The organism is Streptomyces sp. NPDC032822, assembly GCF_055578825.1.
In genome coordinates this window covers 1-57,671 of the sequence record NZ_JBVIOL010000030.1, presented here as the reverse complement: position 1 = coordinate 57,671, position 57,671 = coordinate 1, and the positions used below count along the sequence as shown (strand labels likewise).

The window sequence follows — 57,671 nt, the reverse complement described above, 5'->3', positions numbered from 1 at the left end:
GCTGGAAGGGTTCGAGGAGGCGGTCGACCTGCTCGGGCGGGATCTCGGTGCCGGAGTTGGAAACGGAGACGAAGGAGCGGCCGGAGCGGTCGGTGCCGGTGGTGATCTCCACGCGGCCGTCGGGCACGTTGTAGTCGATGGCGTTGTCGAGGAGGTTGGCGAGCAGGCGCTGGATGAGGGCGGGGTCCCCCGAGATGCCCGTGGGCCTGATGTCGGCCTCCAGAAGCAGTCCGCGCCGGTCGATCTCCGCGTCGAAGGAGAGCAGGACGTCCTCGGCGAGCGCGGCCAGGTCCAGCGGTTCGGGCTGTTCCACGCCCCGTTCGCTGCTGGAGAGGGTGAGCAGTGACTCCAGGAGGCGTGCCTGCTGTCTGCTGATGACGAGGAGTCGGTCGAACGTGACCCGGAAGGTGTCGGCGGTGGCCTCGTCGTCCATGAGGGCCTCTTCGAGCAGCGCGTGCTCCAGGGTGAGCGGGGTGCGCAGTTCATGGGCGGCGTTGGCGACGAACCGTTTGTGGGACTCCAGGGCGGTCTGCAGTCGGCCCAGGAGTCCGTCGACGGTGTCGGCGAGGTCCTTGAGTTCGTCGGAGGGGCCTTTGGCGTCGAGTCGCTCATGGACGTTGCGTGCGGAGATCTGCCGGATGGTGGAGGTCATCGTGCGCAGGGGGCGCACGAGGCGGCCCGCGACCAGCCAGCTGAGCACGATGGAGATGCCGACCATGATCGCCAGGGCGATCCCGGACTGCACGAGGAGGTGGTGCATCTCCAACTCGTGCTGCCGTACGGCCTGTTCGCGCAGTTCCCGGGCAACGCCCTCGGCCCAGGGCGGGGGCCGGCCGGTGATGCCGTCCTCGCCGACGCCCCGGGGGTCGGGCATGGGCAGCCCGTCGGCGCCCTGGTTGAAGATGGTGATGTTGCCCTTGCGGCGGGAGACCAGGAAATAGGTGATGGCGAGCAGGACGGCGCCGGAGGCGACGAAGAGCAGGCCGAACAGCACCGTGAGACGCATGCGGACGCGTCGGGGCAGCAGGCGTGCCGGGACGCCGACCGGGACCGGACGGAACAGACGTGGCGGGCGGGGCAGGCGCATCGGCATCTCAGATCCGGTAGCCGCCGCGGGGGACGGTCTCGATCAGGGGCGGTGACCCGAGCTTCGGCCGCAGCCGGTTCACGGTGGTCTTGACGGTGTTGGTGAAGGGGTCGGCCGCTTCGTCCCAGACGCGTTCGAGGAGTTCCTCCGCCGATACGGGTCGCCCTTGGGCGGCCAGCAGGCATTCGAGGACGGCGAACTCCTTGGGGGTGAGCCGCAGTGGGGTGCCCGCCCGGGTGGCGACCCGGCGCGAGGGGTCCAGGGTCAGGTCACCGTGGATCAGGACGGGGGGCAGCGCCTGCTGGGGACGGCGGGCGACGGCGCGGATGCGCGCGACCAGTTCGGCGTAGGCGAAGGGCTTGGGCAGGTAGTCGTCCGCGCCGCGGGTGAGCCCCTCCACCCGGTCGGCGATCGTGGCGGATGCCGTCAGCATCAGGACGCGCGCCCTGTGTTCCTGATCCACGAGCACGCCGCACACCGCGTCACCGTGGACCTTCGGAAGGTCCCGGTCCAGCACGACGACGTCGTAGTCGACGACCGTCGCGCGTTCGAGTGCGTCGGCTCCGTCGTAGGAGACGTCGACCGCCATTCCCTCCCGGCGCAGCACGCGTGCCACCGATTCCGCGAGTTCGGCATGGTCTTCGACGACGAGAACCCTCAACTCTTCACCCCCGGCGCGGCATCTCATGGCCGGGGGGCCGGGCGGTACAGGCTGTTCATGCTGGTCAGCCTGCCCGGACCGTGGTCACATCCCGGTCACAGCGTCCGCGCGTCATGTCTGCGTGGTCGTACCCGAATGGTCATCTTGGTGCGCTCACACGGTCGTTGCTGCATGCCATGTGTGCGTGGCCAGGTCCGTGTGGCCGGCCCGTACGTCGTTCAGAGTACTGCCGGGCCCTGTGCCACGGCCGGGTTTTCCCTTCTGTACCGGCCTCGACCGCCCCTCGTCCCGCAGTCACTTGTCCGAGTGTCTCCTGCGGTCGGCCGACCGGCCGGCCCCCGTGCACAGCACGGTCCGGAACGCGGCGTGCGCGTTCCGGACACGGTGCCGGCGCGCGAGCGCGACACGGTTTCCTTCGGTTCACCGCTGCGCCGGGGGCGGCCCGCCGAGGATCATCGGGGCGGGACCCGATCCCGGAGGCGGGAGGGGCGGGAGGGGGTCGCCGCCTCCGCCGCCGAAGGCCTGCGGCCCCACCGCCGGCTGCGGGACCGGCTTGGCGTGCCCGTTGTTGCGGCCGTTGCCCGCGAACTGGGTGCGGTAGAGCTCCGCGTAGAGCCCGCCTCGCTCCAGCAGTTCCTCGTGGTTTCCCTGCTCCTGAACCCGGCCCTTGTCGATGACGAGGATCTGGTCGGCGTCGCGGATCGTGGAGAGCCGGTGCGCGATGACCAGGGAGGTCCGGCCGGTGAGCGCGGTTTTCAGAGCCCGTTGCAGAGCGGCCTCCGACTCCGAGTCGAGGTGTGCGGTGGCCTCGTCCAGCACGACGACCGGTGGCGCCTTGAGCAGCAGCCGGGCCATCGCCATGCGCTGCTTCTCACCTCCGGAGAGTCGGTAGCCGCGGTCGCCGACGACGGTGTCGAACCGGTCGGGCAGCGACTCGATCAGGTTCCAGATCTGTGCCGCCCGGCACGCCTCGATGAGCATGGGCTCGGTGGCGTCGGGGCGTGCGTAGAGCAGGTTCTGGCGAATGGTCATGTGGAAGAGGTGCGCGTCCTGGGTGACCATGCCGACGGTGTCGTGCAGGGAGGCGAGGGTGAGGTCGCGCAGGTCCTGGCCGCCGATGCGGACGGTTCCCTCGACCGGGTCGTACAGGCGCGGCACCAGGTGCGTGATGGTGGTCTTGCCCGCGCCGGAGGGTCCGACCAGCGCGGTGAGCTTGCCGGCCGGCACGGTGAAGCTGAGGTTCCGCAGGGTCCAGGAGTCGTCGACGCGTTCCGCGGAGGGCAGGGCGATCGATTCGAGCGAGGCGAGGGAGACCTCCCGGGCGCGCGGGTAGCGGAAGGACACGTTGTCGAACTCGATGTCCGGTGCAGCGCCGTTGCCGTTGCCACTGGCGGTGCCGAAGGCGGGCAGGGCTTTGGCTCCCGGCTTCTCCGAGATGAGCGGCTTCAGGTCGAGAACCTCGAAGAGTCGGTCGAAGCTGACCAGGGCGGTCATCACGTCGGCCTGGGCGTTGGAGAGTTGGGTGATCGGGGTCATCAGGCGGGTGAGCAGCGTCGCGAGCGCCACGAGGGTGCCGATGTAGAACGACCCCTCGATGACGAGCTTGCCGCCTACGCCGTAGACCGCGGCCGTGGCCAGTGAGCCCAGGAGCATCATCGACAGGAAGAGCATCTTGCCGTGGACGGCGGTCTGGATGCCGAGGTCACGGCCTCTGCCCGCCTGTTCCGCGTATAGGCCGGCCTCGGTGTCGGGGCGGCCGTAGAGCTTGGCCAGCAGGGCCCCGGTCACGTTGAACCGCTCGTTCATCAGCGAGCCCATCTCGGCGTTGACCTGCATATGGGCCCGCATGAGGCGTTGCAGTCTGCGCCCGATGATCTTTCCGGGAAGGATGAACAGCGGGACGATCACCAAGCCGATCAGGGTGATCTTCCAGGACAGCAGGAACATCGTCACCAGGACGAACACCAGGGTCAGTCCGGCGGAGACGACGGTCGACAGCAGCGTGGTCAGGGCTCGCTGGGCGCCTACGACGTCGGTGTTGAGCCTGCTGACCAGGGCGCCGGTCTGGGCCCTGGTGAAGAACGCCAGGGGCTGGCGCTGCACATGGTCGAAGACCTCGGTGCGCAGTTCGTAGATGAGGCCCTCGCTGACGCGAGCCGAATACCAGGTCTCCGCCCATCCCACGACCAGTCCGACCACCGCGAGCGCGCCGATCGACACCGCGAGCCACATCACGAGAGAGGTGTCGCGTTGGGCGATGCCGTCGTCGATGAGGTACTTGAACATCACGGGGGGAGCCACGGTGATGGCGGCGTTCAGGGTCGTGATGACCAGGAGCAGACCGATGCTGAAGCCGTACGGCCGGGTGTAGGGCAGGATGCGTTTGGCCGTGCCGGGTTTGACGCGTTGTTTGGCTCCGGACGAATCCGGCCCCACTCCGCCGAATGTCACCGGCCCGGAGCCGCCGATCATGGCCACAGGAATCTCCTCTTGTTCCTCGCCATTAACGGGCGGCTTGAGCGGACTCGACGTCCTGCTTGTACGCGTCGTTCTCGTTCACGGTGGGCTGGTGCGTGGCGTCCTTGTTCGCGGCGTCCCTGTTCATGTCGTCCACGAGGCTCTGGGGGCGCAGGTCCGTCCAGTTCTCCTCGACGTAATCGATGCAGTCTTTCCGTGAACTCTCGCCGAACACCACTCGCCAGCCGTCCGGGACTTCGGCGAAGGCGGGCCAGAGGGAATGCTGGTTCTCGTCGTTCACCAGCACAAAGAATGAGCCGTCTTCATTGTCGAACGGGTTTGCCATGACCACTCCCAATCAATTGGGGCTTGCCTGGACTCGCTCAAGATAGTCGCGGGTTTCAGGGCACACAAGGTTGGACAAACGGACGTGGCGTGCCGGGAATTCATGGGTCGCCGACGGGCCTGCGGATAGCGTCCACCGCATCGTCGAAGTGATTCTCCGGGGCATTGTCCAAGTGACGGATTCGGACACTTGGACACTCGGGCACGGCCACCCGCCGCCGAACGTAGCAGCGTGGCGTGAACGCGCGCATCCGGTCTCGGACGACTCCACCGGGACCCCGGTTCCCGCAGTCGGCGAAGGGGACCGCGTCGTGCGGTCCCCTTCGCGCTGGTCGGCGGCGGTGGTGTCGGCCGGCGGGTGCGGCGGCCGGCGTGGTGGCCGAGCAGGTGCCCGGCGGTGCCGTGCTCCTTCATCCGCGACGGGCTGTCGCGGGCCGGGGCTCCGCGGCCGGTGGGCAGGCGGATCGGCATCGCGGTGACACCTTCGCCGCGGAAGGGGAGGTGCTCACGGACGCGCGCGAGCGGGTTGCGTGGCCTGAGGCCGCGTCACCCCGGTTCGGCGCTGTCGGCGCCGGACGTCACCCCGCCTAGCGGGTGTCGGGGCCGGGCGTCGCCGACTCCCTGCTGTCGCCCACCGACGGGCCCACGGTCCCCGGGGTCTCCGTCGGAGCCGACGTCGCATCCGATGAGGGGCGTGAGGCGCCCGTGGAAGCGGGACTGGAAGGGCTGGGAGTCGGGGGCGCCGCCGTGGTGGGTTCGGCGGCGCTGGGGGTGGGAGACGGCGAAGGGGCGGGCGGGGGTGTGGAGTCGGTCGTGCGGGGTGGCGCCATGGGGACCGTCGGGCTCGTGGGTGTCTCAGGACCCGTCAGACGGAGCGGCAGTGCGACGAGGACGGCGACGGCGCACACCGCGCCCGCCCCGACCGTGGCACGCAGCAGACGGCGCCGGGACGCGCGGCGGCGGATCGTCTCGTAGCGGCCGACGGGCGGCCCGAGGTAGTCGGAGCCGGGCCGCAGGATGACGGCGAGGGGGTCGTCGGGGTCGAACTCCGGCCCCTCGTCAGAGTGTGTGATCAAGGCTTCTCCCCAGATGCGCGCGGAGCAGTTCGCGGGCCGCGTGGAGGTCGGCCTTGATGGTTCCTTCCTTGCGTCCGGTCAGCACGGACACCTCCCGGATCGGCATGTCAGCGTAGTAGTGCAACAGGATCGGGACGCGCAGCCGTTCCGGCAACGACTGTACGAGCAGGCGTACGGAAGGGTCGGCCTGTTCCGTCCGTGGGAGCAGGGTGGCCTCGACGGTGGCCCGGCGCACCGCCCGGCGTTCGCGCTCCAGCTTGCGCCAGTGGTCCCGGACGAGGTTGGCGGCGGTGACGTAGAGGAAGCCGCGGGGCTCGGTCACGGAGGTCCAGCGCCCCCAGAGCCGGGTGAACGCCTCCGAGGCGATCTCGTGGGCCGTCTCGTCGTCGTCGACCAACCGGCGGCACCAGCCGGCGAGGCGGGGATAGAGGGCGGCGAACAGCTCGGACGCCGCCTTCTCACTGGACCGTTTCAACGCTGTGTGTGCTCTCCGGGTCGGTGGCTCGACGCGTTCGTCGTGGTCATCGTGGCTGGGACGATGCCATCGTGGCGAAGACGATCACATTGTCGGGGTATCCGTCGTCGGTGAGGGGGCCACCGCAGGTGATGAGACGCAACTCCGGGCGGTCCACGTCCCCGTAGACCTCGTCCGTCGGGAAGTCGGCCTTGGCGACCGTCCGTACGGAGTCCACCGTGAACACCGCCGTCCTGCCGTTCTCCAGACGCGCCTCGATCCGCTCGCCCCGGTGCAGCTCCGCGAGGCGGCGGAAGACGCCGTCGCCGTAGCTGCCGACCGTGACGTGCCCGAGGATCACCGACGGGCCGACCTGGCCGGGCGTCGGCGAGTGCCGGTACCAGCCGGCCCGGTCGTGAGCCGTGAGCGGGGGTACCTGCACGCTACCGTCGGCGGCCAGCCCCAGCTTCATCACCGGGGTGTCGACCCCGATGGCCGGGATCCGCAGCGTGACCGGGACCGAGCGCCCGAGCGCACGCGCCGCCGTCGCGGAGGACGCCGCGGGCGGGGGCGCGTCCGTGGGGCCCGCGGGCGCGGCCCCCCCGGTCGTGGTCCGGTCGGTGCCGGAGCCGCCGCAGCTCACGAGCAGCGAGGCCGTCGCCGCGGTGACGAAGGCGCGCCTGGAGAGGGAGGTCATGCCCCGGTCGCCCGCCGACGCCGTACGACGAAGAAGGCCGCGCCGCCCACGGCGGCCGTCGCGGCGGCTCCCCCGCCGATCAGTGTGCTCGCGGAGGCGGACTGGCCCGACTTCTCGGCCACACCGGTGTCGGGCGCCCCGCTCGGCCTGACGGACACCTGGCTGCCGGGGCTGGGTGCCTCGGTGGGCTCCGTGCTCGGTGCGGCGCTCCCTCCCTCGCTCGGCTCCTCGGTGACGGAGGGCACCGGAGTCGCTGCGCTGCTCTCGGACGAGTCCCTGGTCGGGGCCGAGGTCGGGCTCGCCCCGTCGGCGAACGCCGGGACCGCTCCCGCCAGTACGGCGGTGCACGCAAGTGTCATGGCGCTCAGGGCAGTTCGGCGCATGGATCGCTCTCTCTCGTCGGTTCACCGGCCTGTCGGCGCGGCGGGGTGGGTCACAGATCGACGGGAGAGACGAGGCAGCACGACGTCAGGTTGCAAAGGGATGGCAAAGTCACTCAGGGCTCCGACGGACGGTCCGTGCGTGAGGGCGGGTGATCGTGCGCGATCTCTTGACCTGGTCCGAGTCGCAGGCCTAGCGTTCCGGCGTCGCTCACGTTTGAAACGATTCAACTTCCGTTGCCCCTCTCGGAGTCGAGGCCCACCATGAAGGAACCCATGTCGCGACGCGGCGCACTGGCGGCAGGCATCGGCGTCACGGCCCTGGGCGCGCTGCCGGCTGTGGCAGCCGCCGCGCCGACGGCCGAGGGAGCCATGGCCGTGGCCACACCCGCGACCACGACCACGACCACGGGACACGGCCTGTCGGCCGGCTGGTTCGCGAACCCGCCCCGGTCCGTGCGCCCCAGGTTCCGCTGGTGGTGGCCGGACGGCCTGGTGGACCCGGACGAGATCGCCCGCGAGATCGACCAGATCGCCGACGCGGGCTTCGGCGGGATGGAGATCGCCGCCGTCCACCACAGCGTCAAGGACAAGTCCGTTCTGGACACCGCGCATCACGGCTGGGGCAGCAGACCCTGGCGGGACGGCGTGGAGGCGGCCCTGGGCAGAGCCGCCCGGCGCGGAGTGACCATCGACCTGACGCTCGGCCCCAGTTGGCCCGTCGCGGTGCCCGGTGTCACCCCCGACGACGAGCGGGCCGCGCAGGAACTCGCCTACGGCCGGGTGTCGTTGGCCGCCGGCACCACCTACGAGGGCCCGGTGCCCGCCCCCGTCCACGCACCCGCGTCCGGCGTCACCCGCCGGCGTCTCGTCGCCGTCCAGGCCGTCCGCGTGAACACCGCGAACTCCACCCGCAAGGAGATCGGACTGGACCTGGACAGTGTCCGGGACCTCACCGCGCGGGCTGCCGAGGGCACCCTCTCCTGGACGGCGCCGGACGACGCCGACTGGGTGCTGATCTCGTACTGGCAGCGCGGTTCGGGCCAGCAGCCCGAGTCGGGGCCGCACACCTCGCCGGCGGCCTACGTCGTCGACCACTTCAGCGCCGCGGGCACCCGGGCCGTCACGGACCACTGGGACGACGCGATCCTGACGTCCTCGCTCAAGCGACTGCTGCGGGCCGCGGGCGGCGCCTTCTTCGAGGACTCCGTGGAGCTGGAGACCGACGGCCTGACCTGGACGTCCCGGCTCCCGGAAGCCTTCGAGAAGCACACCGGGCGCCCACTGTCGCCCTGTCTGCCCGCGCTCGTGCTGGACGACGGCAACCAGGTCTTCGCCTTCGAGGCGCAGGTGACGCGGCAGATCCGGCACGACTTCTGGGAGACCGTCTCCGACCTGTTCAACCGTCACCACATCGGCGCCCTGCGGGACTGGGCGCACTCCCTCGGCATGCTGCTGCGCTCACAGCCTTACGGCCTGCAGACGGACGCCATCGCCTCGGCGGCCCTGCTCGACATCGCCGAAGGAGAGTCCCTCGGCTTCAAGAACCTCGACGACTACCGCTGCCTGGCCGGCGGCCGGGACATGGCAGGTCACACGGTCCTGTCCTGCGAGGCGGGCGCGTACAACGGCTCGGCGTACAGCACCACTTGGGACCGTTTCCTGCGGACGATGGGCGGCGCATACGCGGCCGGTGTCAACCAGACTGTCCTGCACGGCTTCTCCTACGCCACCGCGCCCGGGGTGGCCTGGCCCGGCTTCGCGGCCTTCAGCCCGTACAACGGAGCCGCCGGCTACGGCGAGTCGTGGGGCCCGCGCCAGCCCACCTGGAAGCACGTCCCGGACCTCGCCGACCATCTCGGCCGCGTGCACCGCGTGCTGCAGACCGGGAGGGCCCGCGCCGACGTGGCCGTCTTCCGGCAGACCGGCTACACCGCCACCGGCATCGGCGCCTCCTGGTTCACCGCGACAGGCGTCCCCCTCGGCTGGACCCACCAGTTCCTCAGCGGCCCCCTCCTCGACCTGCCCGGCGCCACCGTCGAACAGGGCCGCCTGGCACCGAACGGCCCCGCCTACAAAGCCCTGTTCGTCGAGGGCGACTTCTTCCACGGCTCCACGCCCACCCTCTCCGTCGACGACGCCGGCAAGATCCTCGCGCTGGCCCGGGCGGGACTGCCCGTCGTCCTGCTCGGCGCCTTCGACCAGGGCGTGACCCCGGGCGTCCCGGCCGCCGGCGAGAGCGAGCGGCTGCACGGCATCCTCACGCGCCTCCTCGCCCTGCCGAACGTCTCCCTGGTCACCGACAAGACAGCCGTCGGGGACGCGCTGGCCGGACTCGGCGTCAGCCCCGACGTCCGCTACGCCATCTCCTCCACGCTCCTCAACGCCCACCGCGCGACGGCGGAAGCGGACTACTACTACTTCTGCAACGGCAAGCACGCGGAGACCGTCAAGCCGGCCGTCGCCGCCATCGACCACGAGGTCACCCTGCGCCGCGGCGACCCGGACGGCACCCGCTCGGGCGACACCGTGCCCTATCTGCTCGATCCCTGGTCGGGCGAGGTCTCCCGGGTGGCCCGGTACACGCGGGACGGCGACGACTTCACCCTGCGGATCACGCTGCAACCGGGCGAGTCGACGATCGTCGCCCTGGGCCGCCGCGGGCTCTTCGGCAACCGTGACGGGTCCCGCCCGCACGTGGTGGCCACCGACGCCGACAGCGTCCTGTTCGTCGACGGACACCTGGCCGTACGGGCGAGCGCACCCGGCACGTACACGACCCGGCTGGACCGGGGCCGGGCCGTCACCACGACGGCCGACTCCGTGCCGCCCGCCCTCACCCCGGTCCGGTGGCGGCTGGATGTCGAGGACTGGCGTCCCGGCTCCACCGCGACCCGCACCGAACGTGTCGACATCTCCCTGACCCTCGACACGCTCCTTCCGTGGTCGCGCATCCCCGAACTCGCGGACAGCGCGGGGATCGGCCGCTACCGCGCCACGGTCGACCTGCCCTCCGACTGGACCTCCGCCCACGGCGCCCGCCTGGAGCTGGGCCAGGTCAGCGACACCTGCCGGGTGACCGTCAACGGCCGACGCCTCCCACCGGTGAACCGGCTGAACCCGGTCGTCGACCTCGGGACCGGCCTGCTGCGCCGCGGTGCCAACGCCATCGAGGTCGAGGTCGCCACACCGCTGATCAACCGTCTCCGGGTAGCCCGGCCCGCGGTGTTCGGCGGCGTCACCCGCCAGGACCACGGCCTGGCCGGACCCGTCCGACTCGTCCCGTACGTACAGACGCGCGTGTCCTGACCGGCAGCGGGCCGGGGCGTGACCTGCCTGGGGGCGGTAGGGGCAGGTCGGTGCACCAGTAGGCCGACCACGCCCGTCAGATCCTCCTCGCCGCCGCCCTCGGTCAGGCGGCGGCGCATCAACTCGACGTAGGGGCTGAGCAGTTCGGGGCTCACCCCCTGCTGCTCGGCGGTGCCGAGAAAGGTCGGCGTGCCGGGCCGCCTGCGTGGCGAGGTGGGAGGCGACGCCCTTGGTGTGGTCGCCGCTCCGCAGCCGGTCGGCGGTCTGGTGGACGGCCGGGGCCCTCGCGAGGAGCCGGTCGGCGCGCAGCGGGGTGAGCGAGGTGGGGTCGATGTCCTCCGTCGCGCCTGCTCCGCGTGCCGGTGCCGGGTATGCCGGTGGCCGGACCCTGTAGCGTCGGCGGTCTCGACGATCGGAGTGGCACAGGTGGCGCGGATCTTTTCCGTTTCGGACAGCGTGGTGATCGACGTACCGCCGTCCGTGGTCTACGCACAGGTCAGCGATCCCACGCGGATGGGCCGTTGGAGTCCGGAGAACCTCGGTGCGGTGGTGCGTGACGGTGGCACGGGCCCGGCGAGGGTCGGCATGGTCTTCGACGGCCGGAACCGGCGCGGGCGGCTGAAGTGGACCACCCGGTGCACGGTGACGGCGGCCGATCCCGGGCAGCGGTTCGCCTTCCGCGTCCGCGCGATCGGCGGGCGGAAACCCGTACTCCCCGGAAAGATCGCCACCTGGGAGTACCGCTTCGCCCCCGCCGACGGCGGCGGCACTGTGGTGACGGAGACCTGGACCGACGACCGACGTGGCTGGCCGGAGTTCCTGGCCGACGCGTTCGACAGGGCGGCGACGGGCGGGCACACGTTCGCCGCGTTCCAGCGGGGCAACATCCGCCGCACGCTCGACGGCCTCAAGGCCGACCTGGAGGCCGAGGCCTCGCAGCGGTTGACGCCCGGGAGTCCGGGCAGCTGACGCCGTCCCGGCCGCCTGCCGTACGACCCGACCCCGGAGGCGCAGCTCCACGGCATCGCACGGCGCGGCGCGTCACGGTCGGCCGCCGGGCCGATCGACGGGGAGCGGAGTCACCGCCCAGGTGTGCGAGTCGACGGGACCGCCGCGCTGCGGGGCCTACGGCACCGGCAGGTGAAGGTCACTCGCCGGCTCGGGACGCGAGCCAGTCGCGGTAGTGCGTGGGGGCGAGGCGGACGCCGTCGGGCGCGATCAGGACGTCGCCCTTGACGGCGGCGAACATCCCCGCGGTGTCGTCGACGACGACCTGGCGCGTGTCGTTCACGGCCGCGAGGGTGACGCGCCCCAGTTCGTCGAGGGGGAAGACCTCGGGGCCCGCGCTGTTCAGGGTGTCGTTCAGGGGTGTGCCCGCGGCGGTCTCGGCGACGACGGCCGCGACATCGGCGGCGGCGATGGGCTGCAGGGGTGTGCGGGGCAGTCGTACGGTGTCGCCGTCCGTGGTCCAGGACAGGACCGCGTCGACGAACTCCATGAACTGGGTGACCCGCACGATGGAGTACGGCAGGCCGCCGGCCTTGAGCAGGTCCTCCTGGAGGGTCTTGGCCCGGTAGTAGTCCAGGTCGGGCACCTCGTCCACGCCGACGATGGACAGGATGACCACGTGTCCGACGCCGGCGGCGCGGCTCGCCTCCAGCAGGTTCTCCATCGACGTGCGGAAGAACGCGGGCGAGGCCTCGTCGAACGTGGGCGAGTTCGTCAGGTTGACGACCACGTCCGCACCACGAAGCGCCTCGCCGAGCCCCTCGCCGGTGAGGACGTCCACACCGGTCGACAGGGCGAGTGGTGTCGCCTCGTGTCCCTGCTCGTTCAGTCGGCCGACCACCTGCGAGCCGATCAGGCCCGTACCGCCGACAACCGCGATCTTCATGACCGTTCCCTTCCCTCCACCAATCCCGGACACTTTCTATCCGGGATAATACTCGGACAGAACATGTCCGAGTCAAGCCGCTGGGTAAGGTGATCCGCATGAAGATGTCCGGCGGGGTCGAGTGGGCGCTGCACTGCTGCGTCGTCCTCACGTCCATACGTGAGCCGGTACCGGCCGCCCGGCTGGCCGAACTCCACGACGTCTCCCCCACCTATCTGGCCAAGCAGCTCCAGGCGCTCTCCCGCGCCGGGCTGATCCACTCGGTGCAGGGAAAGTCGGGGGGCTACGCGCTCACCAGGTCCCCGGGACTGATCACCGTCCTGGACGTGGTCGACGCCGTGGACGGCCCGGCTCCCGCCTTCGTGTGCACGGAGATCCGCCGGCGTGGTCCCATGGCCACCCCGGCCGAGGCCTGCACGACGCCGTGCGCGATCTCCCGCGCGATGGCCACCGCCGAGACCGCACGCCGCGAAGCCCTCGGCGCGATCTCCGTGGCCGACCTGGCGAAGGACGTGGAATCCGACTACGGGGCGGGCGCGCTGGACGGCATCGGCGCCTGGCTGCGCGCCCCCGGCGGCTGACGAACCCGCCGGCGAACCCCGCCGACCGGCCCGGCGGAGCTGGCAGACTTGGCCGGTGACTCCCTACCTCCCGGTCGACCGCGACCCAGCCCCCGACGCGTACGGACGCCTCCAGGTGCAGGCCGCCGACCTCGGCCCCGCCGACTGGCTGACCCGACGCACCCCCGGCAGCGGGGACTTCGGCACGGTGGCAGGCGTCGCCGCACCGGGGTTCGCCGCCTACGCCCGGATCCTGCATCCCGCGTCGCTGGAGGACCGGCCGGTGCGGTGGGAGACGGTGGCCACCGCCCACGGGCGCCGGACGACGCCTGGTTCGCGCTGGCACGACGTGATCGGGATGGACCACGACTACCACAACGCGTCCTCGTACGGTCTGCCCGGCGTCTGGGACGAGCACGCGGCGGAGGGCCCGACGCCGCCCGATGTCGCCCGGCACCTGATCCCCGTCCTCACCCGGCACACCCGGACCGCCGAGCGGTGCTGGTTCGGTCTGTGGCACGGCTACGGACGATGGGACTTCGACCGCTTTCCCACCTTCCCGACGCCCGGGAGGGACGAAGTGCTGCTCGCCGGCGGCCTCACCGACGTCCTGTCGCCCGTCGAGTCGGACGAGTTCACCGAGCTTCCGGACCTGTGGTGGCCACAGGACCGGGCCTGGTGCGTGGGCGGCGACGTGGACCTGGTCAGCACCTACGTCGGCGGCACGACCGCACTCATCGCCGACCTCCTGTCCGCGACCGGCCTCGAAGCCCACCCCGTCGCACCAGGCGACACGGTGGACTGACGCAACGGCCGCGCGCACGCACACCGCCTCATCACCTCGGCCGCATCCACTCCGGCACACGCCCCCACCGCCGGGCCGACGCCCACCCCTCACCCCTTTCGGCGCTACGGCAGGCGCATCAGACCGGGGCCCCCGCACCGTGCCCAGCCCAGGCGTACGACGGCGCCGGCGCGTTGACGGCGCCGTGGTCCGGCAGGACGTTGCCCTTCCCAGGGCAGAACAACGACGTTCAGCGACAAGGGGGCACCACATGGCACCTCGAACAGCGGACCGAGTGCTTGACGACCTGGTGAACAACAAGGGCAGGGGCGCGCCGCTGCGCAAGAAGTTCGCGGCCAACCCGGACCGGAACTGGCTGCTGGCCATCGTGCTCCACAGCTGCGCGAAGTTCTCGGAGGGCGCCCAGCTCACCGATCTCGAACAGTCCATCGTGACGGCCTTCCGCAAGAGCGGCCTGACCGACGAGCAGATCAAGCAGCACGGCAGCGCGGACAAGCGGATGCCGCAGCAGATGCGGAACGAGTTCTTCCCGAAGCGCTTCGCCCAGCTCGACGTGAAGCAGTCCTACACGATGCGCGACCTCGCCAAGGACGCTCCCGGCATCGTCAAGTCGGTGCTGGCGATGCCGACCGTCACCCAGCTCGACGTGGCTGCCATCCACGCCGGCGACGCGTCGATGTCCGACTTCCGGCTGCCCTCGCGCGCACTCCTGCGGGAGCACGCCACGGCGATGACGGTGGCGTTGGACCCGGAGGCCCCGTCCGACCGGGCGGCGGCGTCGCCGTCCTCACGGATCAGCATCAAGGCGGCCTCGTTCCTGTGCATCGACCGGCAGACGGACAGCGTCTTCGGGCCGTCCAACGAGCCGTACTGGATCTTCGGCTCGCTGGGCAGCGGGACCACGGTCACCACCCGGTCGCAGATCTTCGGCGACGTCGACAGCGGCGAGTCGCGGACCTTCGGCTCCACCGACGGCTGCGTCTGGGGCCAGAACTGCGCGGCCCAGCCGCTCCCCGACACCGAGATCGGCGCGCTGGTCTCCCTGTGGGAGCACGACGAGGGCAACGTGGAGAACATCCGCAAGGGTGTCGCCGCCGCCTTCGCCGCCGCCGCCGGCGTACTGGCCGCGACGGGCGTGGCGGCCTGGGTAGGCGCCGTCACGGCCGGTGTCGGGGCCGTGGTGGTGTGGCTGCTGGGCTTCCTGGACGACGACCACATCGCGGACCAGACGTTCGTGTTCAACCGCGCGGTCGTCGCGAAGCAACTGCCCAACGTGGGCTCGTCGTTCAACGTCACGCGTCGCTTCACCGACGGTGACGGGGACTATCAGCTCACCCTCCGGGTGGCCCGCGCCACCTGAACGACCGTCAACGCGTGAAGCCTCTGTCCGGACGGAACCCGCCCTTCGCGGGCCCGCTCCCGGCAGGGGCTTCACCCATGTCGGCCGTCCCCCGGGCGAGGCGTTCTCGAAGCGCTTCGGCGAAGCCGGACGCACCGCCGCCCTGCCCCATCCTCGGTGCGCGCTTCACCGCGAACCCTGTCCGAAGTGTTGACCGGTCTCTGGAAACGTTTTAACTTCGCTTCCATTCGGTCCCCGCAGCCGAGGAGGCTACGTGGCAGCGTTGCTGCGTGAACGCCCCGGAAAACCAGGAGTAAAGCACTTATCTCGTCGCTCAACCGGCAGCCCGGGCGAGCGAAAAGGTTTCCAGGAAAGACGTAACAGGACACTGTTCCTGCTGCTGGTGCCCGGGATCCTGTACTTCCTGGTGTTCCACTACGGCGCGATGATCGGCAACGTCATCGCGTTCAAGGAGTACGTGCCCTTCGACGGTGTCCGGCAGAGTCCCTGGGTCGGACTCGACAACTTCCGGCGCATGTTCGAGGACAGCGCGTTCTGGGACGCGACACTCAACACCCTCTGGATCGCGCTGCTCCAGCTCGTGTTCTTCTTCCCCGTGCCGCTCGCCCTGGCCCTGCTGCTGCACACCCTCACCTGGTCCACCGTGCGCCGCTTCGTGCAGTCGGTGGCCTACCTGCCGCACTTCATCTCGTGGGTGATCGTCGTCGCCCTCTTCCAGCAACTGCTCGGCGACACCGGCATGGTGAACAGCTACCTCGGCGACGCGGGACTGAACACCGTCGACATCATCGGCAACCCCGACGCCTTCAAGCCGCTCGTCGTCGCCCAGGTCCTCTGGAAGGACGCCGGCTGGGGCACGATCATCTTCCTTGCCGCGCTGGCGCAGGTCGACGAGCAGCAGTACGAGGCCGCCGCGATCGACGGGGCGGGCCCCTGGCGGCGCTTCTGGCACGTCACCCTGCCCGCGATCCGCCCGGTGGTCGTACTACTGCTCATCATGCGGCTCGGCGAGATCCTCTCCGTCGGCTTCGAACAGATGCTGCTCCAGCGCGACACGGTCGGCCCGGAGGCCGCCGAGATCATCGACACCTTCGTCTACTACCAGGGCATCGTCGGCGGCGACTACGGATTCGCCGCCGCGGCAGGCCTGTTCAAGGGCCTGGTCGGCGCGCTCCTCGTGTACGCCGCCAACAAGGTCGCCCACCGTCTCGGCGAACAGGGGGTCTACCGGTGAGCGGCCATGTCCGGCCCGGCTGGATGGAGAAGCCGAAGCCCGTGACCCAGGCCGCCAAGGCGCTCGCCCTGGTCGCCGTGGTCCTGCTGGTCTGCGTGCCCTTCCTCGTGATCGTGTCGACGTCCCTGGCCTCCCAGCGCGAGGTCGTCGCGGGCGGCGGCTGGGTGCTGTGGCCGACGGAACCGACGCTGGACGCCTACCGCGACATCCTCGACGGCGGCATCGTCACGCACGCCCTCGGCGTGAGCGCCGGGGTCACGATCGTAGGCACGCTGTTGAGCCTGGCCTGCACCGTCACGCTGGCCTACGCGCTGTCCCGCCCCGGCGTCTTCGGCGCCCGTCCGGCGCTGCTGCTCATCCTGTTCACGTTCCTCTTCCCGCCCGGCATGATCCCGAGCTTCCTGCTGGTCAAAGAGCTGGGTCTGCTGGACAGTTACTCCTCGCTCGTCCTGCCGGTCCTGGTGAACGTCTTCAACCTCGTCGTCCTGCGCGGCTTCTTCCAGGGCATCCCCGAGGAGCTGTACGAGGCCGCCCGCCTCGACGGGGCCGGTGACTGGCGGGTGTTGTGGACGATCGTGCTGCCGCTGTCGAAGGCCGCGCTGGCCGTCGTCGGCCTGTTCTACGCGGTGGCCTACTGGAACTCCTGGTTCTACGCCTCGCTCTATCTGGAGAGCGACCACTGGCCGCTCCAACAGGTGCTGCGCACCTATGTGATCGCCGGCACCGAGCTCACCGACACGACCACCGGCGAGGGCACCGTCAACGCCCCCCAGACGATCCAGATGGCGGTGCTGGTCATCGCGACCGTGCCGATCCTGGTCGTCTACCCCTTCCTCCAGAAGTACTTCACCAAAGGCGTCCTCACGGGCGCCATCAAGAGCTGACGTTCCGTCACTCCCCTGTGTGCGCACGGCAGTACGACACTCGCGAGCCGCCCGTCGGAAAGGTCACCGTCATGCCCAGCCCGTCCCGCCGCACCCTGCTGCGCTCCCTGACCGCAGCGGGCACCGCGGTCGCCGTACCCTCTCTGCTGACCGCCTGTTCCTCCGGTTCGGGCGGTGGGGGCGACACCTCCAACGCCGGCAAGAAGCTCGCCGCCTGGCCCGCCTACAAGGCACCGGCCGGTGCGAAGCCGGATCTCGCGGCCACCGCGGAGGGCGTACAGCCCGGCTTCACCTCCTACCCCGCCGACCTGGCCCGGTCGGTCACCCGCACGCCCGGCGACGGCTCGACGATCCGGGTCATGTCCGTCACCTTCGGCACCCCGCCCAAGGAGGCCGCGCAGAACCGGTACTGGCGGGCCGTGGAGAAGGCCCTCGGCGTCAAGATCGAGTACACCGTGGTCCCCACGGACGACTACCAGAAGAAGATGGCCACCGTGATGGCCGGCGACCCCGAGTCGCTGCCCGACATCATCAACATGTTCTCCGGATTCGTCCTGCCCCGCGAGGCACAGTTCGTCCAGCGGCGCGCCGAGGACCTGACGCCGTATCTGTCGGGCGAGGCCGTCCACGACTACCCGAACCTCGCCGGGATCCCCCTCCACGCCTGGCGCGACATGGGCCGCGTCGGCGGGAGGATCTACGGCATCCCGCTCGAACGCCCGTTGCCGGGTTCCACGCTCTGGACCAACCAGGGTCTGTTCACGGACGCCGGCATGAAGGAGGGCTGGACCGCCGAGGACTTCGCCGCGGTCGCCCGCAGGGCGACGAAGGGCAAGACGTACGCGCTGGGCGCGGCGACCGGCTCGCTGTTCGGGGGCGCCGTGCACGCCGCCGCCCACCGCGCCCCCACCGGGTGGGCCGCGGACCGGGCCGGCACCTTCCACGCCAACTACACCGACGAGCGCTACCAGGCGGCCATCGCCTACCAGGCCCGGCTGCGCAAGAACGGCTCCTACCATCCCGACGCCGCGTCCATGGGCACGCCGGAAATGCAGACGCTGTTCCTCAACGGCACCGTGGCCTCCGTACAGAACGGCTTCGGCGCCTACCAGACCCTCTACCCGGACTCCGAGAACCTCCTCACCCCGGCGCCCGCCCTCCCGTACAGCGTCGACGGCACCCCCGGCGGGATCGTCGCCGCCCGCCGCTCCTTCGGTTACACGATCCTCAAGCAGGCCAAGAAGGAACGCATCGAACTGCTGCTGCGCCTCCTCGACTACCTCGCCGCCCCGTTCGGCACCGAGGAGTGGGAGCTGGTCCACTACGGCCTGGAGGGCACCCACTTCACCCGCGGCGAGGACGGCTCACCCCAGTACACCAAGCTCGGCGAGGTGGAGAACGTCTCCAGCGTCCCCTTCCGCTATCTGGCCGAGGGCCCCCAGGTGCTCTTCGTGCCGGGCCGCCCCGAGGCGGTGCGTGCCGTGCACGCCTGGCAGCGAAAGGTGGTCCCGGTGGCCGTCAGGGACGCCTCCTACGGGCTGCAGTCCGCGACCAACACCAGACAGGGCACCACGCTCAAGGCCCTCATGGACGACACCATCACCTCCGTCATCGCCGGACGAGCTCCGATGTCCGCCTACGACGACGCGGTGAAGAAGTGGCGCTCCCGCGGTGGCGACAGAATGGCCGAGGAGTACGCCGAGGAACTCGCCGCCACCGTATGAGGGCGGTGCCGGGCACTCCCACACGTACACGGGGCGAAGGGGACGGGAAGCGACATGGCGGCGAGGGAACGGGTCACGATCCGCGAGGTGGCCGAACGGGCGGGCGTGTCCGTCGCCACGGTCTCCCGTGTGCTCAGCGGCAACTACCCGGTGCCGCCCGCCACCCGGACCCGCGTCCTGCGCGCGGCCAGCGCCCTGGACTATGTCGCGAACGCGCACGCCCGTGCCCTGGTGGGCGGCGGACGCAAGATGGTCGCCGTCGTCCTGCGCCAGGTCACCAGCCCCTTCTACGCCCAGGTCGCCGAGGGCATCGAGGCGGAGGCCGCCGCACACGGCTGGCTCTGCCTGGTCGGCGCCACCGGCGGGGACCCGCAGCGCGAGCTGGAGTTCGTGCAGCTCATGCGGGAGGAGGGCGCCCGCCTCGTCGTCCTGGTCGGCGGTGTCGTCGAGGACGACGCCTACCGGGCGCGCATCGCCCGCTACGCCCATGCCCTGGACGCCGCCGGGGCCCGCCTCGTCCTGTGCGGCCGTCCGACGCCCGACCCCGACATCCCCGCGCTGGTCGTCGAGTTCGACAACGAGGCCGGGGCCCACGCCATCACCGCCCATCTCCTGTCCGCCGGTCACCGGCGGATCGTCTTCCTCGGCGGGCTGCCCGGCAACACCACGCTCGACGCCCGCGTCGACGGCTACCGCAAGGCGCTCGCCGGGCACGGGCTGCCGCCGGAGGCCGCCCAAGTCGTCGACTGCGGACTCGGCCGTGGCGCCGGCCGTCAGGCCATGGCCGAACTGCTCGCCGGGGGAACGGACTTCACCGCGGTCTTCGCCGGTGACGACATGGTCGCCGCCGGAGCCATCCGGGCCATCGGCGAAGCCGGCCTGCGCGTCCCGGACGACTTCTCCGTCGTCGGCTACAACGACATCCCGCTCGCCGAGGACTTCAATCCGCCGCTGACCACCGTGCGCACCCCGTCCGAGGAACTGGGGCGGGCCGCCGTACGCCTCTCCCTGCGCGAGCCCGACCGGGCCGCGCACACCCGCCATCTGCTCGGCACCCACATCGTCGTACGCGACAGCGTCGCCCCGCCACCACCGGGACGCGACCTCTAGCGACGTCCGGCGACCTCTCACCGACAAGGACCTCACCGCCGTATGACCGCGCCGCACCTGTCTGCCGACGCCGGCCCCTCACCCCTCCCCGACCACCGGCTCTCCCCCGTCACGGGCTACACGCGGGCCCACTGGGAGAGCGCCGCCGACACCCTCCTCGCCGCCCTGCGCCCCTACGCCTCCCCCCACCTGGCCCAGTACCACCTGCCGGGCCGCACCGGTCACTCCGGGCGCTGGTCGGACGGCGTGGAGGGGTACGCCCGCAGCTTCCTCCTCGCCGCGTTCCGCATCGCCGGAGCCCGCGGGGCCGACCGGCCCGGCAGCACCGTCGTCCAGGATCTCGTCGAGCGCTACGCCGTGGGCCTCGCCGCCGGTACGGATCCCGCGCACCCGGAGCACTGGCCGCCGATCACCGACGGCGCCCAGCCCATGGTCGAGGCCGCGTCCGTGGCCGTCGCGCTGCACGAGACCCGCCCCTGGATCTGGGACCGGCTGCCCGACTCCGTCCGCCGGCATGTCGTCGCCTGGCTGGGCGGGTTCGTCGGGGCCACCGCCAACGACTCCAACTGGCGTCTGTTCCAGGTGATTTCCGAGGAGTTCCTCGCCTCCGTCGGCGCGCCCCACAGCCGGGCCGAGATCGACGCGGGCCTGGCCCGCCTGGACGACTGGTACCGGGGCGGCGGCTGGTACACGGACGGCGACGGCAGGAAGTTCGACTACTACAACGCCTGGGCGCTGCACCTCTATCCGGTCCTGTGGGCCCGCATCGCCGGCCCGCGAGCCGACCCGGCCCTGGTCGCCACCCACCGGTCCCGGCTGCGCGAGTTCCTCGAAGCGCACCAGCACTTCTTCGGCTCCGACGGCGCTCCCGTCCACCAGGGCCGCTCACTGACCTACCGTTACGCGGCCGCCGCCCCGCTGTGGGCCGGGGTCCTGGCCGACGCGAGCCCGCTCCCGCCGGGGCGGGTCCGCCGGCTGGCCTCCGGCGCCCTGAAGCACTTCGCCGACCGCGGTGTGCCCGACGAACGCGGCCTGTTGAGCCTCGGCTGGTACCGGCCGTTCCTCCCCGTCACCCAGCCGTACTCCGGGCCCGCCTCCCCCTACTGGGCGAGCAAGGCGTTCCTCGGGCTGCTCCTGCCGCCCGACCATCCGGTGTGGACGGCACCGGAGGAGCCCGGTCCGGTCGACACGGCGGACCGGCGGCTGACCCTGCCGGGCCCCGGCTGGCTGCTGCACTCCACGGCCGCCGACGGGATCGTCCGTCTGGTCAACCACGGCAGCGACCGGCTCCCGCCCGAACCGGCCACGGCCACGGAGAACCCCCACTACTCCCGCCTGTCCTACTCCAGCGCCACCGCCCCCGAGACCGCCGCGGACGCCACGACGACCGGCCCCGACAACCACATCGCGCTCCTCGACGACACCGCCGCGTCCACCCGGATCCGCATCCACCCCCTGCACGCCCGGGAAGGACACGCGGCGTCCTGGCACACCCCCGAGCGGGTGCCGGGTTCCGGTTCGGGTGGCGAACCGCGGCGCATCACCACGGCAAGCGTCGTGCACGGCCCCTGGGAGGTACGCCTGCACCTGGTCGAGGCGCCGGCCGGCACGCTCGTACGCGAAGGCGGCTGGGCCGTCGCCGACGACACCGTCCCGCCCGCCGCGGACAGCGGCGGGACCGGGGCCGTCGTCCGTCGCCACGACGGCCTCACCAGTGCCCTCGTCGGCCTGCTCGGCTGGACGGATCCCGCCGTCGGCACCCGCGCCGATGTCGTCCGTACCCAGGGGCACAACGCCTACGGCCACCATTCGGCCACCCCGGTCCTGACCGGGCGGCACCCCGGGGGCCGGGCGCTCTACGCCGGTCTCGTGGTCCTGACCGCCGACCCCGCCCTGCACCGGGACCTCCGCGCTCCGGGCTCCGGTGCCCGGGTCCGCGAGGAGCACGACGGGACCGTGGAAGTCACCTTCCCGGACGGGACGGTGGAGCACCTCCCTGTGCCGGGCCACGACCCGGCACGGGGTTGACGTAGGAGCCCGTCGGCGCACGTCGAGTCCCCCTGATGAGCGGCGCGCCCCCGCTGCCGCCGCGTATCGGTGCCGCCTCCACCGGCCGAGCACAGGAGGCAGGGGCGGTGACTCGTCGAATTCGTTCCGCGACTCCTGTAGGAAGGCGGTGGACGACGCGGACCAAGGTGGTGAAGAGCTGTGACCGAGCATGACCTGGACGGCGCTCTGCGGGTGGCCGTGGAGCTCGCGGAGTGGGCGTCGGAGACGATCCGCGCCGGGAACGGAGGCGCCGCCGGCCCGGTCCGGCAGAAGGCGGGCCCGGCGGACATCGTCACGGACACGGACGAGGAGGTGGAGGTACACGTGCGGTCGGTGCTGCGGCGGGAGTTCCCCGGGTGGGGCATCGACGGCGAGGAGTTCGGCGTGGAGGAGGGCGCGGCAGGCGCGCCGCACTGGGTGATCGATCCGGTGGACGGAACGACCAACTACGCCCACGGGCTGGGCTGGTGTTCCTTCTCGCTGGGCCTGGCGGAACCGGACGGCGCCCCGTTGCTGGGCGTGGTGGCGGACCCGTGGCGGGGTGAGGTGTTCACGGCGGTGCGGGGCGAAGGCGCCCACCTGAACGGCGTTCCGGTCCGTGCGGCGGACCACACGACCCTGACCGGCCATGTGTTCCTCACGGAGTGGGCGGCTCACGCGCACTGGCCCGGCCTGGACGCACTGCTGACGGAACTGGCGGCCCGGCACTGCACGGCGCGGGTGATGGGCTCGACCGCCCTGTCCCTGGCCCAGGTCGCGGCGGGCCGGGCGACCGCCGCGGCGATCGGCGGGTTCCACCCGGTGGACGGCCTGCCCGCGCTGCTCGTCGCGACGGAGGCGGGCGCGGTGGCGATTCCGGCGCTCCCCTCCTACGGCGAGCCGTTGCTGCTGACAGCGCCGGGAGTCGCGGCGGAGGCACGCGAGGTGTGGCGTACGACGGTCGAGAGGGCGTAGGGGCTCCGTCGCCGGTGGCCCTCTCGGCGTGCCGCGGTCTCGCGCACCGGTCACCCTGCGCGTGCCGTCACCCCAGCAGGGCGAGGAGCGGTGCCGCCGGCAGGGGGTGGCGGGTGTGGCCGCGCGGGCCCGTGGTCGTGGTGGCGGTGAGCAGGGAGTTGAGGACGGATTCCTCCACGGCGTCGAGTACGGCGGTGAAGAGGGGGTCGAGTGCGTCGTCGGGCAGCACCGCGGGGCCGGCGGGCGTGCCGAGCGGGCGGGTGCCGAAGGCGAGGCCGTAGTCGCCGCTGCCGTGGCCGTACGCGGCGCCGACCCTGGCCAGTCCGTAGACGGCGCGGCGGGCGAGCCGGGCCGACTGGCGGGCGTCCAGCGGCGCGTCGGTGGCGGCCACGATCATGCAGGACCCCGTCTCCGGGTCGAGGTCGGGCGGGGTCTCGGCGGGGAGACCGACGTCGGCCGGGGTGACCGTGCGGCCCCGTATCCGCAGGGTGCCGCCGAAGTTGGCCTGGACGAGCACCCCGAGCGTCACCTCCCGCCCGGCCAGCGGCACGCGTCGCGAGGACGTGCCGATGCCGGCCTTGAACCCGAGGGCGGTCGTTCCGGTGCCCGCGCCGACACAGCCCTCGGCGACCGGTCCGCGGGACGCCGTGTCGAGCGCGGCGCGGACGTGTTCCTCCCGGACCGGACGGGACCGGATGTCGGACAGCAGCCCGTCGTTGCACTCCCCCACCACCGGGTTCAGGCTCCGCGCGCTCGCCCCCTCGGGCCGCTCCAGGACCCAGCCGACCAGGGCGTCCGCGACGCGGAAGGCCGAGAGGGTCGAGGTGAGCAGTACGGGGGTTTCGAGCGCGCCGAGTTCGGCGATCTGCGTGGTGCCGAGGAGCTTGCCGTAGCCGTTGCCCGCGAACACCCCGGCGGGCAGGGGTCGGTCGGGCCCCACCCCGTCCGGCACGATCGCGGTGACACCGCTGTGCAGGCGGGGCGGCCGGATCAGGGTGGTGTGTCCGACCCGGATCCCGGGCACGTCGGTGAGGGCGTTGTGCGCTCCCCTGGGCAGGTCCCCGATGACGAGGCCGAGTTCGCGTGCCCTGCGGGCGGCGGTCGGTGGGGGCGAGGACGGGGAGGGGGACGGTTCGGGGGCGGGCACGGGCATGACCGGCAGGTTATCGGCCCCGCGCGCCGCCCACCCCGAAGGAGCCGGGCGGGGCGTCAGTGTCCGGGTGTGAGTTCGCCGCTGAGGGTGTCGTGCAGGTGGGCGCTGGGCTCGTTGAGGCCGGTGATCTCGACCTCCTTGCCGCGCTGGGCGTACTTGGTCTCGATGGCGTCCAGGGCGGCGACCGACGAGGCGTCCCAGACATGCGCGGCGGACAGGTCGATGACGACCTTGTCGGGGTCGGTGGCGTAGGCGAAGCGGCCGACCAGGTCGTTGGAGGAGGCGAAGAACAGCTCTCCGGTGACCCGGTAGACGACGGTGCCGCCGTCGGGGTCGATGACGGCGGTGACCTCGGCGAGGCGGGCGACGCGCTTGGCGAAGACGACCATGGCGGTGACCGAGCCGACGACCACGCCGATGGCGAGGTTGTGGGTGGCGACCACGCACACGACCGTGATCGCCATGCCGGTGATCTCCCCGGCGGGCATGCGCTTCAGCGTCTTCGGGGCGATGGAGTGCCAGTCGAAGGTCGCGAACGACACCATGACCATGACGGCGACCAGGGCGGCCATGGGGATGTCGGAGACCACCGGGCCGAAGACGATGCACAGGACCATCAGGAAGGCGCCCGCCAGGAAGGTGGACAGCCGGGTGCGGGCGCCGGACACCTTCACGTTGATCATCGTCTGGCCGATCATGGCGCAGCCGCCCATGCCGCCGAAGAAGCCGGTGACGATGTTGGCGATGCCCTGCCCGATGGACTCGCGGGTCTTGGAGGAGTGGGTGTCGGTGATCTCGTCGACCAGCTTGGCCGTCATCAGCGACTCCATCAGTCCGACCAGCGCCATCGCGAAGGCGTACGGGGCGATGGTGGTGAGCGTGTCCAGCGTGAAGGGCACGTCCGGCAGGCCCGGCACCGGCAGCGAGGAGGGCAGCTCTCCCTTGTCACCGACGGTCGGTACGGCGATCCCGGCCGCGACCGTGATCACGGTGAGGACGAGGATCGACACCAGCGGCGCGGGAACCACGGTGGTGACCTTGGGGAAGAACACCATCAGCGTCAGCCCGGCCGCGATCAGCGGGTAGACCGGCCAGGGCACGTCGGACATCTCCGGCACCTGGGCCATGAAGATGAGGATGGCGAGGGAGTTGACGAAGCCGACCATCACCGAGCGCGGCACGAACCGCATCAGCCTGGCCACCCCGAGCGCGCCGAGGGCGACCTGGAAGACGCCGGCGAGGATCACCGCGGCGACGAGGTAGCTCAGCCCGTGCTCGCGGTTCAGGGGGGCGATCACGAGGGCGACGGCGCCGGTGGCCGCGGAGATCATCGCCCGTCGTCCGCCGACCACGGCGATGGTGACCGCCATGGTGAAGGACGCGAACAGGCCGATCGCGGGATCCACCCCGGCGATGACGGAGAAGGAGATCGCCTCGGGAATCAGGGCGAGCGCGACGACCAGACCGGCCAGCACCTCGGTGCGCCAGACCTTCGGATCCCGCAGCCAGTCGGGCCGGAGACCGCGCAGCCGGGTGGCGGGGGACAGTGCGGAGGGAGACAACGAAGCGGCTACCTGTCGTGCTCGGGCACACCCCGGTGTCGGGACGGGGCGCGCGACGGAAACGGAAAACGCGGAGATCGAGACGCGGACGCGGAGGCGGAAGGCCAGAGCGGCATCTCGCGATCGGCCGGTTCGAGGGCAAGACGTCGTTGAAAGGCCGGAGATCGAAGGCCCGGGAGGGGGAAGGCCCGGAAGTCGAGGACGGCGACACTTGGGCCGACCCTCACGTCCGGCAACCCTACCCTAACGTTAGAGTAGAGATCGGCGGGGCCGGTCCGCACCGGGACGCGGCGCCCTCGGACACGGGAAGGGCCTGATCAGGGACGTGGACGGCAAGCACATGCAGATCGGCGAGGTCGCCGCGCGGACCGAGTTGTCGCTGCGCACCATCCGGCACTACGAGGACAGCGGCCTCGTCACCCCCTCCGCCCGCTCCCAGGGTGGCTTCCGTCTGTACACCGAGGCCGACGTGGCCCGCCTGATGGTCATCCGCCGGATGAAGCCGCTCGGCTTCACCCTCGACGAGATGCGGGACCTGCTCGACGCGACCGACCGCCTCGACTCCGGCGAGGAACCGCTGCCCGAGGAACGCGAGGAACTGCTGGACCGGGTGCGCGGCTTCGAGGAGGCCACCGGGAGGCGGATGGCCGACCTGCGCGTCCAACTCGCCCGGGCGGAGGAGTTCGCGGCCACGCTGCGCGCACGCCTGCCGCACACGGTGGGGCGCCCCCGGCAGTCGTAGCCGTAGCCGACGAGACCGGGCCGCTGCGCACGCGGCCCGGTCACCCGGCGTACGCGGTCCCGTCGCGTCCCGGCGGTCAGCCGCCGAGCGCCGCCATCACGACGTCCTTGGCCTCGTCCTGGACCCGGCGCAGATGGTCGGGTCCCTGGAACGACTCGGCGTAGATCTTGTAGACGTCCTCGGTGCCCGAGGGTCGGGCGGCGAACCAGGCGTTCTCGGTGGTGACCTTGATGCCGCCGATGGCCGCGCCGTTGCCGGGGGCCTCGGTGAGCACGCCGGTGACCGCCTCCCCGGCCAGGGTGTCCGCCGTGACCTGGGCGGGCGAGAGCTTGGCGAGCAGGGCCTTCTCCTCGCGGGTCGCCGGGGCGTCGATCCGGGCGTAGGCGGGCTCGCCGAAGCGGGCGGTCAGGGCCGCGTAGTGCTCCGACGGGGTCTTCCCGGTGACCGCGGTGATCTCGGAGGCGAGCAGCGCGAGGATGATGCCGTCCTTGTCGGTGGTCCACACCGAGCCGTCGCGGCGCAGGAAGGCCGCGCCCGCCGACTCCTCGCCGCCGAAGCCGAGCGAGCCGTCGACCAGTCCGTCCACGAACCACTTGAAGCCGACGGGCACCTCGACGAGGCGGCGGCCGAGGTCGGCGGCGACCCGGTCGATCATGGAGGACGACACCAGGGTCTTGCCGATTCCTGTGTTGTCCGGCCACTCCTTGCGGTGGGCGTACAGGTAGGCGATGGCGGCGGCCAGGTAGTGGTTGGGGTTCATCAGGCCCGCGTCCGGGGTGACAATGCCGTGCCGGTCGGCGTCGGCGTCGTTGCCGGTGGCGATCTGGAAGCGGTCGCGCTGCTCGATGAGCGAGGCCATCGCGTACGGCGACGAGCAGTCCATGCGGATCTTGCCGTCCCAGTCCAGCGTCATGAAGCGCCAGGTGGGGTCCGCGAGGGGGTTGACCACGGTCAGGTCGAGCCGGTGCTCCTCGGCGATACGGCCCCAGTAGGCGACGGAGGCCCCGCCGAGCGGGTCGGCGCCGATGCGGACGCCGGCGGTGCGGATCGCGTCCAGATCCAGGACGGCGGGCAGGTCGGCGACGTAGGTGCCGAGGAAGTCGTAGCGGCCGGTGGTGGGAGCGGCGAGCGCCCGGGTGTACGGGATGCGGCGGACGTCCTTGAGGCCGGCCGCGATGATCTCGTTGGCGCGGTCCTGGATCCAGGAGGTCGCCTCGGAGCCGGCGGGGCCGCCGCTCGGCGGGTTGTACTTGAAGCCGCCGTCGGCGGGCGGGTTGTGCGAGGGCGTGACGACCACGCCGTCCGCGAGACCCGTGGCGCGGCCGCGGTTGTGGGCGAGGATGGCGTGCGAGACGGCCGGGGTGGGGGTGTAGCCGTCGGCGCTGTCGATGAGGACGGTCACGTCGTTGGCGGCGAACACCTCCAGGGCGGTGACCCGGGCGGGCTCGGACAGGGCGTGGGTGTCGGCGCCCAGGAAGAGCGGGCCGTCGGTGCCCCGCGCGCCGCGGTACTCGCAGATGGCCTGGCTGGTCGCGGCGATGTGGTCCTCGTTGAACGCCGTGTTCAGGGACGATCCGCGGTGCCCGGACGTGCCGAACGCCACCCGCTGCACGGGGTCGGCCGGGTCGGGGTGCAGCGCGTAGTACGCGGTGACCAGCCGGGCGACGTCGACCAGGTCCTCGGGACCGGCCGGCCGGCCCGCTCGTTCGTGCTGCATGGTCCATTCCTCCGCATGAGTTGGCGGTCGTACGACGTCCCATCTTTCCTCTTCGGGGCGTCGGCACGCGAGGGGGGCGGGCCATCGGGCAGCATGAGGCGACCGCACGGGCGGGCCACGGCCGGCTAGGCCGCCCACACCCGTCGTGCGTGGTCGACGAAGTTGCGGCCCATGATCTTCTCGATCCGGGTAGAGGAGTAGCCGCGCCGTTCCAGCAGGCGTATCAGCTCGCGGAACTGGTCCACGCCCCGGAGGTCGACGACGAAGGGGTACGTGTCCGCCCGTTCGCCGGCCGCGGAGACACCGGCCTGCTGACGCCGCGCCACCTGCTCGGCGAGCCGGGCCCGGTAGGCGTCCAGATCGTCGATGGCGGTGACGGGCCCGTCGGTGCCGATACCGACGTGGTCCTCGCCGCAGACGTCCACGGCGTGCGCGATGTGCTCGACGACGTCGGCGGCGCGCGCGTGGCCGGCGGGGTCGAGGAACGGCATGAAGTAGATGCCGACGAAGCCGCCGCGGGAGGCCACCAGGCGCAGTTCCTCGTCGGTCTTGTTGCGGGGCAGGTCGGTGAGCGCGCGGCACCCGGTGTGGTTGATCGACACGGGGACGCGGGAGTGCGCGGCCGTGTCCAGACAGGTCCGCTCGCCGCTGTGCGACAGGTCGACCATGAGGTGATGGTCGTTGAGGGCGTCGACCACCTCGCGCCCGAAGGCGGTCAGCCCCGAGCCGGCCGGTGCCATCGAGCCGCCGCCGAGGTGGTTGGCCTGGTTGTACGTCAACTGGACGACGCGCACGCCGCGTTCGGCGAAGGTCGCGACCCGGCCAATGTCGTCGCCGACGGCCACCGCGTTCTGGAAGCCGTAGATGACACCGACCCGCCCGTCCCGTCGCGCGGTGCGGATGTCCTCGACGGTGGTGACCTTGAGGAGGTCGTCGGGGTGCCGGGCGACGATGCCGTCCCAGACGTCGATCTCGTGCAGGGTGTGCTCGTAGGGCGGGAGGTCGCCCATCACGTAGCCCAGGGTGATGTTGACGGCGGTCAGGCCGGAGGCCCGGGCCTCCGCCAGGGCCCGCGCGTCGAGGGTGAACTGCTCGCCCGTCGGGTTCAGTTCGCCCGCCGCGGCCATCGACGACGGGGTGTTGGGGTTGTCGAGCCCGCCGAGCGCGTTGATGATCAGGGGCGTGCCGGTCAACGGTTCTCCCGGGGTCCGGTGGTGGCGTGGTCGGTACGCGGGAAGCGGCGCCCGCGCTTGACGGTCAGGGTGATCGTGCGCAGGTCGTCGATGTCGGCCAGCGGGTCCCGCGCGAAGACCGCGAAGTCGGCCTGTTTGCCCGGCTCGACGCTGCCCGTGAGGTGTTCGGTGCCGGCGCTGCGGGCGCCGACGAGTGTCGCGGAGCGCAGCACGTCCCGGGCCGGGATGCCGCATTGCCGGACCAGGAAGGCGAGTTCCTCGTACAGGGCGGGGAAGGGGGCCTCGGGGTCGGTCTCGTAGTCGGTGCCGGTGGCCAGCTCCACACCGGCCCGGTGTGCCTGCGCGGTGAGGGCGATGGCCAACTCGTTCTGGCGGGCGGCCCGTTCGGCCGTCTCCGGGTCGTCGCCCGCGAGGGCCTCACTGGCCCACATCCCGGCGGTCGCGTCCAGGACGACGCCCTGGTCCCGCATCCGGGCGAAGAGTGCGTCGAGCCGGGCGTCCGCGCCGGTGACCAGACTCGCGTGGTCGACCGCCGGTTTGTCCTGGTAGGAGGTCAGGGGGCCGGTGGCCGCCTCGTGGGCGAGCAGGGTCACGTGCGAGACGGCGTCCACTCCGGCCCTGACGACGTCACCGGGCGTGGCGGGGAACACGGCGGCGTGCGCCCAGACGAGGACGCCCTGCCGGTGCGCCTCGGCGGTGATGGCGGCGACGAGGGCCGCGTCGAGGTCGGCGTAGACCTTGATGGCCGTCGCGTGGGTGCCCCGGGCCAGGGCCACCGCCAGGGGGAGGTCGGTGGTGTCCGTGACGGCCTGCATCCAGGGCGTCCGTCCCGCGACGGCGCCCTGGGTGACCTGGTGGGTCCGGGGGTCGTCGAAGAATCCGGGGCCGGCCATGAGGGCCGCGTAGTGGATGTCCGGGGCGGCGATCTCCCCGACCCGGGCGGCGCGCGCGAGGTCGCCGACCTGACGGAGGTCGTCGGCCATGTCCCGTACTCCCGTGACCCCGCTGTGGACGAGGCGGCGCAGGACGGCCTCGGCGGCCGGGCGGTCGGGCGGCGTGGCGAGGTGCTGGTGCGCGTCGACGAGGCCGGGCGTGACGAAGTGGCCGGTGAGGTCGATGACTTCGGCGCCCTCGGTGAGTGCGGCGACCGTGTCCGTGGCGCACGTGTCGTCCACCACGACCTGGATCACGGAGCCGTCCACGACGATCGACGTGGCGGGCCGGGGCGGGCTGCCGGTCCCGTCGAACAGCGTGACGCCGCGGTAGACCACCACCGCTCCGGTCTCGGGCGGCGCGAAGGGTGTCGCCGCCCCGGAGCTCTCGTTCGGCAAGGCCACCACTCCCCATCTGTTGCGCTCTGCGTAACATCTCTCTCGCCATGTGAAACAGGCGGTACCCTACCCCTCGATCCCGTATGTGGGGCACCCCGTCGGGACGGTCCGCCCGAGCGTCCGGAGGGGTTTCCGTGCCACGAGCCGTGCCGCGAGGCGTGCCGCACACCGCGCCGCAGTCCGACCGGGCGCCGAGGCCGCCACGAACGGCTGTGGACAAGGCCCTCGACCTGGTCGAGGCGGTGGCCCGGGCACCCCGGCCTCCCCGGCTGACCGATCTCGCCGACGAGGTCGGGCTGCACCGGGCCACGGCCTACCGGATCCTCGTGGACCTGGTCCGCCGCGGCTGGGTCCTGCGCGCCGACGACCGCTATCTGCCGGGCACCGCCGTCCTGCTCCTGTCGGCCCGGGCGGCCCACAACTCCCTGTCCCTCCTGGCCCGTCCGGTGCTGGAGGACCTGTCAGAGCGCACCGGCATGATGGTCAATCTCCAGGTCCTCGAAGGCGACGGCTCCCGGGTGGTGGACGTGGTCCGCCCGGACCGGCTGGCGATGATCAGCACGCTCCGGGACGAGGCGCTCCCCGTCCACCGGTTCGCCGGTCCGCTCGCCCTGGTGGCCGCCCTTCCGCCGGAGGCGCGCGGCCCCTACCTGGACGTGGCTCGGCAGGCGGGGCATCCCCTGGACGGCGACGCGGGCCTGCTGGCCGACATCGAGCGGACCGAGGCCGACGGGTTCGCCGTCGAGCACGGCCGCAACGAGCGGTTCGTGGCCTCCCTGAGCCGGGCCGTCGTCCCCGTGGCCGGGGCGCCGGTCTGCGCCGTCACCGTGGTCGGACCGGACGCCGAGATCGACGAACCGCTGCTGCGGCGGCTGCGGGAGGAACTCGCCTCGGCGGTGGAGACCCTCGGCGGCCTGCTGTCCGGCACGAGGGGGGTGACCGGCGCGTGAGCGACCTTCTCGTCCTCGACCGGGCGGCCACCGCGGCGGCGCTCGACCCGCACCTCCTCATGGCCGCCGTCGCCGACGCACTCGTCGCGGTGGCCCGCGACCAGGTGTCCGCGCCGCCCCGGATCGCGGCGTCCGCGCCCGGCGGGCTGCTGGGCGCCATGCCCGGCTACGTGCCAGGGCTGGGCCTGGCGGCGAAACTCGTGTCGGTGTTCGCGGACCCCGCCCGGCCGGGCCGCAGTACCCACCGGGGCATCGTGGCCTTCTTCGACCCCGAGGACGGCCGCCCCCTCGCCGTCATGGACGCCGAACCCGTCACGGCCTGGCGCACCGCGGCGTCCGCCACCCACAGCGCCCTGGCCCTGGCCCGGCCGGGCCCCGTCGTGGTCGTCGGCACCGGCGCCCAGGCCCGGGCCCAGGTCTCCCTCCTCGCCGCGCTCCGGCCGGCCGAGCCCGTCACCGTCGCGGGCCGCGATCCCGCGGCGGCCCGCGCGACGGCGGCCCTGCACCCGGCGGGCCGCGCGGCCGACGGCATCGAGTCAGCCGTACGCGAAGCGGCCACCGTGTACTGCTGCACCGGCGCGACCCGCCCGGTCCTGCGGCGCGCGTGGCTCGCCCCGGGCGCACATGTGAGCTCCGTCGGCGGCTCCCACGGACCCGAACTCGACGCCGGGACCGTCCTGGACGCGGCGCTCTTCGCCGAGTGGCCCGGCGCCGCCGCGACGGCCCCGCCCTCCGGCGCCCACGAGTTGCAGGCCCTGCCGGAGGGCCACACCGTCACCCTCCTCGGTTCCGTGCTGTGCGGCGAGGCCTCCGGCCGGCCCTCCCCGGACCGGCTCAGCGTCTTCAAGTCCACCGGGCACGCGGCACTGGACGTGGCGGCCGCACATGTCGTGCACGGCACCGCGACGGGCCGCCTCACGGACGGTCCGCCCCCTCGGCGGGAGCGGACCCGACCCCCCACCCCATAGAACACTTGTACGCCACCTCGTCACACCCGTCACCCCCACAACATCCGAGGTCAGAGCGCCACAGCGGTCCTCATCAGGGAGTTCACGGAAGTCTCTGCGCGGGGTCCGGCACCCGCATAGCGTGCGGTCACCCGAACCGCTCCCCCACGCTCCCGCGGTCCGCACCCCGTGGGGCCCACGACCCACTAGGAGATCCTGGGATGTCCTCCGACAGCTCCGAGTTATACCCGGCTCGGCACCGGCCCGGACGGCACGCCTCCCCCGCCCCGGCCCCGCGGTGGGCCGTCGCGCAGGACGGCCCGCGGACACCGGCCCGGACCCGCTCGTGGCACGGGCCGCACCGTGACCTCCGCCGGCTGCGCCGGGCCTGCCGCTGGCAGCGGCGCATCGCCACCATCGCCGCACTCGGCTACTTCGCCGCCTTCCTCACCCTCACCGTCCAGGCCCCCGCCGTCATGACCCGCCTCGCACCCGGCGGCCTGCCCACCGGACTCCTCCTCGCGCTGGTGCAACTCCCCGTCACCTGGCTGGCCGTGATCCTCTACGAGGTCACCGCCCGCCGGTACGTCGATCCCCTGGCCCGCCGTGTGCACCGCCAGACCCATCACGCCCCCGACGAGGAGACGCGGCCGTGACGGACTTCGACGGCACCGCGCAGTCCTGGTCCCTCGTGGCGTTCTGCAGTGTCGTGACCCTCACGCTCCTGCTGTGTGTGCTCACCGGTCCCGACCGCGACGACCTCGCCGAGTTCTACACCGGGTACCGCTCCCTGTCCCCGCTGCGCAACGGCCTCGCCATCGCCGGTGACTACATCTCCGCCGCCACCGTGCTCACCATCGGCGGGGTCATCGCACTGTGCGGCTACGACGGTGTCGTCCTGGCGCTGAGCACCGTGCTGTCCTTGCTGCTCCTGATGGTCCTGCTGGCCGAACCCCTGCACCACACCGGCCGGTTCACCATGGGCGACGCCCTCGGCAGACGCCTGCCCGGCCGCGCGGTGCGCATCACCGCGTGCCTGGTCACCCTCGCCTCGCTGGTGCCGATGATGGTCGTGCAACTCGCCGGTGTGGGCCAGCTGCTGGCGTACGTCCTCGGGTTCTCCGACAGCGCGTGGCGGACCGGCTGCGTCGTAGGGGCCGGCACCCTGATGATCAGCTACGCGGCCATCGGGGGGATGCGCGGCACCGCCCTGATCCAGATCATCAAGACGGTGATCCTGCTCGGGTCCGGACTCGTCGTCGCCGGGATCATCCTGCACACCTTCGGCTGGAGCCCCCGCGCCCTGTTCCAGTCCGCCGCCCGGCGCAGCGGGGCCGACGACGGATTCCTGCGCTACGGCCTGCAGTTCGGGAACGGACCGCACCCCGGCCTCGACATGGTGAGCACCCAGATCGCCATCGTGCTGGGCGGCGCCTGTCTGCCGCACGTCACCATGCGGATGTACAGCGCCGGCAGCGCCCGCCAGGTGCGCCGTGCGATGTCCTGGGCGATCTCGACGGTCGCCCTGTTCATCGCCGTCATCACCGTGATCGGCGTCGGTGCCACCGCGCTCATCGGGCACAGGGCCATCGCCGGTGCGGACCCGCGCGGCAACACGGCCTACCTGCTCGGTTCGCGGGCCGCGTTCGGCATGCATCTCTCCCGCGCGGAGAGCCTGTTGTTCGCCACCGTCACGACGGCGATCTTCCTGACCCTGCTGGCCTCCGTGGCCAGCATGACGCTGGCCTGCGCCAACTCGCTGGCCCACGACATCGCCGCCGCACGCCCGCGCACCTCGGCACTGCGCGAGATGGCCCTGGCGCGCCTGGCCGCGCTGGCCGTGGGGATTCCGGTGATCCTGCTGGCCGTGACCGCGCAGCACCGCAGTCTCCAGCCGCTCGCCACCGTCTCGTTCTGTCTGGGTGCCTCGGCCATCGCCCCCGCGCTCGTCTACAGCCTCTTCTGGCGGCGGTACACCCGCGCCGGCCTGCTGTGCACGCTCATCGGCGGCAGCCTGAGCGTCCTGGTCCTGATGACCGGCACCAACCTCGTCTCCGGATCCCCCGGATCCGCCTTCCCGGAAGTCGACTTCAACTGGTTCCCGTTCACGACCACGGCCCTCGTCTCCGTGCCGGCGGGCTTCCTCTGCGGTCTGCTGGGCACCGTGCTGTCCGGCCGGAGGGCGACCGCCCGCGAACGCGAACGCTACGCGGCCATCGAGCCGGTCCTCCTGGCCGGCCCGCCGGGCACCAGGAGCCGGTGAACGCGCGGGGTCCGCGGGGTCGAGCCGATCATCGGCCTTCGTCGGACTTCTCGGAGCCGAACCAGTCGTCAACCGTCCCCGAGCGGAGCCGTGACCCGCGCTCTGCATGATCGTTACTCCCGGCGCCGAACCCGTGCCGCGAGGTCAGCGCACCGGCATCCGTACCTCCGCGTCTCCCCCCGAGGCGCACGCACCTTCCGTCGAGAGGAACAGCACTGGTGAGCGGCTGGATCACCGTAGGTCTCGGAGCGGCTGCCGCGCTCTGCCCCCTGCCGGGCGCCACCGGGGCGGCCGTCGTCATCGAGACCACCCCCACCACGGCACACCTGGTGGTGTGCGCCCCGGACAGCTGGGTCGAGATCGGCGCGTCCCCGCGGCAGCCGACCGCCACGCCCCCGCCGTCTCCCGCCGTACGCCCCTCCCCGGCCGTACGGACGCCGTCGCACACGCCGGATCCACCGGCACCCCCCGTCGCCGACGATCCCCCCGCGCCGCAGCCGTCGGCGGCCCCGCAGCCGCCGCCCGCCGACCAGCCGGTGCGGGCCGCCGGGCCGGCGCCCGAGGCAGCGGCCGACGACATCGTCGCCGCCTCCCCCGCGCCCGCACCTCGGGCCGCCCCCTTCCGCTGGGTGCCCCGCTTCGCCTACAGCCGCCACTCGGCACGTCCGGCCCCCGCGGGCCTGTCCACCACGATGTCCACCGTCGTGATCACCACCCCGGCCGTCCTGGCCGCCGCCGCACTGCGCCCGGGCTCCCGGCGCCGCAACAGCCGCTGACCCGTACACGGGTCGTCACGTTCACCTCGCCCGTTCACCCGTTCACCCGTTCATCCGCTCGTCCTGGAGTCCTGCTGTGCCGGAATGGCTGATCTACACCCTGGCCTGCGCGCTGGTCTGCGCCTTCGTCATCGTCGCCACCGTGATGCGCCACCGCCGCGTCGCCGACGACGAGGACACCTCACAGACCCCCGATGTGCTGGAGTACATGGTGATGATGGTCGGCGTCGTCTACGCCATCGTCCTGGGCCTGGCCATCGCCGGCGTCTGGGAGGCCCGCAGCGCCGCCGAGGACACCGTCCAGCGCGAGGCCCAGGCCCTGTACGAGATCGACCAGCGTCTGGACGTCTACCCCGCCGCCTTCCACACCCAGGTCAAGCAGCACATCGACGCCTACGCCCGGCACGCCGTCACCACCGAGTGGCCGGCCATGGAGGGCGACCAGCCGGTCGACGCCACCGGTGCCCAGCTGCTGACGCGGATCCGCAGCGACCTCGCCCACCACACACCCACCGACGAACTGCAGGCCCAGGCCTACCAACCGCTCCTGGACCAGGTCGCCACCGCCGACGACGCACGTCACCAGCGTCTGGACAGCGCCGGAACCACCCTGCCCGGCCTGGTCTGGTTCGGCCTGGTCGCCGGCGGGTTCGTCACGCTCGGCCTGCTCTACGCCCTGCAGATCCGCCGCTCCGCGCGCGAACTGATGCTGGCCACCGCGTTCAGCGCCCTGGTGGTCTTCCTGATCTTCATGGTCTGGAGCTTCGACGCCCCCTTCGGCCACTCCGGCACGGATTCGGCCCAGCCGTTGCAGGAGTTGTACGGCAGCGCGGTCTGAGCCCGACGTGTTCCTGGTGCCGGGGCCCTGAGTCCAGCACACCCCGGGCCCACGCCAGGGAGTGCGTGAAGCTCTCCTCCGCCATCTTGTCGGGAGCCGGTGCCGGACGTGGTCCGCGCCCGGCACCCCCACCGGCTCGCCCCTCACCCCGGCCCCGTCCAGGCACTCGGCGAGACGCCGACTGTGGTCGCGATCGGCCATGGAGTCGCCCGTGCCGTGCGCGAGGAGGAAGGGCGGGGCACCCGGGTGCAGCCGGGGCAGGGGGCCCGCCTCGCGGGCGAGTTCGGGGACGGTGTCCGGGGCGCTCCCGACAGGAGGGCGTGCGCGGTGGTGGGGTCGTGGCCGTCGAGGGTGAACTCGCTCGGGGCGTTCCGCACGACGGCGCCGGCCACGCCGGGCCGGAGCACGCGCTCGCCGAACGGATCGGGGCGGACGCGGCGGCCCGGTTGCGGGCCGTCCCGGAACAGCCGGGGGCCAGCCGCCGGAACTCGACGGGTGACCCGTCCCGGCCTGCCGCGCCGCGCGCCTTCCGGTCAGCGGCGGGTGCGGACGAGCAGATAGAGGAAGTACGGCGTGCCGATGACGGCCGTCATCAGTCCGGCGCCGAGTTGGGCCGGTGCGATCACGGTGCGGCCCAGGAGGTCGGCGGTGCAGACGAGAGCGGCGCCCAGCAGGATCGCCACCGGTACGACCCGCGCGTGGCGGCGGCCGACGAGGGAGCGTGCCGCGTGCGGGGCGACCAGGCCGACGAAGCCGATCGTGCCCGCGGCGGCGACGGCGGTGGCGCTGAGCAGCACGCTGACGACCAGGAAGCCGAGTCGGGCGGGCGGCAGCCGGAGGCCGAGCAGCACGGGTGTGTCGTCGTCGAGGGACACCAGGTCGAGTTCGGTGCGCCGTGCCACGGCGACCACGATGCCCAGCAGGAGGGCGCCCGCGACGGGCAGGCTGTCGGGCAGGGTCCGTCCGTAGGTGGAACCGGACAACCAGGTGAGTGCCTTCGTCGCGTTGAACGGGTCCGTGAGGACGATGAACAGGCTGATGAGCGCGGCCGTCGCGGTGGCCACGCCGATGCCCACCAGGACCAGCCGGTTGTGGCCGAACCCGCCGCGTGCCGCGAGGCCGAACACGAGGACGGCGGTGATCGCCGCACCCGCGAACGCCGCGCCGGCCACGCTCCAGGAACCGGCGGACGACGCCGTCGTGACGAGCAGGACCGCGCCGAGTGCCGCTCCGCCGGAGACACCGAGGATGCCGGGTTCGGCGAGCGGATTGCGGGTGACGGCCTGGACCAGGGTGCCGGACAGGGCGAGCGCCGCGCCCGCGAGGAGCGCCGCCAGGACGCGCGGGACGCGGGTGTCGAGGACGAAGGAGATGGACTGCGCGGCCGTGCCCTGGGCCCAGTTCGCCACGTCGCCCAGCAGCAGTTTCGTGTCGCCGAGGAGGACGCCGGCGACGGTCACGCCGATCAGGACCACGGCGAGTCCCGCGACCGTCACCAGGAACACCGCCCGGCTCGGGATGCGCAGCCGCTCGGGCTGGCTCGCGGTGGCGGTGTCGCGGACCCGCAGTGCCATGGAGATCAGGAACACCGCGCCGAGGATGCTGGTGACGACGCCGGTGGGTACGGCGACCGCGGACTGGGCCGAGACCGTCGCGCGGAGCAGGACGTCCGCGCCGAGCACCAGGCCGGCGCCGGTCAGGCCGGCCACCGGCAGGCTCAGCCGGATCCGGACGAGGGGGCGGATGCGGCGGGCGAGCGGTCGTACCAGGGCGGGCGCGCACAGGCCGACGAAGCCGATGGGTCCGGCGAGGGTGACCGAGGCCGCCGAGAGCAGCGTGGCGAGGACCACGACCGTGATCCGGGTGGCCCGGACCGGCACGCCGAGTCCGCGCGCGGCTTCGTCGCCGAGGGCCAGGGCATCGACCCGGCGGGCCACCAGCAGCAGCCCGACGAGGCCGATCAGCGCGACGGGCGCCATCTGTACGACGCCGTCGAAGCCGTTCTGGCTGATGCTGCCCTGGTTCCACGTGTAGAGGCCGCCCGTCTCCTGGGGGAACAGCAGGAGCAGCCCCTCGGCGAGGGAGGTCAGCCCGAGCGTCAGCGCGCTGCCGGCCAGGACGAGGCGGACGGTGCCCGCGCCCAGCCCGGACAGGGACAGGACGACGGCGGCGGCGGCGAGGCCGCCGAGGAACGCCACGCCGGAGGAGGCGAGCAGCGGCAGCGAGGCGCCGGTGACGGTGAGCAGTCCCAGCGCGAGGTAGGAACCGGCGTTCACGGCCAGGGTGTCGGGTGCGGCGAGCACGTTGCGGCTGACGGCCTGCAGCGCCGCGCCGGCCACGCCGAGCGCGGCGCCGACCAGCAGTCCCGCGGTCATCCGGGGCAGGCGCGAGGCGATCACGACGGACGCGTCGGCGGTGTCGGCCCGGCCGGTGAGGGCCTTCCACACCTGGGCGGGGCCGACGGCGGCCGTGCCCTGGGTGATGTCGACGACGGCGAGGACGGCGACCAGCAGGACGAGCGCGGCCGTCACCGCGGCGGCGCCCGTCCTGGAGGTGACGGCCCGCGAGCCGGTGGCGGGAGCGGTAGCGGTGACGGCCATGACCCTTGCTTCTACTTCGTCAGGGCGGCGACGAGGGCGTCGATGTACGCCTCCATCGACTTCACGCCGCCGAACATCCAGATGCCGTCGGCCAGTCGGTGCACGTTGCCCTTCTTCACGAACGGCAGGCCCTTCCACACGGCGTTCTTGGCGAGGTCCTCCGTGAAGGGGTCGCCGCCGTCGCTGTCGTTGCCGATGTAGGCGAACTCCACGTCACCCAGGTTCGACAGGCCCTCGACGTCGGTGGTGGCCAGGCCGTACTTCTCGTCGCCCTTGACGGTCCAGGCGTTCTTGAGGCCTATCGCCTCGTTGACGGTCCCGAGCAGCGAGCCGCTGGTGTACGGGCGGATGGAGACCTGGTTGGAGGCGACGTAGCCGTCGGCGAAGGCGACCTCGCGGCCGGCCAGATCGGCGTCGGCGAGCGTCTTCCTGCCCGCGGCGACCTTGGCGTCGAAGTCCTTCTTCAGCTCCTCGGCCTGGTCCGTGGTGCCGGTGGCCTCGGCGATGAGGTCGAGGTTCTGCTCCATCTGCCCGATCTGGTCGGACGCCTTGGCGGACTGGATCTCCAGGACCGGGGCGACCTTCCGCAGCTGCTTGAGGACGGCGGCCGACAGGTCGTTGTTGGCGACGATGAGGTCCGGGGAGAGCGAGGCGATGGTGTCCATGCTGGGCTCGCCGCGGGTGCCGATGTCCTTGGGCTTGTTGGTCAACGGGGCGGAGGTGTCCCACGCGGTGTAGCCCTTGATGTCGGCGACACCGACGGGGTCGACGCCGAGCGAGACGAGGTGCTCGACGACGTCCCACTCGGTGCCGACGACCTTCTTGGCGGGTCCGTCGAGCTTGACCTCGGCGCCGCTGGCATCGGTCAGGGTGATGCTCTTCGCACTCGGCTTCGCGCTGTCGGCCGCGGTCTCGGTCGTACCGCAGGCGGCGAGGCCCAGGGCGGCGGACGCGGCGGTGAGGGCGATCAGGGGGCGTCTCATGAGGTGGTGCTGAGCCTTTCGGTGCGGGCGTGATGGCGGCCGATCGCGCGGGTGCGCAGGCGGCCCGTCAGGGGGTCGGTGTCGACGTCGATCCGGATGCCGTAGGTGTCGGTGAGGCGTTCGGCGGTCAGGACGTCCTCGGGCGTTCCGTCGGCGACGATCCGCCCCTCGTGCAGCAGGGCGACCCGGTCGGCGACGGCGGCCGCCTGGTCCAGGTCGTGCAGGACGACACCGACCGCGATGCCGTGGTCGTCGGCCAGGTCCCGGATGAGATCCAGCAGTTCGACCTGGTAGCGGAGGTCGAGATAGGTCGTGGGTTCGTCGAGGAGGAGGATTCCGGTGTCCTGGGCGAGGCAGCTCGCGAGCCAGACGCGCTGGAGCTGACCGCCCGAGAGGTGCTCGGCGCCGCGTTCGGCCAGGGCCTCGACGTCGGTCATGACCAGTGCCCGTCGCACGGCCGCCGCTCCCTCGGGGTCCGCCCTGCCCCAGCGCCCCCGGTACGGATAGCGGCCGAACTCCACGATGTCCCGGACGGTCAGTCCGCTCGGCGTGGGGCGCCCCTGGGTGAGCAGTGCCACCCTGCGGGAGAACGCGCGGGCCGTCAGAGCGAGGCCGTCGGTCGTGTCGCCGTCCCCGGCGGCCAGGGTGAGCGTGGCGGTGCGGGCGCGCTGGAGCCGGGCCACCGTGCGCAGCAGCGTCGACTTGCCGCTGCCGTTGGGGCCGACGAGTGCGGTCACGCGGCCGGGCCGGAGCGTGATCGCCGCCTCGTGCACGACGTCCGTCCCGTCGTACGCCACGGTGACGTCCCGGGCCGTCAGCTCGTGACCGCGCGTGCGGGAGGGCTCGGTTGCTTCTTCACCAGAACTCACGAGCGAAGGTTAACCTAACTTAGGCTAGCCTTCCCTCATGGCGAAGATCCAGAGGCTGATGCCGCAGCACCCCAGGATGTTCCGCGCCGAGGTGGTGCGCACCGAGCGGGTCTCCCCCTCTCTGCACCGCGTCACCGTCACGGGCCCGGACCTCTCCGAGTTCCCGTACCAGGGCTACGACCACTGGTTCCGGCTGTTTCTGCGGCTCCCCCACCAACAGGTCCTGCGGCTGCCGGAGTTCACGGGGTCACGGTGGTGGCAGCCCTACCTGGACATCCCGGAGTCCGAGCGTCCGCACTGCGCCAACTACACCGTGGCGGACTACCGCCGCGAGGCCGCGGAGATGGACATCGACTTCGTCGTGCACTGCGGCCCCACCGGCGAGGTCGAGGGCGGAGCCGCCCTCTGGGCCTGCCGCGCCCGCCCCGGCGACCCGCTCGCCGTACTGGACCAGGGCCTGCTGTTCGACTGCCCGCCCGACGCCTCCGAGGTCCTGGTCGTGGCCGACGAGACCGGACTGCCCGCCTCCGCGGGGATACTTCGCTCCCTGCCGCGCGACACCGTGGGCCGGCTCATCCAGGAGGTGCCCACCGCCGAGGACCGGCGCGCCCTGGACGCACCGCCCGGAGTGACCGTCACCTGGATCGTCCGCCCGGACCGCACGTCCGTGCCCGGCACCGCCGCGCTCGGCGAACTCCTGGGGCACACCGCCGTCGACACCGCCGGATACGCCTTCGTGGTCGGCGAGTCGACGCTCGCCACCGAGGGACGGCGGCATCTGCGCCGCGCGGGCCTGCCGAAGGAGCGCATCTTCTTCTCCGGCTTCTGGAAGCACGAGACACCCCGGGCCGCCTGAGGGATCGCGGACAGCGCCGACAGCTTCGGGTTCGTGCGCTGTCAGACGTCCTCGACCGTCGTGGTGACCGGCGTGCCGACCTCCACCGTGCGACTGACCGTGCAGAGCCGGTCATGGGAGGTCTTCACCGCCCGGGGAAGGATCGCCCGGGCCCGGTCCGCGCCCTCGCCGTCCGGGAAGGAGACGGCGAACGTGACGGCGAGGTCGGTGATCCGGTTGCCGAGTTCGTCACTGATCTTGTGACCGGCCACGGCGACGGAGAACCCGTCGGGCTCGGCGTGCCGACCGGTGGCGATGTCGACGTCCACCGCCGTGCAGCCTCCGATCGCGGCGAGCAGCAGCTCGACCGGGGTGAACTCGGTGCCCCCGTCCGGATCGGAGGCGGTGCCGAAGCTGATCGTGCCGCCGCGCGCGTTCGTCGCGACGAAGTGGCCGGTGCTGACGCGCTCGACGGTGACGGAGCGCAGGGAGGCGTCGGAGCGCGGGGAGGTGTCGGTCATGCCGACGACACTAACGCCGAGTCGAGCGGTCCGCCGGGGTCGGCGGGCGGCCGGCCCTCCTCGCGGACGGCAGCACCGGCTCCGGGCCCGATTCCGATCTGCGGCGGACCCGGCATCTGGCTGGTTTCGACCGGTTCCGCGCACCGCATCGCCGAATGCCGTACGCCCGCCGGACCGCCCTGGCGCCCGCTCCGCACCCGGCCGCCCACCGACCGGAAGCACACCTTCCGCAGGCTCGGGGGACCGATTGTCAGTGATCGCCGCTAACGTTCCGCATGTCGTCGCACTGGCGCCGGGATGTCCCCGGCTGAACTGTGCTTTCTTCTTGTGGACTTGATGCGGAAGGCGGGGGCTCGTGGGTTGGCTGTCGGCGGGTGACGGGTATGAGGTCGCCCTGGTGGAGGGGCGGGTGGCGGCACGTGCCACGTCGGGCCGGGCGGCGGGGCGGCAGTTGAAGTCGCTGCCGCGCGCACTCAAGGACCACCCCGAGGTGGACCGGCTGCGCCGGTTCACCGAATGGCTGGATCGGCACGCCGCGGCGTGCGTCACCCAGGTCGACGCCTGGATGGTGTCGTCCCTGCCCGTCCCCACCGGCCTGATGGCCCGGGTGTGGCCGGACGAGGCCTGGCAGTCCGCGCTGCGCGACCTCGCCGTGGTCGGCGACGACCCGGACGAGGTGGGCTTTCTGCGGGGTGCCACCGAGTCCGGCGAGCTGCGGGTGGTGAACCTGGACGGCGAGACGGTCCGGCTGTCCCCGCGCACGGTCACCCTGCCGCACCCGGTGCTGCTGCCGGACCTCGACGACCTGCGGGAGTTCGCGGCGGAACTGGGCATCGTGCAGCGCGTCGAGCAGATACACCGGGCGACCTGGCGACGGCCCGACGACCGCGCCGCCAAGGCCACCGAGGTACGGGAGTTCAGCGGCGGCTCGTTCCGCTCCCGCTTCGCCCTCGCCGCGCGCGCCGGCTCGCTCGGCTACCGGGTGTCCGGCGGCTACGCCACGGCCCGGGTGCGGGACGGTGGGCGGACCGTCGAGGCCTCCGTGTGGATCGGGGAGCCCTACTGGGAGGACCGGGTGGAGACCGGCGCCCTCACCTGGCAGGACCGGGACGGCCGTGCCCTGCCGCTGCGCGAGGTGGGCCCGGTGGCCTGGTCGGAGGGCATGCGGATGGCCGCGGCGCTGTACGCCGGGCGCGAGATCGAGGAGGGCAAGAACGCATGAGCGGGGGGACGCGGGTGTCGGACGAGGAACTGCTGACGGCGGGCGCGGTGCTGCCGCCGGACACGACCGGGGGCGGCGAGCGGGCGGTGCCGCTGACGGCACGGACGTACCGTCACCCGGGCCTGGACGACCGGGTGGTGGTGCGGCTGGTCGCCGGGGAGCTGGGCGCGGCGGAGGACCTGGCCGCCGGTTTCCTCGGTCTGGAGCAGGACGCGGAACCGGCGGTGGTGGGCCTCGGGCTGCGCCAGTCGCTGGGCTTTCCGGAGTGGGTGCTGGTGCACCACCCGGCGGACGGTCATCACGCGCTGGGCATCGTGCCGGACCTGGAGCGGGCGGCCCGGCAGGCGAAGTCCAAGCCGAAGGCCGCCATGGACGCCTATCTGGAGCTGGCCGAGCGGCTGGCGGCGTCGGTGCCGCACTTCCTGCCGACCTTCTACGAGCAGGCCGGGCGGGTGTTCCTCGGGGAGGAGAACGCCACCTACGCGGCCCAGTTGTTCACCCGCGCCCGCAAGGCCGAGGCGGAGCACGGGCTGACGGTCGAGGAGGAGCGGCTGGACGCCGTGTTCCTGGAGTTCGCGCTGGCCGGCGCGCTCCCGGTGAAGGTGCTGTCCGCGTACGGCAGGGAGCTGACCGCGCGGGTGCCCGCCGAGGAGGCGCTGCGGCGCTTCACCAAGCTGTGCCTGCGCCGCACGGCGGGCGGGCTGCCGCCGTCCGCGCAGATGGCGAACGACCTGCGCAAGCTGGCCCGGGCCGCCGGCCAGGACGCCGACCTGGCCGAACAGGACTATCTGGCACAGCTGTTGGAGCTGCCGGCCACACTGCGCGCGGCGTCCGGCTGGTGGAAGGGCCACCGTACGGCTCTGGTGGCGCTGGCCGCGCGAGAGCCGCGGGTGCGGGGCGTGCTGCTGGACATGCTCCCGGCCGGGCACGACGACGAACTGCCCGCGATGTGGCTTGAGGTGCTGGAGACCTCCGGTGCCACGGCGGGACTGTGGGACGCCTCGCTGCCCGAGGAGGAGCGGCCGCGGGACGGCACGGCGGGCTGGCTGGAGCGGTTCCTGACGTTCCGGGAACGGGCCAGGTCGTGGCGCGGCTCCACCCGGATGCCGGAGCTGTATCCGCTGGTGGAACGGGCGGCGGACCATCTGCGGGCCGAACTCGCGGCATCGGGCGGCGCGTTGAGGGTCGTCCACGACATCGACCTGATCGACCTGCTGCTGTCCCTGGGACTGCCGGTGGCCGCCCCGGAGAAGAACCAGGATCTGCTGCTGACGCAGTGGGCCGCGGGCGACCGGCAGCGCGAGCTGCTGGCGCTGGCCGCCGACAGCCGTTTCCACGAGGCGTTTTGGCGGGGCGCGGACCGGTTCGGCGACGACGACCACGGTCTGCGGGCCATCAGGCGGCTGGCGGCCTCGCCCGGCGGTCGCCCGCTGCTGGCGGAATGGGTGCGCACGGTCGTGCGACGGTTCACCGCGGTCGGCCTGCCCCAGCTGCCCGACGCGCTGAACCGGTTGAAGTGGCTGCCGTCGCAGGCACTGGCGCTGGCCGAGGAGGAGGTGCGCGCGGCCGTCGGCACCGACCTCGCGCCGGTGCTGGCGCGCACGCTGCGGGCCGGGCTCTTCGACGAACTCGGCTGGCCCGCCTGGGAGGACGCGGCCGCCACCCTCGTCCCCAAGGACCGGGTCGAGGATCTCGTGGTCGCCGACGCCTGGCCCCACCTCGTCGTCGCCGGGGCCGGCCAGGCCCGGGTGATCGGCGCCGAGGGCACCCTCCTCACCCATGACCTGCGGATCCCCGCGAACGACAGCTGGGGCGACCCCGGCTTCCACCACGTCGACGGCGAACTCCTCGTCTACTGGAACAACCGCAAGGACGGTCTGCGCGGCTACTGGCACACCCGCGCCGCCCACCCCCAGGCCCTGGAGGGCCCCAGCAGTACCCGGGGCACCGAAATGGACTGGTACAAGGGCGACTTCCCGATCAGCCTCCCCCTGCCCGGCGGCGGCCGGACCACCGGCGGCGCCGTCCTGCACGCCGGGGACACCACACTGCCCCAGGAGCGGCCGGTTCTCTGCGACGGCTCCTCGTACTGGGTCTGGAACGCGGACGCCGAGGACCGCGAGGCACACGGCTGGTACGAGTTCGACCCGGCGACGGGTGACCGTGGGCGGATGAGCAGGCCCGCCTTCCTCGCCGACGCGCTGCGCGAGGCCCCCGCCGGCAGCAGCCACGCCGGCGGCCGGCTGCGCCCCTCGCCGACGGCGGGCGCCGCTCCAGCCTCCGCACCCGTGAACGGTCTGGTCGGCCTGCGTGTGGTGGAGCTCCCCGACGGCTCCCGGCGGGCCGAGGATCTCGCCGGACACACCGTCACGCTGCCCGCGAAGGCGGGCAGGCCGTCCGCGCTCGTGGTGTTCCCCGGCGCCGACCGGGCCCGGGCCGTCGTCCGCAACAGCTGGCAGCTCGAACTGGTCGACACGGACGGCGTCGTCACCTCGGTGGCCAAGACCGACCGGGCGCCCGGTGTCTTCGGCGAGGGCTCGCTGCTGCTGCCGCCGGTGCAGTACTGGGAGTGCCTGACGCCCCGTGACCCGGCAGGCTCCGAGGCGCTGCGGCGCATCGACCGGGACACCGCGGCGGCCCTGCTGACGGCCGCCGCCCGCGAGGACAAGGAGGCGCTGCCCGAGGCGATCCGCACACTGCTCCCCGTCACGCACGCCGCGCTCGTCGCCGGCATCGCCGGAGTCGTCCGTCACGCCGCCGGTCAGCAGGCCGTCCTCGACGCGGCGGCGACCCGGCTCACCCGGGCGCTGGACGGCGGCCTGGAGGACGAGGGTCCGGCCGGTCCGGCGGACGCCCTGCTCCGCGACGCGATGAGCGGTCTGGGCACGCCGAGCGGCTACTGGTGGAACCGGGACGACGAGGCCGACACCGTCTTCCGCGCCCTGCGGGTGCTGTCCCGGGCCGCCGGGCTCGACGGCGGCCCGGTCCCGGAGGAGCGGACCGTACGTCTCCACCTCGACGGGCCGGGGCTGCCGACCGGGCAACCGGACCTGGAGACGCTGCTCGGCCGCGGCGCGGCCCTGGCGTACCGCGCCGCGGCCGGTACCACCACCGACGAGCACCGCGAGGCGCTGCGCCTGCTCCTCGCCGCGTTCGACACGCTGGGGCTGGACCCGGCCACAGGGCCCGCACGCTGGCGCAAGGTGACCCTGCACCTGGAGGCCGCACCGCTGCGCACCCCGTCGGGCGAGTGGCGCGCGGGCATGTGGCACGGCCTGCTGCCGCTGGGCGGCGGTGCCTTCCTCGCCGCGGTGCGCCGCGACTCGCTGGACGACGACGGCTACACCCTCACCGCGTTGTTCCACGACCCGGCCGGGCGGTTCGAGACACCGGAGCCGTACACACTCCGGTCGTCGGGCCCGCTGGACGAGGCAGGCGTCACGGGCCGGTCGGGCGCGTTCCTCGCCGAACTGGCCGCGCGCGGACCGGCGCCGTGGTTCCCGGAGGCGGCCGAGGAATTCGCCCGCCGCACCGGGGTCACCGAGACGATGGCCCGGCTGATCGTGGCCGGTCTGCCGCGGATCGACGTCTACGAGCGGACGTTCCTGACCACGGAGGCCCGCGCCCTCATCGGTGTGAAGGCCGCCCCGGCGGCCGTCGCCAAGGACGAGCTGCGTCGCATCGACGCGGCGGTCCGTGCCGCGGTGGTGGCCGCACTGCTGCCCGCCGACCCCGCCCGGCTGTGGACCGAAGGGCCGGACGTGGCCGCCGCGTCCGAAGTGTGGAACGCCAAGGTCGGCAGGCGGACGGCCGTCCCCGAGGAACTGCTCAGCGACGCGGTCCGCGCGCTCAAGCACACACAGTGGGAGGTACGGGAGGCACTGCCCGCCCTGGTGAGCCCGGCCGGTGAACCCCGGCTCACCCGGGACCTGGAGTGGGCGGTCGTGGGCGACCGGGTCAAGCCCGTCGGTGACGACACCGCCGGGTTCACCGCGCAGACCCTGGTCGGTACGGTCGACCTCGCCGCCTGGCTCGCCCACCGGCTCCCGGCCGGCGATCCGATCCGGGCCGCGCTGCCTCCCGTGCTCACCGTCGTGCGCGAGCGACTGGCCCACCCCGGTCTGATGCTCGACCTCGGCCGGTACATCAGCCTCCCCGACTTCCGGAAGACGGCGGGCACCCCGACCGAGATCGGCCCGGGCTTCGAGCGCTACGGCGCCGTCGTCCTCGCCACCCACGACGACCAGCCGGCCCCGGGTCTGCGGGTCGACCTGCTCGACGAGTCCGGCCAGGACCCGTACCTGCCCGCGGTGCGCGTCGACGACCAGCGGCCCTACGCGGCCGAAGTGGCGCTGCGTCTGGTCCGCGACCCCCGTTTCGCGGCCCTCCTCGCGGACCCCGGCGAGCCGATCGCGGGCGAACGAGGCATGGACGGCACCTGGTGGCCGCAGGACCCGGGCCGTTCCGTGCCCGAGCTGGTGACCGAGGCGGCCAAGGAGTACGGCATCGGCGAGGACGCGGCCACGCTCTACCTGATGCTGCTCGCCATGCCCGACCCGACCGACCGCACGACGGCCCGGTGGACGGGCTGGAAGCCGGCCCGGCTCAAGGCGGCCCGCGCCGAACTGGCCGCCACCGACCTGGTGGTGGAGGCCACCCGGACCAGGGCCGGGCGGTCGCTGTTCCTGCCCGGCGGCTGGGTCGACCAGTCGGCGCCGCGGGTGCCGTTGGAGCGCTGGAAGCTGCCGCTGTTCGGCGAGCTGATGAGCGAGGACGACACGCCGTTCGGCGCGATCGTGCCGACCGAACCGGCCGCGGAGCTGTACCGCAGGGCCTGGCAGCGGGTTCAGGACGGCGACGAGCCCCGGTTCGAGGAGCTGAAGGTGCGGCGGGGACGCCGTCGCTGAGGAATCTGGGGCGGGAGGAACCGGGGGGGGCGACCACGATCGGCGCCCCACCCTGGTCCTCCCTTGACGATCAACAGACCTACCGAACAAGGACATCCATGACCTCGACCGACACGGCGACGGCCCTCCCGGCCCGGCAGACCCTGCCCGCCGAAGAGCGCCACGCCACCGAACTCGCCTTCCTCGCCGCCCATGACGAGGGCCCCCGCCCGCCCGGCTGGCGGCTGACCCCGCGCTCGGTGATCACCTTCGTCTGCGGCAGCGGCGAGGAGACGCTGAAACTTCCCGAGCCGCACGCGACGCTGCCCGACCGGCTGGTGATCGCCCCCAAGTTCGTCGGCGAACGCGCCCTGGTGGAACGGTGCGTGGTCACGCTCGCCGGCGAACGCGGCCTGCTGCTCGTCGGTGAACCCGGCACGGCCAAGTCGATGCTCTCCGAGCTGCTGGCGGCGGCCGTCTGCGGCACCAGCGCACTGACCGTGCAGGGCACCGCGGGCACCACCGAGGACGCCATGCGCTACGGCTGGAACTACGCCCTGCTGCTCGCCCAGGGCCCCACCCCGCAGGCGCTGGTCGACTCGCCGGTCCTCGCCGCCATGCGCTCGGGCCGGGTGGCCCGCGTCGAGGAGATCACCCGCTGTCTGCCCGAGGTGCAGGACGCCCTGGTGTCGATCCTGTCCGACCGGCGCATGAGCGTGCCCGAGCTGTCCGGCACGGACGACGCCCAGGTGGCGGCCGTGCCCGGCTTCACCGTCATCGCCACCGCCAACCTGCGCGACCGCGGGGTGTCGGAGATGTCGGCCGCCCTCAAGCGCCGCTTCAACTTCGAGACCGTGCACCCGATCGCGGACGTCGACGCGGAAACCGCGCTCGTCCGGCGGCAGGCCGTGGCGGCCGTCGAGCGGGCGGGCGCGGCCTTCGGCGTCGACGACGCGGTGCTCGACGTCCTGGTCACCGTCTTCCGCGACCTGCGGGCCGGACGGTCCGTCGAGGGCTGGGACGTGGAGCGGCCCGGCACGGTGATGTCCACCGCCGAGGCCGTGCAGGTCGCCGTCTCCCTCGGCGTGGCCACCGCCTACCTCCCCGGCGGCGACTCCCTCGACCTGCTCCCCGGGCACCTCCTGGGCGTCGTCCGCAAGGACGACCCGGCCGACCACGCGCGGCTGCTCGGCTACTGGGACGGCCCGGTGCGCCGCCGCGCCGAGGACGGCTCGGCGACCTGGCGCCGCCTCTGGGACCTGCGGGAGAACCTCCGGTGACACGCGTTCAGGAACCCCGGGCGGCCGTCACCGCCCTCACCGACTCGACGCTGCCGTACCTGTTGGGCGTACGCCACCACAGCCCGGCGCTCGCCGCGGCCGTGCCCGCCCTCCTGGACGCCTCCGGCGCCGAGGTGGTGTGCGTGGAGCTGCCCGCGGACTTCCAGCCGTGGCTCACCCATCTGGCCGCTCCGGGCACCGTCGCGCCGGTCGCGCTGGCCGGAGCCCGGGAGGGCGGGCGGCTCGGCTTCTACCCGTTCGCCGACTTCTCCCCCGAACTCGCCGCGGTCCGCTGGGCGCGAGAACGGGGAGCGGAGGTCGTGTGCTGCGACCTGCCGATGTCCGATCCGCGGTGGACCACCGAGGACCCGGTCCCGGTGGGCGGTACACGGACCGCGGTGGCCGGGGCGACCGCCTTCGGGGACGCCCTCAGCACCGCCGGGACCGGCCGCGACGGGGACGACCTGTGGGACCGCTGCGTGGAGGTGCTGGCCCCCGGCTGCACTCCAGAGGCGATCCGCCGGGCCTCCCTCGGCGTCGGCTGGGCGCTGCGCAGCGACGCCGAGTCGGCGGGCGGGGTGCCTCCGGTGGACCTGGCGCGCGAGGCCCACATGCGCGAGGCCATCGCCCGCGCCGCGGCCGGCGGGCGTCCGGTCGCGGCCGTCGTCGGCGCCTTCCACGCCCCGGCGTTGGCCGAAGGCGCCGAGGCGACCGGCGCGGTCCCTGGCCCGCGTGCGGCCGGCGGGCCGTCAGCGACGTCGGCGGGGGCCCCTGCCGGGGAGCAACCGCCCGTCGTCACCTCCCTCGTGCCGTACGCCTTCGATCTGCTGGACTCCCGTTCCGGCTACCCGGCCGGTATCCGGGACCCGCGCTGGCAGCAGGCCGTGTTCCGGGCCGGGGGCGATCCCGAGCGACTGCACGGCTCCGCCGCGCGCGCCATCACCGATGTGTGCCGGGAACTGCGCACGGCCGGGCACACCGCCGGCACCGGCGAGGCCACCGAGACCCTGCGGATGGCCTGCGACCTGGCCCGGCTGCGCGGACTCGCCGCCCCCGGTCGAGGCGAGGTACTGGAGGCGCTGACGACCGTGATGGGCCAGGGTGAGCCGCTCGGCCGCGGCCGGGCCCTCGCGCGGGCCCTCGAAGTGGTCCTGGTCGGCACCGACCGCGGACGGATCGCGCCGGGCACCCCGCGCTCCGGGCTCGGCCCGTCCGTCGAAGCGGAACTCGCCGAGCTGCGGCTGCCCTGCCCGGACGACCCCACCGCGCGTGAGATACGGCTCGACCCGCTCCGCTCCCCCCTCGACGGCCGCCGCGAGATCCTGCTCCAGCGCCTCGCGGTCTGCGGCACGGGATACGGCACCACCGTGGACGTGGCGGGTACGGGCGACGGAACCGCCCTCACCACCCGGTGGCGGCTGTCGTGGACGCCGGCCATTCCGGTACGGCTCGACCTGGCCGGGATCCGGGGCGTGACCGCGGCCCTCGCCGCCGAGGGCACCCTGCGGGAGGACTTCCGCCGGGAGTCGGCGGACGGCGGGCCCACCTGCGCCCTCGTCCTGGCGGGGCTGCGGGCAGCCGCCCACTGCGACCTGCCCGCGCTGGTCGACGAGCGCCTGGCCGACGCCGCCCTCGTGCTCCCGGCCACCGCCACGCTCCCCGAACTCCTCACCGCGCTCGACCTGTTGGAGGCCCTGCGCCGGGGCCATCTGCCCGGCACCTCGCCCGACGGCCGCCGGCGGGCCGCCGCACTCGCCGCCGACCTGCTGGAGGCCGCGGTCCGGGCCCTGCCCGGTCTGGCCGGCAGCGATCTGCCGGAGGACGCGGCCGCGTTGATCGCACTGGCCTCGCGGGCCGGCGAACACCGCCTCGGCCTGCGGATGGACGACGCCCTCGGCACCCTCGCACGCACCGGCTCCCCCCTCGTCCAGGGTGCCGCCCTGGCCGCCCGGGTCCTGCTGGACCTCGACGACGCCGGCACCCTCGGCGCGCGGGCCGCCGGCTGGATCGACACGGCCACCGGCCCGGACGGGCGCCACGGACTGAACCGTCGGCTCACCGGACTGCTCAGCGCCGCCGCCCCGCTGCTCCAGTCGGCGCCGACCGCACTGGAGCCGCTCCTCGTCCGGATCGACACACTGACCGACCAGGGATTCCTGGACCGACTGCCCGCCCTGCGCGGCGGCTTCGACACCCTCAGCCCGGCCGGACGGGACCGTCTCCTGCGCACCGTGACCGAGCGTCTCGGAGACCGCCTCGACCTGTCGCTCAGCGCCTCCCCACAGCTCCTCGCCCTCTGGACGGCCGCGGACACGGCGGGCCGACGGGCAGTCGACTCACTGCGCCTGCCGGTCGGGGCTGAGGAGGACGTGACCGGGCCTGGGTCTGGACTCGGGTCGGAGCCGAGCGCAGGGTCCAAGCCCGGGTCGGGGTCCGGGTCGGGGGTTGCCGAGGCCTTCGGCACCCTCACGCCCGCCGTCCCGGGTCACCGGGACGCTCCCCCGGCCACTCCACCCCAAGGCGAGACACACGCCGACACCCCCGACCCGCTGGGGACACCGGTCGGCGATCCCGCCCGCGACGGGGGGTCGGCCGACGCCCTCCGTCTCACCCCCACCGACCGCTGGCGACTGCTCCTCGGCCGGGAGAGCGAGCAACTCCCGAAGGACGCCCGGCGTTACGCGCACGCGCTCGACGAGTTGTACGGCGCCGGCCGGGGCGAGGGCTCCTCGGACCTGGGCCGGGACAGTGGCCAGGGGCAGGGCGGCGGTCAGGAAGCGTCGTTCCCCACGGCCCGCGAATGGGCCGAGGAACTGAACGCGCTGTTCGGCACGGAGGTCCGCGAAGAGGTCCTGGCCGAGGCCGCCGGACAGGGCCGTTCCGACGTGCTGGCCGAGCTCGACCCCAAGGCGGTCCGCCCCTCGGTCGACCTGCTGACCTCCGTGCTGTCCCTCGCCGGAGGGATGCCCGAGCAGCAACTGGCCCATCTGCGCCCCCTGGTGCGCCGTCTGGTCGACGAGCTGGCCAAGGAACTGGCCACCCGTCTGCGCCCGGCCCTCACGGGACTGGCCACACCGCGGCCGACCCGCCGCCCCGGCGGCCGGCTCGACCTGCCCCGCACCCTGCGGGCCAACCTGGCGCACACGCGTCGGACGTCCGACGGCCGTGTCGTGGTCGTCCCGGAGCGGCCGGTGTTCAGCACCCGCTCGCGCAAGGAGGCGGACTGGCGCCTGGTCCTGGTGGTCGACGTGTCCGGGTCGATGGAGGCATCCGTCATCTGGTCGGCCCTCACCGCGGCCGTCCTGGGCGGGGTTCCCACCCTGTCCACCCACTTCCTGACCTTCTCGACCGAGGTGATCGACCTGACGGACCGGGTCGACGACCCCCTGTCCCTGCTCCTGGAGGTGCGGGTCGGCGGGGGCACCCACATCGCGGCGGGACTCGCCCACGCCCGCTCGCTGGTGACCGTACCCAGCAGGACCCTCGTCGTGGTGGTGAGCGACTTCGAGGAGGGCTACCCCCTCGGCGGACTCCTCGGCGAGGTACGCGCCCTGGCCGGTTCCGGGGTGCACCTGATGGGCTGCGCCGCGCTGGACGACACCGGCACCCCGCGCTATTCGGTGCCCGTCGCCCGGCAACTCGTCGCGGCCGGTATGCCCGTCGCCGCACTCAGCCCTCTCGCTCTCGCCCGCTGGGTGGGCGACCGTCTCCGCGGAGAGACCCGATGAACGCCGAACTGCCTCCGGTGGCGCCCGACGTGGTCGCCGCCGCAGTGGAGAGCCTGACCTCCCGGCTGCGCAAGAAGCTGGACGCCGCGATCGAGTCGTACGCGACCACGCCCGTCGCGGTCGACGGTGTCGTACGGCGGGTCCGGTGCGGCGAGGACGCCGAGGTCACCCTCACGCCCGGCCCGTCCGGCACGGTCACGGACGCGGGGCAGGTCGTGTGCAGTTGCCTGCTCGCGCCCCGGTGCCTGCACCGCGCCGCCGTACTCGGCGCCTGCCCGGTGGCCGACGCGGACGCCCTGGTCGAACCGACGGAACCCGGGGCGAGGGAGGACTCCGGGACGGCCGGAACGAGCGGTGTCCCCGTGGCTCCCGGAGACACCGAGCCCGACGTCCCGCCCACCGGCCTACGCACCCCGGGGCCGGCCGAGCCCACCGACCTCGCCACTCCCCTCAGCCCCGCTGATCCCACCGGCCCCACCGGCGCCCAGGTGGCCGCCGCGAAGGGCCTGTGGGCCGCCGCCGCGGCCGTGCTGGCCGTCGGAGTGCCCGCCGCCGGTGCCGTGCCGCAGGCCGAGTTGCTGCGAGCCGCGCACACGGCCCGGCTCGCCGGGTTGCACCGCGCCGAGGCTGCCGCCCTGCGGGTGGTGCGTGGGCTGCGCGGTGCCCGCGCCCGCCATGACGGCCACCGGCTCGCCGACCTGGTCGGCAACCTGCGGGAACTGCTGCTCACCACCGGCCTGTTGGCCGCTGCGGACCCTGACCACGCCCTGATCGGCACCGCCCGCCGCAGCTACCGGCCGGGCGGGGGTCTGCGGGTCCACGGGGTCTGCCGGGAACCGGTGATCTCGGCCACCGGCTACGGCGGCGTCGTCACCCATCTCGTGTCCGACGACGGACGCTGGTTCTCCGTCGCCGACGTCAAGCCCGGTGGTCCGGCCCGGGCCCGGGGTGCCGCCACGGCCACCGTCGCGCTCGGCTCGGGCAATCTCAACCATGCCGAACTCTCCCGTGGCGGGCTGCTGATCTCCGGTGCCACGCTCTCCCCGGACGGCCGCCTCGGCGCCGGCAAGGGGGTCCGGGCCATACCGGCAGCAGGCCTGTCCTGGACGTCGGGCCCGCTCGCCGCCCTGTTCGCCCGTCCCCTGTCGGCGGCCGTCACCGCCCGGCTCACGGGAGCCCGGAGTGCCGACCCGGAGCAGGCCGGGCAGACGGTCGGAGAGCTGATCGGCTGCGACCTGGTCCTCGTCGGCGCGGCCGACGACCATCTGCTCGCCCGCGAGTCGCTTCCCGGACGGCCGGACGCGACCGGACTCCTCATTCGGCTGTCACCGTCCAACAGCCATCCCGATCTCGCCCACACGGCGAACTTCCGCCGCCTCGCATCCCGCCCCGGACTGCGGCTCCGCGTGCTCGGCCGACTCGATCCCGAGCGCGCCACCACCCTGCGGCCACTCGCGGTCGGCCCCGTGCCCGACTCCACGGCGACACTGCGGCTGCCCGCGGCCTGGAGCGGCCGTGCGGACCTGGGCTACGACCGTCTGGAGGGCGCGCACTTCCCGCCGCCCGAGGACCTGCCCCCGGTGGACGGCCTCACCGACTTCCCGCCGGACCCGCTGGCCGAGGCTCCGCTGTGGCGGCTGCGGCGACTGGTCGAGGTCGCCGTGTCCGGTGGCCGACGGGCCGTCGCCGAGCCCGCGCGGGACGGCGACCGGGGCGGGGCCGGAGCGGCGCTGCGACGCAGCGGGTTCCGGACGGCCGCGGATCTGGCCGCCGCCCTCACCGCGGAGGCGGACCGCCGTACCCGGGACGTCTTCGGCCGCGTCGGCGAGGCCGATCCGGACCGCTACGCGCGAGCGTGGCTCGCCACGGCCGTCTACCTGACCAGTACCGAACGCGCTCTGGTGCAGGCCACGTGGCAACCCGGTTCCTGACACGCGGCTGCGTCGCCGCATCCGGCAGACGGTGTGGTGATGACCGGAGGGCACGACCGCCGGACCCGATCGCCGAGTCCGAGGCGGCCCGTCGTCCTGGGCCGCGGGCTACTGCCCGGCCCAGGAGGCAGGGTCCCAGAGCCCGGAACGCCGCAATGACTGCGGGCAGTGCAGGAAGATCTCGTCGATCTCGATGAGAAGGGCCAGCGTCGGACGCCGGTCGTCGGTGGCCATGGCGTCGAAGAACGGGGCGTCGGTGAGGACGCGGGCGCGGCCGTTGACCCGGAGTACTTCCTTGCTCCCGGGGATCAGGTACAGCAGCCCGGCGTGCGGGTTGTCCAGGATGTTGTGGAAGCTGTCGCCGCGCCGGTTGCCGGGCCGGTCCGGCAGGGCCAGCGTCGACGGGCCGACGACATGGGTGAATCCGGGGCCGTCGCCGCGCGGCGAGACATCACAGTTGCCACGGCTGTCCGAGGTGGACAGGAGGCAGAACGGGGAGCGCGCGAGCATGTCCCGGTCCGCGTCGGTGAGTTGGTCGTGCACCTTCTCGACGACGATCGGATGCGGCTCGCCCAGCAACTCGCGCAGCTCTTCCGGCGAGCTCAGCTCGACATAGCCGTCCGTGGCCGCGGCGCCGGTGTGCCGCGCGCTCGCGTCGATCATCTGGGACAAGCCGACTCCCGGGGTAGGACCGTGCCGGGGCTGTCCCGGCCGCTGCCGTGCCGCACACACTAGCGGACATTAGGTTTGGCTTACCTAAGCCGAATGGGGATGGTCGGGCCCCGCTCGGGCCGTCGCGTGCGGCGACGGGTGGCGCCACGTCGAGGGAGACGGCCACGCGTCGGCCCCGGGCAGTGGGACGAGGCCCACGACGGGGCGGTGCGGGCGGGCTCACGGTCGACACGGATCCGGGCCCGGCCCGTCCAGGGAACGCGCACCGGCCGACCACCTCGCCGCCGGGGCTCCGCGTTTGCCTCGCCCGACAGCGGCAAGGCGCCTTGGATGGCGTACCTCCACATCACAGCCGAGAGTCCCGCAAGACCAGCACCTTCCTGTGCGGGTGCCGCACACGCCCGGCAGGAGGACGGGTGAGCGACACCACACAGGCCGCGCGCGAGACGACAACCGGCGAGACGACCGGGGGGCGGGCCGAGCCCGCGCGGCCGAAGCAGCGGGACGCCTTCTTCGACAACGCGAAGTATCTGGCGATCGTGCTGGTGGCCGTGGGGCACGCGTGGGAGCCGCTGCGTGACGGCAGTCGGGCCGTCACCGCGGCCTACATGCTCGTCTACGCCTTCCACATGCCGGCGTTCATCGTCATGTCGGGCTACTTCTCACGCGGTTTCGACTGGAGTCCGCAGCGGCTCAGGAAGCTGGTGACCGGGGTCGCCCTCCCCTACGTCGTCTTCGAGACGGCGTACACCCTCTACACCCGGTGGACCGACCAGGTTCCGGACCGCCCGATCAGTCTGCTGGAACCCCTCTACCTGACCTGGTTCCTGGCCGCGCTGTTCATCTGGCGGCTCACCACCCCGCTGTGGCGGCTCGTGCGATGGCCGCTGCCGCTCGCGGTCGCCGTCGCGGTGCCGGCGACGATCTCACCGGCCCTGGGCAATGACCTCGCGCTGCAACGGGCCTTGCAGTTCCTGCCGTTCTTCGTGCTCGGCCTGTGCCTGAAGCCGCAGCACTTCCGGCTGGTGCACGACCGGAGGGTCCGCCTGCTGGCCGTGCCGGTGTTCGTCGGCGCGCTCGCCGTGGCGTACTGGGCGGTGCCGCGCACGAGCGGCGCCTGGTTCTTCCGGCGCGACGGCGCCGACGAACTGGGAGCGCCCTTCTGGTACGGACCCGTGATGACCCTGGCCCTGTTCGCCTGCTCGCTGCTCCTCGTCGTCTGCTTTCTCGCCTGGGTGCCACGCCGACGTATGTGGTTCACCGTGCTCGGCGCGGGCACGCTCTACAGCTATCTGCTGCACGGCTTCTTCGCCCAGGGCGCCAAGTTCTGGGGCTGGTACGACCCCGCCTGGATCCATCAGCCGCAGGGCACGATCGTCGTCACCGTTGCCGCCGCCGCGATCGGGACCGCGCTGTGCGCCCCACCCGTACGGCGCGTCTTCCGTTTCGCCGTGGAGCCGGACACGGGCTGGGCCTTCAGGAGAAACGCGGCGCCCGCGCCGCACGACCGCGCGACAGTGCGCTCGCAGTCGCAGGTCTAGGGCCTGTGTGAGGTCGTGATCATTCTCGGGTTCTGGTCCCGTGCGGGGACGGGACCTGGTAGGACGCTGGGTGTGACACGTACGCAACTCA

The 57,671-nt window shown here is 72.9% G+C and carries 44 protein-coding genes (1 of these 44 running past the window's edge); 25 read left to right on the top strand and 19 right to left on the bottom strand.

Features of this window, described 5'->3' with window-relative positions:
• The 8 genes from ACZ5VD_RS41285 to ACZ5VD_RS41250 form a co-directional block, all read right to left on the bottom strand.
• Window positions 1-1,093, bottom strand: the 5' portion of a protein-coding gene (locus tag ACZ5VD_RS41285) for a sensor histidine kinase (RefSeq protein ID WP_468551605.1). It extends 206 nt beyond the left edge of the window; 1,093 of the gene's 1,299 nt are visible here — the first part of the coding sequence; it begins with the start codon at window positions 1,091-1,093; its stop codon lies off the left edge, out of view.
• Between the two features lies 1 nt (window position 1,094).
• Window positions 1,095-1,748: a response regulator transcription factor gene (locus ACZ5VD_RS41280; protein ID WP_468551604.1), complete on the bottom strand. Its 654-nt coding sequence runs from the start codon at window positions 1,746-1,748 to the stop codon at window positions 1,095-1,097.
• Window positions 1,749-2,168: 420 nt separating this feature from the next.
• Window positions 2,169-4,220 (bottom strand): ABC transporter ATP-binding protein, encoded by a 2,052-nt coding sequence (locus ACZ5VD_RS41275; protein ID WP_468551622.1) that lies wholly within the window; start codon window positions 4,218-4,220, stop codon window positions 2,169-2,171.
• Window positions 4,221-4,251: 31 nt separating this feature from the next.
• Window positions 4,252-4,551: an MbtH family protein gene (locus ACZ5VD_RS41270; RefSeq protein ID WP_468685583.1), complete on the bottom strand. Its 300-nt coding sequence runs from the start codon at window positions 4,549-4,551 to the stop codon at window positions 4,252-4,254.
• A 586-nt stretch (window positions 4,552-5,137) separates the two neighbouring features.
• Window positions 5,138-5,626 (bottom strand): hypothetical protein, encoded by a 489-nt coding sequence (locus tag ACZ5VD_RS41265; RefSeq protein WP_468685582.1) that lies wholly within the window; start codon window positions 5,624-5,626, stop codon window positions 5,138-5,140.
• Window positions 5,610-6,101 carry an RNA polymerase sigma factor gene (locus ACZ5VD_RS41260; protein ID WP_468551601.1) on the bottom strand — a complete coding sequence of 164 codons (492 nt, stop codon included), beginning with the start codon at window positions 6,099-6,101 and terminating at the stop codon, window positions 5,610-5,612. The genes ACZ5VD_RS41265 and ACZ5VD_RS41260 overlap by 17 nt, the downstream gene beginning before the upstream one ends.
• Before the next feature lie 46 nt (window positions 6,102-6,147).
• Entirely contained in the window at window positions 6,148-6,777 is a 630-nt protein-coding gene (locus ACZ5VD_RS41255) for a class F sortase (protein WP_468685581.1), read from the bottom strand.
• On the bottom strand, window positions 6,774-7,160 hold the full coding sequence (locus ACZ5VD_RS41250) for a sortase-dependent protein (protein ID WP_468685580.1): 387 nt from the start codon (window positions 7,158-7,160) through the stop codon (window positions 6,774-6,776). Before ACZ5VD_RS41250 ends, ACZ5VD_RS41255 begins: the two co-directional genes overlap by 4 nt.
• A gap of 273 nt (window positions 7,161-7,433) precedes the next feature.
• Between ACZ5VD_RS41250 and ACZ5VD_RS41245 the strand changes: the two genes are divergently transcribed.
• The gene (locus ACZ5VD_RS41245) at window positions 7,434-10,466 is read left to right on the top strand and encodes a glycosyl hydrolase (protein ID WP_468685578.1); all 3,033 of its coding nucleotides are present in this window, start codon (window positions 7,434-7,436) and stop codon (window positions 10,464-10,466) included.
• Window positions 10,467-10,892: 426 nt separating this feature from the next.
• Complete coding sequence (locus ACZ5VD_RS41240) at window positions 10,893-11,435, top strand: SRPBCC family protein (RefSeq protein WP_468685577.1); 543 nt, start codon at window positions 10,893-10,895, stop codon at window positions 11,433-11,435.
• Window positions 11,436-11,613: 178 nt separating this feature from the next.
• Here ACZ5VD_RS41240 and ACZ5VD_RS41235 read toward each other — a convergent pair whose 3' ends face one another.
• Window positions 11,614-12,360, bottom strand: a complete 747-nt coding sequence (locus ACZ5VD_RS41235; protein ID WP_468551596.1) for an SDR family oxidoreductase — start codon at window positions 12,358-12,360, stop codon at window positions 11,614-11,616.
• 104 nt (window positions 12,361-12,464) lie between these two features.
• Here ACZ5VD_RS41235 and ACZ5VD_RS41230 point away from each other — a divergent pair, with 104 nt between their 5' ends.
• From ACZ5VD_RS41230 to ACZ5VD_RS41190, 9 genes are all read left to right on the top strand, one after another.
• A complete protein-coding gene (locus ACZ5VD_RS41230; RefSeq protein ID WP_468551621.1) occupies window positions 12,465-12,941 on the top strand; it encodes an RrF2 family transcriptional regulator in 477 nt (158 codons plus the stop codon).
• Window positions 12,942-12,996: 55 nt separating this feature from the next.
• The gene (locus ACZ5VD_RS41225; protein WP_468685575.1) at window positions 12,997-13,725 is read left to right on the top strand and encodes a hypothetical protein; all 729 of its coding nucleotides are present in this window, start codon (window positions 12,997-12,999) and stop codon (window positions 13,723-13,725) included.
• A 250-nt stretch (window positions 13,726-13,975) separates the two neighbouring features.
• Entirely contained in the window at window positions 13,976-15,085 is a 1,110-nt protein-coding gene (locus ACZ5VD_RS41220; RefSeq protein ID WP_468551594.1) for a hypothetical protein, read from the top strand.
• A 379-nt stretch (window positions 15,086-15,464) separates the two neighbouring features.
• Window positions 15,465-16,319 carry an ABC transporter permease gene (locus ACZ5VD_RS41215; protein WP_468551620.1) on the top strand — a complete coding sequence of 285 codons (855 nt, stop codon included), beginning with the start codon at window positions 15,465-15,467 and terminating at the stop codon, window positions 16,317-16,319.
• Window positions 16,316-17,203, top strand: coding sequence for a carbohydrate ABC transporter permease (locus ACZ5VD_RS41210; protein ID WP_468685574.1), 888 nt, complete (start codon window positions 16,316-16,318; stop codon window positions 17,201-17,203). The genes ACZ5VD_RS41215 and ACZ5VD_RS41210 overlap by 4 nt, the downstream gene beginning before the upstream one ends.
• A 71-nt stretch (window positions 17,204-17,274) precedes the next feature.
• Window positions 17,275-18,927, top strand: coding sequence for an extracellular solute-binding protein (locus ACZ5VD_RS41205; protein WP_468685573.1), 1,653 nt, complete (start codon window positions 17,275-17,277; stop codon window positions 18,925-18,927).
• Between the two features lie 54 nt (window positions 18,928-18,981).
• On the top strand, window positions 18,982-20,037 hold the full coding sequence (locus ACZ5VD_RS41200; protein WP_468685571.1) for a LacI family DNA-binding transcriptional regulator: 1,056 nt from the start codon (window positions 18,982-18,984) through the stop codon (window positions 20,035-20,037).
• A 42-nt stretch (window positions 20,038-20,079) separates the two neighbouring features.
• Window positions 20,080-22,065 carry a DUF2264 domain-containing protein gene (locus ACZ5VD_RS41195; protein ID WP_468685570.1) on the top strand — a complete coding sequence of 662 codons (1,986 nt, stop codon included), beginning with the start codon at window positions 20,080-20,082 and terminating at the stop codon, window positions 22,063-22,065.
• Window positions 22,066-22,245: 180 nt separating this feature from the next.
• Window positions 22,246-23,040, top strand: a complete 795-nt coding sequence (locus ACZ5VD_RS41190; protein ID WP_468685568.1) for an inositol monophosphatase family protein — start codon at window positions 22,246-22,248, stop codon at window positions 23,038-23,040.
• Window positions 23,041-23,107: 67 nt separating this feature from the next.
• Here the strand turns inward: ACZ5VD_RS41190 and ACZ5VD_RS41185 are convergent, their stop codons facing one another.
• Together ACZ5VD_RS41185 and ACZ5VD_RS41180 are read right to left on the bottom strand one after the other, a co-directional pair.
• A complete protein-coding gene (locus tag ACZ5VD_RS41185) occupies window positions 23,108-24,193 on the bottom strand; it encodes a P1 family peptidase (RefSeq protein WP_468685567.1) in 1,086 nt (361 codons plus the stop codon).
• Between the two features lie 56 nt (window positions 24,194-24,249).
• Entirely contained in the window at window positions 24,250-25,740 is a 1,491-nt protein-coding gene (locus ACZ5VD_RS41180) for a SulP family inorganic anion transporter (RefSeq protein WP_468685585.1), read from the bottom strand.
• Window positions 25,741-26,080: 340 nt separating this feature from the next.
• Between ACZ5VD_RS41180 and ACZ5VD_RS41175 the strand changes: the two genes are divergently transcribed.
• Window positions 26,081-26,497, top strand: coding sequence for a MerR family transcriptional regulator (locus ACZ5VD_RS41175; RefSeq protein WP_468551587.1), 417 nt, complete (start codon window positions 26,081-26,083; stop codon window positions 26,495-26,497).
• Window positions 26,498-26,573: 76 nt separating this feature from the next.
• On the opposite strand, the gene pgm is transcribed toward ACZ5VD_RS41175, so the two are convergent.
• From pgm to ACZ5VD_RS41160, 3 genes are all read right to left on the bottom strand, one after another.
• Window positions 26,574-28,214, bottom strand: a complete 1,641-nt coding sequence (gene pgm / locus ACZ5VD_RS41170; RefSeq protein ID WP_468685565.1) for a phosphoglucomutase (alpha-D-glucose-1,6-bisphosphate-dependent) — start codon at window positions 28,212-28,214, stop codon at window positions 26,574-26,576.
• 125 nt (window positions 28,215-28,339) lie between these two features.
• Window positions 28,340-29,407, bottom strand: coding sequence for a dipeptidase (locus ACZ5VD_RS41165; protein ID WP_468551585.1), 1,068 nt, complete (start codon window positions 29,405-29,407; stop codon window positions 28,340-28,342).
• On the bottom strand, window positions 29,404-30,744 hold the full coding sequence (locus ACZ5VD_RS41160) for an amidohydrolase family protein (RefSeq protein ID WP_468685564.1): 1,341 nt from the start codon (window positions 30,742-30,744) through the stop codon (window positions 29,404-29,406). The genes ACZ5VD_RS41165 and ACZ5VD_RS41160 overlap by 4 nt, the downstream gene beginning before the upstream one ends.
• A gap of 206 nt (window positions 30,745-30,950) precedes the next feature.
• On the opposite strand from ACZ5VD_RS41160, the gene ACZ5VD_RS41155 reads away from it, so the two are divergent.
• The 6 genes from ACZ5VD_RS41155 (at window position 30,951) to ACZ5VD_RS41130 (ending at window position 36,512) form a co-directional block, all read left to right on the top strand.
• Complete coding sequence (locus ACZ5VD_RS41155; protein WP_468551583.1) at window positions 30,951-31,688, top strand: IclR family transcriptional regulator; 738 nt, start codon at window positions 30,951-30,953, stop codon at window positions 31,686-31,688.
• On the top strand, window positions 31,685-32,656 hold the full coding sequence (locus ACZ5VD_RS41150; RefSeq protein ID WP_468551582.1) for an ornithine cyclodeaminase family protein: 972 nt from the start codon (window positions 31,685-31,687) through the stop codon (window positions 32,654-32,656). The genes ACZ5VD_RS41155 and ACZ5VD_RS41150 overlap by 4 nt, the downstream gene beginning before the upstream one ends.
• Window positions 32,657-32,856: 200 nt before the next feature.
• Window positions 32,857-33,291 carry a DUF485 domain-containing protein gene (locus tag ACZ5VD_RS41145; RefSeq protein WP_468551581.1) on the top strand — a complete coding sequence of 145 codons (435 nt, stop codon included), beginning with the start codon at window positions 32,857-32,859 and terminating at the stop codon, window positions 33,289-33,291.
• Complete coding sequence (locus tag ACZ5VD_RS41140) at window positions 33,288-34,898, top strand: sodium/solute symporter (RefSeq protein ID WP_468685563.1); 1,611 nt, start codon at window positions 33,288-33,290, stop codon at window positions 34,896-34,898. The genes ACZ5VD_RS41145 and ACZ5VD_RS41140 overlap by 4 nt, the downstream gene beginning before the upstream one ends.
• A 218-nt stretch (window positions 34,899-35,116) precedes the next feature.
• Complete coding sequence (locus ACZ5VD_RS41135) at window positions 35,117-35,674, top strand: hypothetical protein (RefSeq protein WP_468685562.1); 558 nt, start codon at window positions 35,117-35,119, stop codon at window positions 35,672-35,674.
• A 76-nt stretch (window positions 35,675-35,750) separates the two neighbouring features.
• On the top strand, window positions 35,751-36,512 hold the full coding sequence (locus tag ACZ5VD_RS41130) for a bestrophin-like domain (protein WP_468551578.1): 762 nt from the start codon (window positions 35,751-35,753) through the stop codon (window positions 36,510-36,512).
• Window positions 36,513-37,045: 533 nt separating this feature from the next.
• Here the strand turns inward: ACZ5VD_RS41130 and ACZ5VD_RS41125 are convergent.
• From ACZ5VD_RS41125 to ACZ5VD_RS41115, 3 genes are read right to left on the bottom strand one after another with little or no spacing between them, the layout of a single operon-like run.
• Window positions 37,046-39,112 carry an iron ABC transporter permease gene (locus tag ACZ5VD_RS41125; protein ID WP_468685561.1) on the bottom strand — a complete coding sequence of 689 codons (2,067 nt, stop codon included), beginning with the start codon at window positions 39,110-39,112 and terminating at the stop codon, window positions 37,046-37,048.
• A gap of 11 nt (window positions 39,113-39,123) precedes the next feature.
• Window positions 39,124-40,095 carry an ABC transporter substrate-binding protein gene (locus ACZ5VD_RS41120; RefSeq protein WP_468551576.1) on the bottom strand — a complete coding sequence of 324 codons (972 nt, stop codon included), beginning with the start codon at window positions 40,093-40,095 and terminating at the stop codon, window positions 39,124-39,126.
• Window positions 40,092-40,964 carry an ABC transporter ATP-binding protein gene (locus tag ACZ5VD_RS41115; RefSeq protein WP_468685559.1) on the bottom strand — a complete coding sequence of 291 codons (873 nt, stop codon included), beginning with the start codon at window positions 40,962-40,964 and terminating at the stop codon, window positions 40,092-40,094. Before ACZ5VD_RS41115 ends, ACZ5VD_RS41120 begins: the two co-directional genes overlap by 4 nt.
• Before the next feature lie 37 nt (window positions 40,965-41,001).
• On the opposite strand from ACZ5VD_RS41115, the gene ACZ5VD_RS41110 reads away from it, so the two are divergent.
• On the top strand, window positions 41,002-41,820 hold the full coding sequence (locus tag ACZ5VD_RS41110) for a siderophore-interacting protein (protein WP_468551574.1): 819 nt from the start codon (window positions 41,002-41,004) through the stop codon (window positions 41,818-41,820).
• A gap of 41 nt (window positions 41,821-41,861) precedes the next feature.
• On the opposite strand, the gene ACZ5VD_RS41105 is transcribed toward ACZ5VD_RS41110, so the two are convergent.
• The gene (locus tag ACZ5VD_RS41105; protein WP_468685558.1) at window positions 41,862-42,320 is read right to left on the bottom strand and encodes an OsmC family protein; all 459 of its coding nucleotides are present in this window, start codon (window positions 42,318-42,320) and stop codon (window positions 41,862-41,864) included.
• Between the two features lie 355 nt (window positions 42,321-42,675).
• Between ACZ5VD_RS41105 and ACZ5VD_RS41100 the strand changes: the two genes are divergently transcribed.
• The 5 genes from ACZ5VD_RS41100 (at window position 42,676) to ACZ5VD_RS41080 (ending at window position 55,367) form a co-directional block, all read left to right on the top strand.
• Window positions 42,676-43,542, top strand: a complete 867-nt coding sequence (locus ACZ5VD_RS41100) for a DUF4132 domain-containing protein (RefSeq protein WP_468685556.1) — start codon at window positions 42,676-42,678, stop codon at window positions 43,540-43,542.
• Window positions 43,539-48,449: a DNA-binding protein gene (locus ACZ5VD_RS41095; protein ID WP_468551571.1), complete on the top strand. Its 4,911-nt coding sequence runs from the start codon at window positions 43,539-43,541 to the stop codon at window positions 48,447-48,449. The genes ACZ5VD_RS41100 and ACZ5VD_RS41095 overlap by 4 nt, the downstream gene beginning before the upstream one ends.
• A gap of 98 nt (window positions 48,450-48,547) precedes the next feature.
• On the top strand, window positions 48,548-49,708 hold the full coding sequence (locus ACZ5VD_RS41090; protein ID WP_468551570.1) for an ATP-binding protein: 1,161 nt from the start codon (window positions 48,548-48,550) through the stop codon (window positions 49,706-49,708).
• Window positions 49,705-53,436: a DUF5682 family protein gene (locus ACZ5VD_RS41085; RefSeq protein ID WP_468685555.1), complete on the top strand. Its 3,732-nt coding sequence runs from the start codon at window positions 49,705-49,707 to the stop codon at window positions 53,434-53,436. Before ACZ5VD_RS41090 ends, ACZ5VD_RS41085 begins: the two co-directional genes overlap by 4 nt.
• On the top strand, window positions 53,433-55,367 hold the full coding sequence (locus tag ACZ5VD_RS41080; protein ID WP_468685554.1) for a hypothetical protein: 1,935 nt from the start codon (window positions 53,433-53,435) through the stop codon (window positions 55,365-55,367). Before ACZ5VD_RS41085 ends, ACZ5VD_RS41080 begins: the two co-directional genes overlap by 4 nt.
• Before the next feature lie 108 nt (window positions 55,368-55,475).
• On the opposite strand, the gene ACZ5VD_RS41075 is transcribed toward ACZ5VD_RS41080, so the two are convergent.
• A complete protein-coding gene (locus ACZ5VD_RS41075) occupies window positions 55,476-56,030 on the bottom strand; it encodes an MSMEG_1061 family FMN-dependent PPOX-type flavoprotein (RefSeq protein WP_468551618.1) in 555 nt (184 codons plus the stop codon).
• Between the two features lie 425 nt (window positions 56,031-56,455).
• Here ACZ5VD_RS41075 and ACZ5VD_RS41070 point away from each other — a divergent pair, with 425 nt between their 5' ends.
• The gene (locus tag ACZ5VD_RS41070) at window positions 56,456-57,580 is read left to right on the top strand and encodes an acyltransferase family protein (RefSeq protein WP_468685552.1); all 1,125 of its coding nucleotides are present in this window, start codon (window positions 56,456-56,458) and stop codon (window positions 57,578-57,580) included.
• The last annotated feature ends 91 nt before the right edge of the window (window positions 57,581-57,671 follow it).

Coding starts and splice junctions, on each gene's coding strand:
- ACZ5VD_RS41110 (WP_468551574.1), top strand. CDS start 41,002: ATGGCGAAGATCCAGAGGCTGATGCCGCAGCACCCCAGGATGTTCCGC.
- ACZ5VD_RS41195 (WP_468685570.1), top strand. CDS start 20,080: ATGACCGCGCCGCACCTGTCTGCCGACGCCGGCCCCTCACCCCTCCCC.
- ACZ5VD_RS41245 (WP_468685578.1), top strand. CDS start 7,434: ATGTCGCGACGCGGCGCACTGGCGGCAGGCATCGGCGTCACGGCCCTG.
- ACZ5VD_RS41255 (WP_468685581.1), bottom strand. CDS start 6,777: ATGACCTCCCTCTCCAGGCGCGCCTTCGTCACCGCGGCGACGGCCTCG.
- ACZ5VD_RS41185 (WP_468685567.1), bottom strand. CDS start 24,193: ATGCCCGTGCCCGCCCCCGAACCGTCCCCCTCCCCGTCCTCGCCCCCA.
- ACZ5VD_RS41220 (WP_468551594.1), top strand. CDS start 13,976: ATGGCACCTCGAACAGCGGACCGAGTGCTTGACGACCTGGTGAACAAC.
- ACZ5VD_RS41080 (WP_468685554.1), top strand. CDS start 53,433: ATGAACGCCGAACTGCCTCCGGTGGCGCCCGACGTGGTCGCCGCCGCA.
- ACZ5VD_RS41200 (WP_468685571.1), top strand. CDS start 18,982: ATGGCGGCGAGGGAACGGGTCACGATCCGCGAGGTGGCCGAACGGGCG.
- ACZ5VD_RS41270 (WP_468685583.1), bottom strand. CDS start 4,551: ATGGCAAACCCGTTCGACAATGAAGACGGCTCATTCTTTGTGCTGGTG.
- pgm (WP_468685565.1), bottom strand. CDS start 28,214: ATGCAGCACGAACGAGCGGGCCGGCCGGCCGGTCCCGAGGACCTGGTC.
- ACZ5VD_RS41205 (WP_468685573.1), top strand. CDS start 17,275: ATGCCCAGCCCGTCCCGCCGCACCCTGCTGCGCTCCCTGACCGCAGCG.
- ACZ5VD_RS41125 (WP_468685561.1), bottom strand. CDS start 39,112: ATGGCCGTCACCGCTACCGCTCCCGCCACCGGCTCGCGGGCCGTCACC.
- ACZ5VD_RS41090 (WP_468551570.1), top strand. CDS start 48,548: ATGACCTCGACCGACACGGCGACGGCCCTCCCGGCCCGGCAGACCCTG.
- ACZ5VD_RS41095 (WP_468551571.1), top strand. CDS start 43,539: ATGAGCGGGGGGACGCGGGTGTCGGACGAGGAACTGCTGACGGCGGGC.
- ACZ5VD_RS41235 (WP_468551596.1), bottom strand. CDS start 12,360: ATGAAGATCGCGGTTGTCGGCGGTACGGGCCTGATCGGCTCGCAGGTG.
- ACZ5VD_RS41145 (WP_468551581.1), top strand. CDS start 32,857: ATGTCCTCCGACAGCTCCGAGTTATACCCGGCTCGGCACCGGCCCGGA.
- ACZ5VD_RS41250 (WP_468685580.1), bottom strand. CDS start 7,160: ATGCGCCGAACTGCCCTGAGCGCCATGACACTTGCGTGCACCGCCGTA.
- ACZ5VD_RS41230 (WP_468551621.1), top strand. CDS start 12,465: ATGTCCGGCGGGGTCGAGTGGGCGCTGCACTGCTGCGTCGTCCTCACG.
- ACZ5VD_RS41275 (WP_468551622.1), bottom strand. CDS start 4,220: ATGATCGGCGGCTCCGGGCCGGTGACATTCGGCGGAGTGGGGCCGGAT.
- ACZ5VD_RS41075 (WP_468551618.1), bottom strand. CDS start 56,030: ATGATCGACGCGAGCGCGCGGCACACCGGCGCCGCGGCCACGGACGGC.
- ACZ5VD_RS41105 (WP_468685558.1), bottom strand. CDS start 42,320: ATGACCGACACCTCCCCGCGCTCCGACGCCTCCCTGCGCTCCGTCACC.
- ACZ5VD_RS41120 (WP_468551576.1), bottom strand. CDS start 40,095: ATGAGACGCCCCCTGATCGCCCTCACCGCCGCGTCCGCCGCCCTGGGC.